Source organism: uncultured Alistipes sp. (genome assembly GCF_963931675.1).
Classification (GTDB): domain Bacteria; phylum Bacteroidota; class Bacteroidia; order Bacteroidales; family Rikenellaceae; genus Alistipes.
Genome location: NZ_OZ007039.1, coordinates 2,506,461 through 2,564,131 on the forward strand (window position 1 = coordinate 2,506,461; position 57,671 = coordinate 2,564,131).

45 protein-coding genes and 1 tRNA gene (2 of these 46 cut by a window edge) are annotated in these 57,671 nt (G+C 55.7%); 29 read left to right on the forward strand and 17 right to left on the reverse strand.

The annotated features are described in order from the left end of the window. The 4 genes in view from ABGT65_RS10530 to ABGT65_RS10545 are tightly spaced (at most 51 nt apart) and all read right to left on the reverse strand, a layout consistent with a single transcriptional unit that may run on beyond the window. Positions 1–172, reverse strand: partial view of a sugar O-acetyltransferase gene (locus ABGT65_RS10530; protein WP_346701994.1) — the start only. 398 nt of this gene lie to the left of the window's left edge; only the first 172 of its 570 coding nucleotides appear in the window; the start codon lies at positions 170–172; the stop codon falls past the left edge of the window. A gap of 9 nt (positions 173–181) precedes the next feature. Beyond that, complete coding sequence (gene rseP, locus ABGT65_RS10535; RefSeq protein ID WP_346701996.1) at positions 182–1,510, reverse strand: RIP metalloprotease RseP; 1,329 nt, start codon at positions 1,508–1,510, stop codon at positions 182–184. A gap of 51 nt (positions 1,511–1,561) precedes the next feature. After that, a complete protein-coding gene (locus tag ABGT65_RS10540) occupies positions 1,562–2,740 on the reverse strand; it encodes a 1-deoxy-D-xylulose-5-phosphate reductoisomerase (protein WP_346701998.1) in 1,179 nt (392 codons plus the stop codon). Between the two features lie 8 nt (positions 2,741–2,748). Further along, positions 2,749–3,618, reverse strand: a complete 870-nt coding sequence (locus ABGT65_RS10545) for a M23 family metallopeptidase (protein WP_346702000.1) — start codon at positions 3,616–3,618, stop codon at positions 2,749–2,751. A gap of 250 nt (positions 3,619–3,868) precedes the next feature. Between ABGT65_RS10545 and ABGT65_RS10550 the strand changes: the two genes are divergently transcribed. Beyond that, complete coding sequence (locus ABGT65_RS10550; protein WP_346702002.1) at positions 3,869–4,783, forward strand: sugar phosphate nucleotidyltransferase; 915 nt, start codon at positions 3,869–3,871, stop codon at positions 4,781–4,783. Between the two features lie 296 nt (positions 4,784–5,079). On the opposite strand, the gene ABGT65_RS10555 is transcribed toward ABGT65_RS10550, so the two are convergent. The 3 genes from ABGT65_RS10555 to ABGT65_RS10565 are packed head-to-tail and all read right to left on the reverse strand — an operon-like array spanning position 5,080 to position 8,724. Beyond that, entirely contained in the window at positions 5,080–5,469 is a 390-nt protein-coding gene (locus ABGT65_RS10555) for a hypothetical protein (protein WP_346702004.1), read from the reverse strand. Positions 5,470–5,475: 6 nt separating this feature from the next. After that, complete coding sequence (locus tag ABGT65_RS10560; protein WP_346702006.1) at positions 5,476–7,920, reverse strand: polysaccharide biosynthesis tyrosine autokinase; 2,445 nt, start codon at positions 7,918–7,920, stop codon at positions 5,476–5,478. 9 nt (positions 7,921–7,929) lie between these two features. Then, on the reverse strand, positions 7,930–8,724 hold the full coding sequence (locus tag ABGT65_RS10565) for a polysaccharide biosynthesis/export family protein (RefSeq protein WP_346702008.1): 795 nt from the start codon (positions 8,722–8,724) through the stop codon (positions 7,930–7,932). A 337-nt stretch (positions 8,725–9,061) separates the two neighbouring features. Here ABGT65_RS10565 and ABGT65_RS10570 point away from each other — a divergent pair, with 337 nt between their 5' ends. The 5 genes from ABGT65_RS10570 (at position 9,062) to ABGT65_RS10590 (ending at position 13,966) form a co-directional block, all read left to right on the forward strand. After that, a complete protein-coding gene (locus tag ABGT65_RS10570; RefSeq protein ID WP_346702009.1) occupies positions 9,062–10,345 on the forward strand; it encodes an alpha-amylase family glycosyl hydrolase in 1,284 nt (427 codons plus the stop codon). Positions 10,346–10,461: 116 nt separating this feature from the next. After that, on the forward strand, positions 10,462–11,244 hold the full coding sequence (locus tag ABGT65_RS10575) for a hypothetical protein (RefSeq protein ID WP_346702011.1): 783 nt from the start codon (positions 10,462–10,464) through the stop codon (positions 11,242–11,244). Positions 11,245–11,412: 168 nt separating this feature from the next. After that, positions 11,413–12,321 carry a TPM domain-containing protein gene (locus ABGT65_RS10580; protein ID WP_346702013.1) on the forward strand — a complete coding sequence of 303 codons (909 nt, stop codon included), beginning with the start codon at positions 11,413–11,415 and terminating at the stop codon, positions 12,319–12,321. 78 nt (positions 12,322–12,399) lie between these two features. Further along, positions 12,400–12,975 carry a LemA family protein gene (locus ABGT65_RS10585; protein ID WP_346702015.1) on the forward strand — a complete coding sequence of 192 codons (576 nt, stop codon included), beginning with the start codon at positions 12,400–12,402 and terminating at the stop codon, positions 12,973–12,975. Between the two features lies 1 nt (position 12,976). Next, positions 12,977–13,966 (forward strand): DMT family transporter, encoded by a 990-nt coding sequence (locus ABGT65_RS10590; RefSeq protein ID WP_346702017.1) that lies wholly within the window; start codon positions 12,977–12,979, stop codon positions 13,964–13,966. A 110-nt stretch (positions 13,967–14,076) separates the two neighbouring features. On the opposite strand, the gene ABGT65_RS10595 is transcribed toward ABGT65_RS10590, so the two are convergent. Further along, complete coding sequence (locus tag ABGT65_RS10595; protein ID WP_346702019.1) at positions 14,077–16,440, reverse strand: outer membrane beta-barrel family protein; 2,364 nt, start codon at positions 16,438–16,440, stop codon at positions 14,077–14,079. A gap of 271 nt (positions 16,441–16,711) precedes the next feature. On the opposite strand from ABGT65_RS10595, the gene ABGT65_RS10600 reads away from it, so the two are divergent. The 7 genes from ABGT65_RS10600 to ABGT65_RS10630 all read left to right on the forward strand — a co-directional run bounded on the left by ABGT65_RS10600 (position 16,712) and on the right by ABGT65_RS10630 (position 27,506). Beyond that, entirely contained in the window at positions 16,712–17,440 is a 729-nt protein-coding gene (locus tag ABGT65_RS10600; RefSeq protein WP_346702021.1) for a lysophospholipid acyltransferase family protein, read from the forward strand. Positions 17,441–17,443: 3 nt separating this feature from the next. Next, positions 17,444–19,330, forward strand: coding sequence for a DNA topoisomerase IV subunit B (locus ABGT65_RS10605; RefSeq protein WP_346702023.1), 1,887 nt, complete (start codon positions 17,444–17,446; stop codon positions 19,328–19,330). A 6-nt stretch (positions 19,331–19,336) separates the two neighbouring features. Next, on the forward strand, positions 19,337–22,294 hold the full coding sequence (locus ABGT65_RS10610; RefSeq protein WP_346702025.1) for a DNA gyrase/topoisomerase IV subunit A: 2,958 nt from the start codon (positions 19,337–19,339) through the stop codon (positions 22,292–22,294). Between the two features lie 4 nt (positions 22,295–22,298). Next, positions 22,299–22,820: a shikimate kinase gene (locus ABGT65_RS10615; RefSeq protein ID WP_346702027.1), complete on the forward strand. Its 522-nt coding sequence runs from the start codon at positions 22,299–22,301 to the stop codon at positions 22,818–22,820. Positions 22,821–22,840: 20 nt separating this feature from the next. Continuing rightward, complete coding sequence (gene murI / locus ABGT65_RS10620; protein ID WP_346702028.1) at positions 22,841–23,614, forward strand: glutamate racemase; 774 nt, start codon at positions 22,841–22,843, stop codon at positions 23,612–23,614. Between the two features lie 92 nt (positions 23,615–23,706). Then, positions 23,707–26,760, forward strand: a complete 3,054-nt coding sequence (locus ABGT65_RS10625) for a DNA translocase FtsK 4TM domain-containing protein (RefSeq protein WP_346702030.1) — start codon at positions 23,707–23,709, stop codon at positions 26,758–26,760. 143 nt (positions 26,761–26,903) lie between these two features. Continuing rightward, positions 26,904–27,506, forward strand: coding sequence for a hypothetical protein (locus ABGT65_RS10630; protein ID WP_346702032.1), 603 nt, complete (start codon positions 26,904–26,906; stop codon positions 27,504–27,506). 78 nt (positions 27,507–27,584) lie between these two features. Here ABGT65_RS10630 and ABGT65_RS10635 read toward each other — a convergent pair whose 3' ends face one another. Next, a complete protein-coding gene (locus ABGT65_RS10635; protein WP_346702034.1) occupies positions 27,585–27,782 on the reverse strand; it encodes a hypothetical protein in 198 nt (65 codons plus the stop codon). A 402-nt stretch (positions 27,783–28,184) separates the two neighbouring features. Here ABGT65_RS10635 and ABGT65_RS10640 point away from each other — a divergent pair, with 402 nt between their 5' ends. From ABGT65_RS10640 to mobV, 7 genes are all read left to right on the forward strand, one after another. Beyond that, positions 28,185–29,483 (forward strand): tyrosine-type recombinase/integrase, encoded by a 1,299-nt coding sequence (locus ABGT65_RS10640; protein ID WP_346702036.1) that lies wholly within the window; start codon positions 28,185–28,187, stop codon positions 29,481–29,483. A 20-nt stretch (positions 29,484–29,503) separates the two neighbouring features. After that, on the forward strand, positions 29,504–30,835 hold the full coding sequence (locus ABGT65_RS10645; protein WP_270722926.1) for a site-specific integrase: 1,332 nt from the start codon (positions 29,504–29,506) through the stop codon (positions 30,833–30,835). Between the two features lie 48 nt (positions 30,836–30,883). Next, entirely contained in the window at positions 30,884–32,014 is a 1,131-nt protein-coding gene (locus tag ABGT65_RS10650) for a DUF6043 family protein (protein ID WP_346702039.1), read from the forward strand. A 215-nt stretch (positions 32,015–32,229) separates the two neighbouring features. Next, positions 32,230–32,583 (forward strand): helix-turn-helix domain-containing protein, encoded by a 354-nt coding sequence (locus ABGT65_RS10655; protein ID WP_346702040.1) that lies wholly within the window; start codon positions 32,230–32,232, stop codon positions 32,581–32,583. Continuing rightward, a complete protein-coding gene (locus ABGT65_RS10660) occupies positions 32,576–33,994 on the forward strand; it encodes a DUF3987 domain-containing protein (RefSeq protein ID WP_346702042.1) in 1,419 nt (472 codons plus the stop codon). The genes ABGT65_RS10655 and ABGT65_RS10660 overlap by 8 nt, the downstream gene beginning before the upstream one ends. 134 nt (positions 33,995–34,128) lie before the next feature. Further along, complete coding sequence (locus tag ABGT65_RS10665; RefSeq protein ID WP_346702043.1) at positions 34,129–35,196, forward strand: DUF6371 domain-containing protein; 1,068 nt, start codon at positions 34,129–34,131, stop codon at positions 35,194–35,196. A gap of 203 nt (positions 35,197–35,399) precedes the next feature. Next, positions 35,400–36,776 carry a MobV family relaxase gene (gene mobV, locus ABGT65_RS10670; protein WP_346702045.1) on the forward strand — a complete coding sequence of 459 codons (1,377 nt, stop codon included), beginning with the start codon at positions 35,400–35,402 and terminating at the stop codon, positions 36,774–36,776. Positions 36,777–36,928: 152 nt separating this feature from the next. Here the strand turns inward: mobV and ABGT65_RS10675 are convergent, their stop codons facing one another. The 4 genes from ABGT65_RS10675 to ABGT65_RS10690 all read right to left on the reverse strand — a co-directional run bounded on the left by ABGT65_RS10675 (position 36,929) and on the right by ABGT65_RS10690 (position 44,206). Then, complete coding sequence (locus tag ABGT65_RS10675) at positions 36,929–39,529, reverse strand: DUF7017 domain-containing protein (protein ID WP_346702046.1); 2,601 nt, start codon at positions 39,527–39,529, stop codon at positions 36,929–36,931. A 14-nt stretch (positions 39,530–39,543) separates the two neighbouring features. Continuing rightward, positions 39,544–42,477, reverse strand: coding sequence for a hypothetical protein (locus tag ABGT65_RS10680; RefSeq protein ID WP_346702048.1), 2,934 nt, complete (start codon positions 42,475–42,477; stop codon positions 39,544–39,546). A 128-nt stretch (positions 42,478–42,605) separates the two neighbouring features. Next, entirely contained in the window at positions 42,606–43,619 is a 1,014-nt protein-coding gene (locus ABGT65_RS10685; RefSeq protein WP_204437271.1) for a nucleotidyl transferase AbiEii/AbiGii toxin family protein, read from the reverse strand. Then, a complete protein-coding gene (locus ABGT65_RS10690) occupies positions 43,616–44,206 on the reverse strand; it encodes a DUF6088 family protein (protein ID WP_234129283.1) in 591 nt (196 codons plus the stop codon). The genes ABGT65_RS10685 and ABGT65_RS10690 overlap by 4 nt, the downstream gene beginning before the upstream one ends. A gap of 688 nt (positions 44,207–44,894) precedes the next feature. Here ABGT65_RS10690 and ABGT65_RS10695 point away from each other — a divergent pair. After that, on the forward strand, positions 44,895–45,965 hold the full coding sequence (locus ABGT65_RS10695; protein ID WP_346702051.1) for a histidine kinase: 1,071 nt from the start codon (positions 44,895–44,897) through the stop codon (positions 45,963–45,965). Then, positions 45,958–46,698: a LytTR family DNA-binding domain-containing protein gene (locus ABGT65_RS10700; RefSeq protein ID WP_346702052.1), complete on the forward strand. Its 741-nt coding sequence runs from the start codon at positions 45,958–45,960 to the stop codon at positions 46,696–46,698. The genes ABGT65_RS10695 and ABGT65_RS10700 overlap by 8 nt, the downstream gene beginning before the upstream one ends. Positions 46,699–46,944: 246 nt before the next feature. Here the strand turns inward: ABGT65_RS10700 and ABGT65_RS10705 are convergent, their stop codons facing one another. After that, entirely contained in the window at positions 46,945–47,397 is a 453-nt protein-coding gene (locus ABGT65_RS10705) for a type I restriction enzyme HsdR N-terminal domain-containing protein (RefSeq protein WP_346702054.1), read from the reverse strand. 51 nt (positions 47,398–47,448) lie between these two features. On the opposite strand from ABGT65_RS10705, the gene ABGT65_RS10710 reads away from it, so the two are divergent. Beyond that, complete coding sequence (locus tag ABGT65_RS10710; RefSeq protein ID WP_346702056.1) at positions 47,449–48,747, forward strand: glycoside hydrolase family 2 TIM barrel-domain containing protein; 1,299 nt, start codon at positions 47,449–47,451, stop codon at positions 48,745–48,747. Between the two features lie 106 nt (positions 48,748–48,853). Then, a tRNA-Lys gene (locus ABGT65_RS10715) sits at positions 48,854–48,926 on the forward strand. A 90-nt stretch (positions 48,927–49,016) separates the two neighbouring features. Here the strand turns inward: ABGT65_RS10715 and ABGT65_RS10720 are convergent. Next, positions 49,017–49,226: a hypothetical protein gene (locus ABGT65_RS10720; protein WP_346702058.1), complete on the reverse strand. Its 210-nt coding sequence runs from the start codon at positions 49,224–49,226 to the stop codon at positions 49,017–49,019. A 123-nt stretch (positions 49,227–49,349) separates the two neighbouring features. Next, complete coding sequence (locus tag ABGT65_RS10725) at positions 49,350–50,156, reverse strand: helix-turn-helix domain-containing protein (protein ID WP_346702060.1); 807 nt, start codon at positions 50,154–50,156, stop codon at positions 49,350–49,352. A gap of 639 nt (positions 50,157–50,795) precedes the next feature. On the opposite strand from ABGT65_RS10725, the gene ABGT65_RS10730 reads away from it, so the two are divergent. The 5 genes from ABGT65_RS10730 to ABGT65_RS10750 all read left to right on the forward strand — a co-directional run bounded on the left by ABGT65_RS10730 (position 50,796) and on the right by ABGT65_RS10750 (position 56,613). Further along, complete coding sequence (locus ABGT65_RS10730) at positions 50,796–51,098, forward strand: hypothetical protein (RefSeq protein ID WP_346702062.1); 303 nt, start codon at positions 50,796–50,798, stop codon at positions 51,096–51,098. 316 nt (positions 51,099–51,414) lie between these two features. Further along, positions 51,415–51,819: a hypothetical protein gene (locus tag ABGT65_RS10735; protein ID WP_346702063.1), complete on the forward strand. Its 405-nt coding sequence runs from the start codon at positions 51,415–51,417 to the stop codon at positions 51,817–51,819. Positions 51,820–51,913: 94 nt separating this feature from the next. Then, entirely contained in the window at positions 51,914–52,381 is a 468-nt protein-coding gene (locus tag ABGT65_RS10740; RefSeq protein WP_346702065.1) for a hypothetical protein, read from the forward strand. Positions 52,382–52,637: 256 nt separating this feature from the next. Next, positions 52,638–55,220 (forward strand): DNA gyrase subunit A, encoded by a 2,583-nt coding sequence (gene gyrA, locus ABGT65_RS10745; RefSeq protein WP_346702067.1) that lies wholly within the window; start codon positions 52,638–52,640, stop codon positions 55,218–55,220. A 46-nt stretch (positions 55,221–55,266) separates the two neighbouring features. Next, positions 55,267–56,613, forward strand: coding sequence for a tetratricopeptide repeat protein (locus ABGT65_RS10750; RefSeq protein ID WP_346702069.1), 1,347 nt, complete (start codon positions 55,267–55,269; stop codon positions 56,611–56,613). A gap of 506 nt (positions 56,614–57,119) precedes the next feature. On the opposite strand, the gene ABGT65_RS10755 is transcribed toward ABGT65_RS10750, so the two are convergent. After that, a protein-coding gene (locus tag ABGT65_RS10755) for a sugar kinase (protein WP_346702070.1) crosses the window boundary here: on the reverse strand, positions 57,120–57,671 show its 3' portion. It continues 498 nt past the right edge of the window; only the last 552 of its 1,050 coding nucleotides appear in the window; its start codon lies beyond the right edge, outside the window; it ends in the stop codon at positions 57,120–57,122.

Sequence of the window (57,671 nt, forward strand, 5' to 3'; positions counted from 1 at the left end):
GGGCGTGATGGGGAATCAGGGCCGCAAGAGCTTCTTCGTAGGCCTGGTGGTCGTCGAACGATACGGCATTGAAGCGGGCGAGGTTCACGCGCTTGCGGCGGAGACTCTCGGCCACATCGGGTTTCGTGTAGTCGTAGAGCTCGCCGGCCAGCATCTTTTCCAGTTCGGTCATCTCCCGGGGCTATTTGATGAAGAAGCGGTAAATGTCGTTTCCGTTGGCGTAGAGCAGCAGCATGAGGATGATGACCAGCCCGACATACTGGGCGGCTTCGAGGACCTTGTCGCTGACCTTTCGGCGTGTGACCATCTCCCAGAAGGTGAAGATGGCGTGCCCGCCGTCGAGACCGGGGATGGGGATGATGTTCATCACGGCGAGGATGATCGAGAGGAAGGCGGTCTTGAGCCAGAAATCCTGCCAGTCCCAGGTCGAGGGGAAGATGCTGCCGATGGAGAGGAATCCGCCGAGCTCCTCGTACATTTTGGTTTTGGGCTGTACGATCATCTTCAACTGCTCCCAGTAGGATGCGATGACACTCCCGGCCTTGTGGAAACCGGCGGGAATGGCCTGCCAGAAGGTGTACTCCTGGGTGCGGAGGGGGTAGGTCGCGCGGATGACGCCGAGGGTTCCCTCTTCCGAGACGGGGAGGTCGAGCGAGAGGCGCTCGCCGCCGCGCAGGACCGCGAGTGTCACGGTATCCCCGGCGTGGAGTTCGAGATAGGCGCGGTAGTCGCGGAAATCCATGTTTTCATAGCTGTCGCCGGTGCGGCGGCTGGACATGCCGACGATCTCGTCGCCCTTGATCAGCGCGGCGGCGGTCGGGGCGACGACGCTGTCGATGACGAAGGGCTGGCGGGGTATGAGCAGCCCCTCGTATCCCTTGTTCTGGCGCATGGCGATCAGGTCGTCGAGCGGGATCGAGAGCTCGATCTGTTCGCCGCCGCGGTCGACGACGACCTTGCGGTCGGTGTCGGTGATGATCATGGCGTTGAGGATGTCGACGTAGTTGTCGATGCGCTCGCCGTCGATGGTGACGATGCGGTCTCCGTCGCGGAATCCGAGGAGGTGTCCGGCCTCGTTGAAGTTGTAGCCCCACTTGACGTCTTCATTCGAGAGATAGGTGTCGCCCCAGGTGTAGCAGATGCCGATGTAGATCGCCACGGCGAGGATGACGTTCATCATCACACCGGCGATCATCACCAGAAAGCGCTGCCAAGCGGGTTTTGCGCGGAACTCCCAGGGCTGGACGGCCTGGCTCTGATAGCCTTTGTCCATCGATTCGTCGATCATTCCGGCGATCTTGCAGTAGCCGCCCAGAGGGAGCCAGCCCATGCCGTATTCGGTATGGCCTCGGCGGAACTTGAAGAGCGAGAACCCCAGATCGAAGAAGATGTAGAACTTCTCGACGCGGATGCGGAAGACGCGGGCCATGATGAAGTGCCCGAATTCGTGAATCCCGACGAGAATCGTGAAACAGAGGAAGAACTGAATGATTTTGACGAGTATGTCCATTTTTTTCGGTATTGGTCGTTTTGGTGAGATTCCGGAAGCGGACTTCCGGGCCTATTTTGCCGGGTTGCTCTCCGGGCGTCTGACTTTCAGGAATTCGGCGGCCAGCCTGCGGGCTTCGGCATCGACTGCGGCGTAGTCGTCGAGCGAGGGCCGGGCGACGAACGAGGCGTGCTGCAGGGCGTGCTCGATCGTGCGCACAATATCCAGCCAGGCGCATTTCCGGTCGAGGAACGCCGCGACGGCCACCTCGTTGGCGCCGTTCATCGTGCAGGCGGCGGTACCTCCGCGGCGCAGACACTCGTAGGCGATTCCGAGTGCGGGATACTTGGCGCCGTCGACCTCGGCGAACGAGAGCTGGGGGTGCTCCACGAAACTGAAGCGTTCTGCGGGGCGTTTGGCACGGTCGGGATACATCAGCGCGAAACTGATCGGCATCCGCATGTCGGGGGATCCCAACTGGGCCTTGATGGCCCCGTCCTCGAACTCGACCATCGAGTGGACGATCGACTGGGGGTGCATCACGACGGAGATGCGGTCGGCGGGGGTCCCGAAGAGCCAGTGGGCCTCGATGACCTCGAACCCCTTGTTGACGAGTGTCGAGGAGTCGATGGTGATCTTCGCGCCCATGTGCCATTGGGGGTGTCGGAGGGCCTGTTCGACGGTGACGTGGGCGAGCTCTTCGCGGGGGATGTCGCGGAAGGCGCCGCCGCTGCAGGTGATGATGAGCCGCCGCACCGGGGCGCGCTCTCCGAGCAGGCACTGGAAGATGGCCGAGTGTTCCGAGTCGATCGGAATCACCGGCGCCCTTCGTTCGCGGGCCAGGGGCATGACGCAGGCACCTCCGACGACCAGCGACTCCTTGTTGGCCAGCGCAAGTTTCTTGCGGGCCCCGATAGCCGCGACGGTGGGAGCCAGACCTGCGTATCCGACCAGGGCGTTGACCACGACGTCGGAATCTCCGCCCGCGGCGACCTGCGCTACGGCCTCCTCTCCGGCATATACCTTCGTATCGGTGCCTTCGAGCGCCTCGCAGAGGGATTGGTAGTGTTGTTTGTCGGCGATGACGACCGTGTCGGCATCGAACTCCCGGGCCTGGCGTGCGAGTTGTTCCCAGTTGCGGTGAGCGGTGAGGATGCGGACCTCGAAGCGTTCGGGGTTTTCGCGAACGATGTCGAGCGTCTGCGCGCCGATGGAGCCTGTGGATCCGAGGATGGCGAGTCGTTGTTTCATGGTCCGGGTCAGAAGACGATGTATCGTTCGGGATCGACGGGTTTGCCGTTGTTCCAGAGTTCGAATTCGAAGAGTTTGACCTCTCCGTTTTCGGCTTCGGCATTGTATCCGATCTGTTCGCCGGGCCGGACGGTCTGCCCCGTTGCGACGAGGGACTGGGAGAGGTTTCGGTAGATGGAGATGAGGTTTGCGGCGTGCTGGATGACGATGGCGTATCCGTTTTCGGGTGTCCAGAGGCTCTGGACGACGGTTCCGTTGTCGATTGCGGCCACGCGGTCGGCAGCTGCGGCTGCGATTTTCACGCCGTAGGAGCCCTGTGTGAGGTCGAAATGTGCGGTGATGATCCCTTCGATGGGGGCAGTCAGTTCGATGGACTCGCGGAGTTTTTTGCGCGACCCGGCATTCTGCTCCGCCAGCGCATACTCACCGCTACCCTCCATCTGCGCCCGGAGCAGGGAGTCTTCGCGCGAGGGTACGACGAGGACCTTGGAGATGCGCGACGAATCGGCCGGAGCGAGGACCCGGGCAACGGGCGTGCGGCCCTCCATGATGAGTGCGATATTCTCGTTGTAGGTCATCATGTCGTTCATGACGCGCTCCATGGAGTCGAGTCGGATGATATTCTGGATGAGGCTTTCGCGCGAGCGGTCGGCTTCGGTGCGGTATCCGGGGAGGAGCTCCAGTACGGGGGTGTATGCGACGAGCGAGAGGATGATGATGAAAAGGGTGAGCAGGAATGCAACCAGTCCGGCGAGGATGCTCGCGGGGGAGATGTGTATGTGCCACTCTTCGGAGAGGTCGGTGGCTTTGAGCATGTTGAATCTTCGTTTGCGGAAGAATCCATGCCACCAGTTCCGTATTTTTTTCATCAGGTCCATATTCGGAGGGGGTTAGCCCGCCTTCCGGGGAATTCGTCTTTCGGAAGCATCGGCGGTCCCGGGCGGGTATTTAACCTTGCAAATATAACATAAGCGGCCGGGACTGCCAAATTTATTTGCGGATTCGGCGCGGAGGGAGCCGATTGTTTCGGGGCATTGAAAATCGGAAAAAGCTTGGCGTTTCTCCCCGAAATGTTTATCTTTGTCAAGATAAAGAGAACCCAAAGTCTCAAAAAACAATAACAAAGCTATGGTAAAACCCACATTATTGGTACTCGCAGCGGGCATGGGATCCCGTTACGGGTCGCTCAAGCAGATGGACGGCGTCGGACCGAACAACGAAGCCATCATCGACTATTCGATCTATGATGCCATTCAGGCCGGTTTCGGGAAGGTCGTGTTCGTGATCCGTCACTATTTCGAGCAGGAATTCCGGGAGATTTTCACGCCGGAGCGTTTCGGGGGGAAGATCGATGTTGAGATTGTGTTCCAGGAGTTGGAGTATCTTCCCGATGGTCTTTCGGTTCCGGAGGGCCGGGTGAAGCCGTGGGGGACGAACCACGCGGTGATGATGGCTGCAGAGGCGATTCATGAACCGTTTGCGGTGATCAATGCCGACGATTTCTACGGAGCCGAGGCTTACAAGACGATAGCGTCCTATCTGACGCAGCTTGAGGGTTCGAAGAACCGCTACTGCATGGTGGCCTACGATCTGAACAAGACGCTTTCGGAGAACGGCACGGTATCGCGCGGCGTGTGCGGTGTGAATGCCGAGGGCGACCTTGCCTCGATGGTGGAGCGGACGCAGATCGAGCGGATGCCGGACGGGAAGATCGTCTTCCACGACGGCGGGGCTGATGAGGAGCTGGCGGAGGATACGCCGGTATCGATGAACCTGTTCGGATTTACGCCGGACTATTTCGCCTATTCGAAGGATTATTTCAGGACGTGGTACGAGGCGAACTGCGGGAATCTGAAGTCGGAGTTCTATATTCCGACGATGGTGAACAAACTGATCGGCGACGGGACTGCAACGATGCGTGTTCTCCGTTCGGGCGCGCAGTGGCACGGTGTGACCTACAAAGAGGACAAACCGGCATTGATGGCCGCGATCGAGCAGATGATCGCAGACGGGAAATATCCGCGCGATCTGTGGAAGAAGTAGTCTGCCGGGCGTAAGTCCCGCATTGCATTTTCCCCGGAGTGGAGTTGCGTCTCTGCTCCGGGGATTTTTGTGACCGGGGGCGACCTCGGGGACAACCGGGGATTTTTTGTAGATCGGGGGGGGGGCGGATGGACGATGTCAACGGGTTGATTGCCGGCCGTGATGCCGGGAACTGGCTTCCGGGATACGAAAAAAGCGGGACTTCGAAAAAGTCTCGCTTTTTGTCGTTGTTACAGGGTTGAATCGGTCCTTTTCGCTGTTCTCGGAGAACTCCCAGCCCCCCCCTTCTCCTCGCGTCAGTCGAGGAATCCTTCCCGGACGAGTTGCTCTCGAATCCGCTCCCAGTCGGCTACGGGGCGCTTTTCTCCATCGATGAACCGCAGGGGACAGCCCAGATTGCTGTCATCGATATAGAGGTCGGCGTGTACTTTCGGGGAGGAAGTCCAACGCTTCTGTCCGGGGTTTTCGTTGACGGCATAGAGTGGGATCCCCCTGGTCCGGAACCAGTCTACGGCCTGATCCAGCAGTTTTCCGTGCCGCATGGAGTAGAGAATCAACCTGCAGCCGTTTCCCGTGAGCTCCTTGAGCACGGGCACGGCCCCCGCATCCTCTCCGATTTCGGGATAGGCATGGGTAACTACGGTTCCGTCGAAGTCGACGGCGATGACAGCATCGTGGATTGCCATATTCGATTAACGTTTAACCTTGCGGGTCAGCGACAGGAAGAAGTTCTTGATCCGTCTCCGGTAGCTTTCGTCGTGATAATCGTCGCCGTATCCATACCCGTACCCGTATCCATAACCATATCCGTATCCGTACCCGTGGCGGCGGGTCCGGGAGCCGTTGAGTACGATGCACATGTTGTGCAGTTTCTTTTCACGGTAGAGCCGTTCGATATCGGGGAGTTGCCTGCGATCGAGGACGCCTTCTCGCACGATGTAGATGGAGAGGTCGGAGAGTCGGTCTGTAATGACGGCATCGGCGACCGACATGGCGGGGGTGCTGTCGAGGAAGATGTAGTCGTATTTGGTATGCAGCTCTGCGATAAGTTTGTCGAGTTTTTCGGAGAGGAGCATTTCGGTCGGATTGGGGGGTTGCACTCCGGCATAGATCACGTCGAAATTCTCGTGGTATTGCGTTTTCGAGATGAGCGAATTGATGTCGGTGACGGTTCCGGCGAGGTATCCGGTAATTCCGTTTCTGCTTTTCCCGTGTCCGAGGAGTGTCGAGAAGGCGTGTCTGCGGAGATCGAGGTCGATCAGGACGACGCGCTTTCCGGCCATGGCGAACGTCATGGCGAGATTCATGGCGACGAAGGTCTTCCCGGCGTGGGGGTTCGAGGATGTGAACAGGACGGTTTTCAGTTTGTTACCTGCGGATACGCCCATGAACGACATGTTTGACCTGAGGATTCGGAATGCCTCGGAGAGGGCGTCGCGTCCTGTTTCGCGGACTGCAACTCCCTCCGTCTCGCCCTCGACATAGGGGATGTCGCCGAGGAACGGGGCGCTGAGGTTGTCCTCGACATCCTTTCTTCCGCGGATGGTCGTGTCGAGCATCCCGATCAGGAACAGGAGTCCGAAGGGGATTGCGAGACCGACGATCAGCGCCACGGCCATAATCATCATCGGACGGGGCGATACGGGAATGGAGCTTCCGTATGCGAGGTCGATGGTCCGGGAGTTGCTCTCGGCGATGGCGTAGTTGAGCTGGGTCTCCTCCTGTTTGTTGAGCAGGTAGAGGAAGAGTTCCTCCTTGATTTTCTGCTGTCGGGTGATTCCAAGGATGACCTTCTCCTGGGACGGCATGGTGGATATTCTGCGGTTTGCGTTCTCCTCTTCCCGGCGCATGGCATCGCGCTGGATCTCCAGGGTCGAGATGTGAGAGTCGAGCGAGGCGATGATGGATCGTCTGACGGCCGCCAGGAGGTTGTCGAGGTCCCGGATGACGGGGCTGTTTTCGGAGCTGTTTTCGAGGAGTTTTTCGCGCTGGAGGATCGATGCGTTGTACTCTTCGATCTGCGCGGCGACGGCCGTATTGGTGACGGAAGCCATGGCTGGGATGAGTTCTCCGGCCTTGGAGGGGTCGTTGAGGTAGCTCCGGATGAACTCCGCGACGTTGATCTGGTTGTCGAGTGAGAGACCTTCGGCCTTGTACTGGGAGCTTTCCGTGACGCTTCTGGCGGCTTCCGAGGAGATATCGACCATCTGGTTGTCCTTTTTGAGGTCCTCGATGTCCTTGTCCACGTCACCGAGTTCGCGTCCGATTACTTCGAGGCGGGCCTTGATGAATTCCGCCGTGGTGACGGATACGCGGCGTTTGTCATTGATGGCATCCTTTTCGTAGGCGTCGATCAGGGTATTGAGGACATCTTCGGCCCGTTGCGGGACGGAGTTGTTCATCGAGATGGTGACGACGGAGGCCTGTTTGTTTGCGACGTCGCATTTGACGGCATTCCGGTATGCGTCGGTCGTTGCCTTGAGGGAATTTTTGCTGACCTGAATGGGCACACCGTTGTATGCGTTGTTCATGTAGAGAGTCTTGTGGACGACGATCTGTCCGACGGGCGTTGGAATGGTGTCTCCGTATTGAGCGGTGATAACGCTTCGGCTCTCCTGTTTGGTAACGAATCCGTCGTGGAATTCGGTGAGTTGAATCTGCTCGTCGCCGACCGGAGTGACGGAGAGCGAGAGATCCTGGTTGTCGTTGTCATTGATGAAGGTGACGTCGATGGGGGCCTGTCCGTAGAGGTCCTTGTCGCGGAGTCGTTCTTCGATGGAGTAGTTGACGGTGAGGTCGAGTCTGCGGACGACTTCGGTCATGAGTCTGCGTGACTGGAGGACGAACACCTCGTTGTCGACGCTGCGCTGGGTCTGGAATCCGGCCAGGTCGCTGAAGGCCGAGAGATCGATGTCTCCGCCCTTTCGGGTATCCTTGACGAGAATGGTGGCCGTACGGCTGTAGATTTTCGGGGTTTTGGCCAGGTAGTAATAGGCGGCGCCGACGCAGACGAGCACCGAGAGTACGAACCAGTACCAGTTCACGACGACCATTCGGATGATGTCGTGGAGGTTGATCGTCCCGGAGAGTTCGTCGTTGCTGATCGGGGTCTGTATGTTGGACTGCTGCTCTGTCATGATTCGGGTTTATTTGGTGAGGGTTACGATAAGCGTGGCAACGGAGACGGCGGTGCTGACCAGCGAGAGGTAGAAACTCCGGTTCTGGCTGATTTCACCCGATTGAGCCTTGTACTTGTTGGGCTTGACGTAAACGACATCGTTCTGCTGGAGGTAGAACGCCGGGGAGTTGAAGAGCTCCTTCGAGGTAAGGTCGAGCACCTCGATGGTTCTTTTTCCATCGGTTTCGCGGGTCACGATGACCTCGCTGCGGACACCGTATACGGTCATGTCTCCGGCCATGGCCAGGGCGTCGAAGATGGTGATGCGGTCCCGGTCGATATCGAAGGATCCGGGGCGTGCGACCTCTCCGATGACCGAGATCTTCATGTCGGAGAACTGGACATTGACGGTGGGGTCGTTGATGTATCCACCCTCGACGATCTTGTCGGCGATGATCTTGGCGAGTTCGCTTCGGGTGAGTCCCTTGCACTGGACGGCTCCGATGATGGGCATCTCCACGAATCCGTTTTCATCGACGGTCCGGACCTGGAGGGACTGGGCCGTTGAATTAGCTGTCGGCATTCCGGAGAGGGAGTTCAGGGAGGTCGAGGAGTTGAACGGGACGGCGAGTTCGGGGTCCTTGCTGTTGACGACGATGGTCAGGCGGTCGAGGGGTTTGATCCTGATCTGCCCGTTTTGGGCGATTTGTTCCGGAGTGGCGGGTTGAACGTCCTGCAAGTACCACACGCGCTTCTGCGCGGCGCACGAAACGAGCAAAAAGCCCAGGATTGCGATCCCGGCGAGACGGCAGAGTTGATTCATGAGGAAAAACATTATTAATGGAGGACAAAGGTAATGAAAATTCCGGGATTTCCGTCATAATTTTCGGGTCTATTTTACAAGTATGTATGCAAAGGTTCCCCGGGAGCAGCGCATGTCGGAAAAAAATCGTATCTTTGGTGCCTGAAAATGCGAAAAAGACGGTGGGGCGGATTGTCGGAACGGTCGTATCTTTGCAGGATGCGGAACCGGAGTGTTTTTTCGGGGGGCTGTTCCTGAGTCGATGGCGGCTTTCCGCGGCCGTTTTTGCAGCGAGAGAGACTTGTAGACTATTTGATTGACAGGGAGATGTAAGATCGCCTTGAAAATTGGCTATTCCATGAAACATCCAGACTGGAGCTATCGGGCCGTGATTTATGAGATGAACGTGCGTCAGTTGACGCCGGAGGGCACGTTGCGGGCAGCGGCTTCGAAACTGCCCTTTTTGAAGGAGTTGGGCATTGATGCGGTTTGGCTGATGCCGGTCTATCCGATTGGCCGGGAGTCGCGCAAGGGGACCTTGGGGTCGTACTATTCGATCCGGGACTACTGCGCGGTGAATCCGGAGATGGGGACGCTGGCGGATTTCGACGCTTTCGTGTCGGAAGCGCACCGTCTGGGACTGAAGGTGCTGCTGGACTGGGTTGCGAACCATACGTCGCGGGATGCGCGGTGGTTGACGGAGAAACCGGCCTCGTGGTACGAGCGGGATCCGTCGGGGGTTGCGGCCGTACCGTGGGACTGGACCGATACGGCGAAGCTCAACTATGCGAATCCTGAGGTTTGGGAGGGAGAGGCCGATGCCATGGCGTATTGGGTTCGGGAGCACGGGGTCGACGGTTTCCGGTGCGACATGGCGATGCTGGTTCCCGTTGCGTTCTGGAACGAGACGGCCCGGCGCCTGCGGGCCTTGAAACCGGACCTGTTTCTGCTTGCGGAGGCCGAGGAGCGGAATCTTTTCGACGAAGGGGCTTTCGATGCGTGCTATGCATGGGAGATGCACCATCTGCTGAACGACGTGGCGCAGCAGCGGACGCGGGTCACGGCCCTTCGTGACTACCTCTATGCGGATCTGGACCGTTATCCGGAGTGGGCCCTGCGGCTGGCCTTCACGTCGAACCACGACGAGAATTCGTGGAACGGCACGGAGTTTTCGCGCATGGGTGCGGCTCGTGAAATCATGACGCTCTTCACGTTTGTGGTGCCACGGGGTCTTCCGCTGATCTATACGGGTCAGGAGGTGGGTTACGACCATTCGTTTTCGTTTTTCGACCGGGACCCGATACCGTCGGACCGCTACCATGAGAACGAATACACGCATTTTTACCGTCGTTTGGCGGAGCTCCGGCACAGCCATGCGGCACTGGCGAGCGGGGGCCGTGGCGGCGTGCTGACCGAGATCCGGAACAATGCGGAGGATTGCCTGATGATTCTGGTCCGCGAGGATGGCGGCGACCGGGTGATTGCCGTGATGAACCTCTCGCCGTACACGATCCAGTGCGATTACTATACGGGGATCTATGCGGGGATGTACCGGGATGCCTTTACGGGCTGTCCCTGCGAATTCCGGGGCCGGGTTGAGGAGATAATGGCTCCGTGGAGTTACCGTTTGCTGATAAAATAGGGAAAAGGGGATACAATTGCGGGAAATTTTTTCTACTTTTGCCGCGGAAAGGGATTGCATTCAGATCATTGCGAGCCGTCCGCGTTGCGAGAAACCCCAACTAATTCTATATGCGTATGAAGAAACTTTGCTTTTTGATGGGTCTGTTGCTGGCCGCCGCCGGTGTCCGGGCCCAGGAACAGGACGATACGGCCCGTCGGCTGGATTCGTTGCAGCGTGTCGTGACCGAGTTGACGTCGAATGTCCAGACGCTCGAAACGGAGGATCTGAACCAGGCGATCTGGAAGGACCGTGCGAAGTATTTCAACATCGGTTACGTGAACCAGACGATGACGGACAAGACCTTCGGCGGGGAGCTGAAGAGTGATTTCGGCGTTTCGTTGAGCAACGGAAAGACCTACTATCTGCACAAGAAGCCGCTGCTGGGGATGATCAAGTTCGGTCTGGACTTCACGTGGCTGGATATCAACTATGCGAAATCCACGCTGGAGAGCTACGACGGCGAGGTTGGCGAGACCGACGTGCATCAGGCGGAGATCGGTATGCAGGTAGGTCCGTCGGTGACGATCAACCCGGTTCATCACCTGAAGGTGGGCGGTTATTTCCGGGTTACGCCCTCCTATTCGATGCTGTATATGGACGACACGTTCCATCATCATTACGTCACGATGCTGAATGCGGGCTGCATGGTTGCCTGGAAGGTGATTTCGCTGGGAGTCGAGTGGCGCTGGGGCTCGGCGACGTACGACGGCCTGACGTTCGACGAGTCGGCCTTTGATGATGAATCCTTCGGCGATGAGGGGGATCCCTCGATGGGCGATGTGATGGATAACCTCTCGGCTCCGGAGCGCAAGCTCAAGACCAGCTCGGTGCGCTTCTACGTGGGCTTCCGCTTCTGACGAAGCGCCGGGTGCGAAACGATCGAACGGCCTGCAGACTCTGCGGGCCGTTTTTTTGCGGCGGGGGAGGGGGCTGGATCGGTCGTTTTCCCGGCGGCCGGGCATTCGATTTGCGGTCGGGGTTGCAGCGAGCGGATATTTTCCTATCTTTGTCCCGACGTTACGGATATGAAACGAATTTTTCTATTCAGCCTGCTGCTGGTTGCGGTGCTCGGCACGGCGACGGCGCGCACCTATCGGGTCGGGGAGATTCCCAACGTACAGTTGCGGGACGCACGGCGCTATGTGTCGAATCCCGACGGCATCCTCTCCGCGGAGGCGGTCCGGCGGATCGATTCGATCTGCGGTTCGCTGCGCGGGCGGGGGCTGGCGCAGGTGGCGGTGGTTGCCGTGGACGATATTGCGGGCGGCGATCCGTTTTCGTTCGCCATCGAACTCTTCCGGTCGTGGGGCGTGGGCTCGGCGCGGAGCAGCAACGGCCTGGGCGTGCTGCTGGTGAAGGATCTGCACGAGATCCGTTTCGTTACGGGCGGGGGCCTCGAAGGCATCCTTCCCGACGCGCTGTGCAAACGGATCCAGATGCAGCGGATGCTGCCCTTCTTCCGCGAGGGGGACTACAGCGCGGGAATGGTTGCGGGCCTCGAAGCCGCGGCCACGGTGCTCGAAGGGGGCGAACCGGATCTGTCCGCGGAGCAGCGTCCTTTCCTGGCGTGGTGGGAGATCCTCCTCATTTTCGGGGTGATCTTCGTGGCGCTGCCCGTGGGTCTGCGGCTGATCGCGCTTTATGCACGTCCGCGCTGCCCCAATTGCGGAAAGCGGCGGATGAAGCCGGTCTCGCAGGCGGTCGTAAGCGTTACGCCGGAGTATCGGATCGAGGAGCGTGAATACCTCTGCCCACACTGCGGTAAGCGTTATCGTCGACGCTCCCGCAGCCCTCGGAACGACCATTTCGGCGGTTCGGGCGGCGGGATGATCATCGGCGGCGGGGGTCTCGGCGGTTTCGGCGGGGGCGGCTCGATCGGTGGCGGTTTTGGCGGCGGTTCGTTCGGCGGAGGCGGAGCGGGCTCGCGGTGGTGATCCCGGAGAGGCCGGGGAGAGAGCCGGAGGGGCCGGAGAAAAAGAGACGTTTAACAAAGAAAAATAAGGAACAGAACGATGAAAAAATGGATTTGGATCGGCGTAGTTGCCGTAGTTGCGATTTTCTTGTATGCGAGCTATAACGGGCTGGTCGGCAAGGAGGAGCGGGTCCGGAGCGCGTGGTCGAACGTGGAGGCGCAGTACCAGCGGCGTGCGGACCTGATTCCGAACCTGGTGAATACGGTCAAGGGGTATGCGGCCCATGAGTCGCAGACGCTTCAGGAGGTAACCGAGGCGCGGACGCGGGCGACGTCGATCAACCTTTCGGCCGATGACCTGACCCCGGAGCGGCTGGCCGAATACCAGCAGGCGCAGGCGGGGGTCCGTTCGGCCCTGGGCCGTCTGATCGCCGTGGCGGAGAACTACCCGGACCTGAAGGCGAACCGGAATTTCCTGGAGTTGCAGGCGCAGCTCGAAGGTACGGAGAACCGGATTTCGGTGGCGCGTCAGGACTTCAACGGAGCCGCCGAAGCGTATAACCGGACGGTGCGCCGCTTCCCGACGAATCTGGTTGCCGGGGTGTTCGGTTTCGAGCGCAAGCCCTATTTCGAGGCTGCCGAAGGTACGGAGAGCGCTCCTCAGGTGACGTTCTGAGATGCTTTCCGAACAAACGCGCGGCTACGTTCTCGGGAGTGTGGCCGCAGTCAGTTACGGATTGAATCCGCTCTTTGCCCTGCCGCTTTACGGGGCGGGTCTGGGGGCGGATTCCGTACTTTTCTACCGTTACGTGCTGGCGGTGGTGATGCTGGGAGCGCTGATGCTTGCGCGGCGTCAGTCGTTTGCGCTTTCGCGTCGTGACCTGCTGCCGCTGGCGGGAATGGGTCTTCTCTTTTCGGTGTCGTCGCTGACGCTCTTCGAGAGCTACAACTACATGGATGCGGGGATTGCCTCGACGCTGCTGTTCGTCTATCCGGTGATGGTGGCGGTGATCATGGCCGTGGGCTTTCACGAACGGGTCACGGTGGCGACGGTGCTCTCGATCGTGCTGGCGTGTACGGGGATCTCGCTGCTCTACAAGGGCGGCGACGGCACGACGCTCAGCCTGACGGGCGTTCTGCTGGTTTTTCTCTCCTCGTTGTCGTATGCGGTCTATATCGTGGGGATCAACCGCTCGTCGTTGAAAAATCTTCCGACCGAGAAGCTGACCTTCTACTGCCTGGTTTTCGGATCGCTGGTCTACGTGGTGCGGCTCCGGGGGTGTACGGAGTTGCAGTCGATTCCGACGGCGGCCCTGTGGGTGAATGCGGTTTCTCTGGCGTTGTTTCCGACGATCGTCTCGCTGGTGACGATGGCCGGAGCGATTCGCCGCATCGGGTCGACGCCGACAGCCATCCTCGGGGCGCTGGAACCCGTTACGGCGCTCTTTTTCGGGGTTGCGGTCTTCGGCGAAGCCTTTACGCTGCGCATCGGCACGGGAGTCCTGCTGATCCTGGTGGCCGTGACGCTGATCATTGCGGGGCAGTCGCTGCATGTTCCCAACTCGGTGACCCACCTGGCGCATTGGATGCGCCGCCCGCGATTGCCGCGCTGGGCGGTCCGGTGGGCGCACCGACTGCCGCTTCCGCGCCTGCGGCACCGGTCCTGAGGGGATCGGAGGAAGCGTCCCGGCCTGCCTTGCCCGGAACCGCCCCCCCCCAAAAAAAAAGACGGCCGCCGGGATCAGTCCCGGCGGCCGTCATCTCTTTCCGGCAGGGCTTACAGCCGTTTTTTCTCCTCTTCGGAACCGGCCTCGACGGAACGCTTCTGGAAGGCCTTGCCGCTCTTGAAGTTCCAGGTCACGCCGAACCGGTACTGGATGTTGCTCCAGGTCTGGCGGATGTGGACCGTGCGGACGAAACCGTCGCCTGAGGCTCCGACCTGCTGCCCGCGGTCGAGGATGTTGCGGACGGAGAAGGAGAGGACGAACCGGTCGTCGAAACGCTTCTTGATCCCGGCCTGGAGGAAGTGGTTGGGCAGGATCCAGATGTTCCCCAGATCGATGCGGCTCTGGTAGGAGTAGGAGCAGTCGATGAAGAACTTGGCCGGGAGGTTGAAGGTGTTCGAGACGTTGACGAATCCCCAGTTGAAGTATTGCTGGGCACCGTGCTGTTCGATGCGCTGCCCGCGGCGCATGTAGGTTGCGTTGACATTCATCTGCCACCACTTCGTCGGTTGGAAGGGGAGGTTTGCCGAGGCGTAGTAGCTGGTCGTTGCGTCGAAGTTGACCCAGTTGATGCAGAGCATGTCGGGGTCGTCGGGATCGGCGAGCATGGTCTGCTGAATCTCGCCGTCGACGATCTGCACGCCGCCCGTGAGGGTGTACTTGTGAGCGAGGACGACGGTGAGGCTCAGGTCGTTCTGGAAGGCGGGGTCGAGCGAGGGGTTTCCGGTCTGATAGGTGTAGTCGGAGATCTGCGACCGCTGGGGGTTGAGGCACCAGAAACGCGGGCGCTCGATCGTGCGGGCGTACTGGAGGATCATCGAATAACCCTTCTCCTGCGAGATGGCGTAGGAGATGTTGGCGTTGGGGAAGAGCGAGAAGTAGTTCTGGCGGACATCCCCGCTTTTGCCGTGGGTGTGGGTGTACTCGCCGCGCAGGCCGGCCACGAGGCTCCAGCGGCCGAGCTGCGCGGAGGCGATGGCATACGCCGCAGCGATGTTCTCGGTGTAGTTGACCGTGTAGCTCTGGTCGTTGTTTCGGAGCCAGTCGCCGCTCTTCCGATATTCGTAGAGGGCGTCGTTGTGCATGTCGTTGAAGGTGTACTTGGCCCCGGCCTTGAGCGACCAGCGGGGCGAGAAGTTCTTTTCGAGGGCGAGGGTTGCCGTGGCGACGTCGTAGATGCTCGTGGCGGCATCGCGGTAGACGGAGTCGATGTCGGCGCTCCCGGGAGAGGTGATGCGGCTAGTGTTGTCGTTTCCGGAGTCGGAATTGCGGCGGGTGTAGTCGGCCAGGATCTTGAAGGTCGACCCGAGGGTGTCTAACTTGTGGATGTAGTTGAACGTCACGGCATAGTTGTTTCCGTAGTCGTGGTTGTCGAACCGGCTTCGGGTGTTGGTGGACAGGAGTTCGTCGCCCAGGTCGGTGGAGGTGTCGGTGGGGCCCCAGGATCGGTTGCGCCAGTATTCGAACTCGGCTCCGATGCTGTTTTTCGGGTTGATTTCGAAGACGCTTCCGGCATTGATCCCGTAGTTGCGGTTGTTGCTGATGGCCTCGGACCGGGCCGTCAGCTCCTTGTCGGCGGTGTCGTAGGCGGTGTTTTCATCGGAGAGCATCGTGTTTTTGCCGAGGTATCCCCAGGCCGAGGCGTAGACGTCGAGACGCCCGGAGTGGATGTTGATATTGGCCGAGGGGCTGTATGTTCCGGTGTAGCTGCTCTGGGTGGTGGAGAGTGCGACGGATCCGTTGAGGCCGTTTTCGCGTCGTTTCTTGAGGGTGATGCGGATGATGCCGGCCGAGGAGTCGGCGTCGTAGTCGGCGCCGGTTGTGGGCACGACCTCGATTTTCTGAATCTCCTCGGCGCGCAGCGAGCGCAGGTAGGTGAGGAGCTGTTCGTTGTCCATGCGGAGTTCGCGGTCGTTGACGTAGACTTTCGATCCGCTTTTTCCGTTGATGGAGATCTTCTCGCCGTCGATCCAGACGCCGGGGGCGTGTTCGAGGAGTTCGATGCCGTCCTTTCCGATGGCGGAAGGGGCGTTTGCGACGTCGACGACGAATCGGTCGGCCTCGCGTCGCACGAGCTGTGCGGAGACGACGACGCCCTCGATCCGGTTTTCGGCGTTGTGCATGACGATTTCGCCGAGGTCGTTGTTCTGTTCGACGCAGACGGGGCGTTTGACGGGTTCGAGCCCGAGGTACTGGATCTGGAGGGTGTACTCTCCGGGGGCGACCTTCAATTCGAAGCGGCCGTCGGCATCGGTTGCCATCCCGACGACCTGCTGGTCACCCTTGAGGAGGACGACGGTAGCGTATTCGACGGCCTTTCCCTGTTCGTCGACGACGCGCCCGACCGCGGGGCAGAGTCTTGCAGCGGAGGCGTCGGCGAGGCCTGCGAGGAGGAGTACGGCCGTAAGGACCCACATTTTTGCAAAGGATGTGCTTTGATTCGGCATGGGAGGATGTTTATTTTACGTCGCAAAGATATGTAAAAACTTTTGTACTTTGCAATACATAGTATCAAATTTTTTTAAAAAGTTTCCGACCTATGTATAAAAGGGGGGGCGGCGTGAAAAATTTGTTGAAAAATCGCTGCGGGAAGAGGTAGGAAACCCGGGAAATAATGATTAAATTTGCAGATTGGTAAAGCCGTCCGGCGTGGTTTCTGCGCGCTTGTCGGCTGGAAATGAAGGACTTATGTTGAGCGCATTGTATTATGTTTTCCTGGTGTTGCTGTGCACCGTATTCATGATTTTGTCGGCCGTGGCGCTGGTCGTGTGCTATCCGTTCGACCGGGGTCGGCGTACGGTGCACGAACTCTCGCGGATTCTGGTCCGGATCTTCTTTTTCATTCCGTTGCGGTGGCGGCAGCGGGTCGAGGGCCGGGAGCTGATCGACCGCCGGAAGCGGTACGTGATCGTCATCAACCACAATACGGTGATCGACATTCCGACGCTCTACTACATTCCGCTCAACTTCCGGTGGGTTTCGAAACGCGAGGTCTTCCGGGTGCCCTTCTTCGGTCAGTACCTGGTTCTGCACGGCGACATCTGCATCGACCGGGGACGTGCCGCCGAGGCGCTGGAGCAGATGGTGCGCAAGGGCAAGATGTGGATCGGGCGTGGTGCGTCGATAGCGATCTTCCCGGAGGGGACGCGCTCGAAGGATGGTGAGATCCACCGTTTCAAGGCGGGGGCCTTCACGCTGGCGCGCGAGGCGGGGGTCGATATTCTCCCGGTGGTGCTGGACGGCACGCGGACGCTGATCCGGAAGAACCTGCTCTTCAATTGGGGCAACCGGATCACGATCCGGGTTCTGCCTCCGGTTCCGGCCGAGCGGGTTGCAGCGGAGGATCCCCACGAACTGATGACGGAGGTGCACGATGCGATGTGCGCGGCGCTGGCCGACATCCGGAAGCAACGATAGACTATGGCAGATTTACTCAATACGAACACGAACAATTACGGCGACGATGCGATCCGCACGCTCACGCCTCGGGAGCACGTGCGGCTTCGTCCGGGCATGTATATCGGCAAACTGGGCGACGGTTCGCAGTCGGACGACGGTATCTATGTGCTGATCAAGGAGGTGACCGACAACTCGATCGACGAGTACATGAACGGTTACGGCCACCAGATCGACATCACGGTGGAGGACAACGAGGTGACGGTGCGCGACTACGGGCGCGGCATTCCGCTCAATTCGCTGTCAGCGGCGGTGAGCGTGATGAACACGGGCGGCAAGTACGACGATGACGAGGAGGGTGCGGCCTTCAAGAAGACGGTGGGTCTGAACGGTGTGGGTGTGAAGGCGGTGAACTACCTGTCGAGCACCTTTTCGGCCCGTTCGGTGCGCAATGGCGAGGCGCATACGGTCTATTTCGAGCAGGGCATCGAGCAAAGCGACCGCTGGGAGAGCGGCCTGCAGGAGAAGGACGGCACGGAGATCCGCTTCCGGGTCGACGAGACGGTCTTTGGCCCCTATACCTACAACCTGGAGTACGTGGAGCAGCTGGTGCGCAACTACACCTACCTGAACCGGGGTCTGACGATCCGCTTCAACGGGAAGAGCTACGCCTCGAAAAACGGACTGCTGGACCTGCTGAACGAGAACATGTCCGAGGAGCCGCTCTACCCGCCGATCCACCTTTCGGGCGAGGACATCGAGGTGGTGATCGCCCACGGCACGGGTTACGGCGAGAGCTGCTACTCGTTCGTCAACGGACAGTACACGACGCAGGGCGGCACGCACCAGGCGGCCTTCCGCGAGGCGATCGCCAAGACGATCCGGGAGTTCTACCACAAGGATTACGACCCGTCGGACATCCGCACGTCGCTTATCGGGGCGATTTCGATCAAGGTGTCGAGCCCGATCTTCGAGTCGCAGACGAAGACGAAACTCGGCTCGAAGGAGATGTCGAAGTCGGGCCCGACGATCCGCAACTTCGTGGTGGACTTCCTGGGCAAACACCTCGACGACTACCTGCACAAACACGCCGAGACGGCGCAGATCCTGCAGAAGAAGATCGTGGAGAACGAGAAGGAGCGGAAGGCGATCTCGGGCATCCAGAAGAAGGCCCGCGAGACGGCCAAGAAGGTGTCGCTGAACAACCGCAAGCTGCGCGACTGCAAGATCCACCGCACGGACCGGAACGAGCTGGCCGAGCAGTCGATGATCTTCATCACGGAGGGTAACTCGGCGTCGGGATCGATCACCAAAAGCCGCGATGTGCGTACGCAGGCGGTCTTCTCGCTGCGGGGCAAGCCGCTGAACTGCTACGGGCTGACGAAGAAGGTGGTCTACGAGAACGAGGAGTTCAACCTGCTGCAGGCGGCGCTGAACATCGAGGAGGACATGGACAACCTGCGCTATAACAAGGTGGTCATTGCGACGGATGCCGATGTCGACGGGATGCACATCCGGCTGCTGATGATGACCTTCTTCCTGCAGTTCTTCCCGGATGTGATCCGTCAGGGGCACCTGTTCGTGCTGCAGACGCCGCTGTTCCGCGTGCGCAACAAGAAGGAGACGCTCTACTGCTACTCGGAGGAGGAGCGGCAGCGTGCGATTGCGAAACTGGGGGCGAATGCGGAGATCACGCGGTTCAAGGGTCTGGGCGAGATTTCGCCGGACGAGTTCCGGGAGTTCATCGGCGAAAACATGCGGCTCGACAAGGTGCGCATCACGAAGGACGACCCGATCCACGACCTGCTGGAGTTCTATATGGGCAAGAACACCTACGAGCGGCAGGGTTTCATCATCGACAACCTGCGTATCGAGGAGGACCTCGTGGAGCAGGACCTGAAAATCAGCTAAGCGACTATGGCAAAGAACAAGGATAGAGACGATCTGATTCCGGAGGAGGCGCTCGACGGGGGCGCCCCGACCCCGGATGCGGCAGACGGGGCGGCAGACGGGGCGGCGGACGAGGCGACGGACGGAGTGGACGATGCGGCGGCGGACGAAGAGGCAGACGGGGCGGCGGATGCGGCCGATGGGGCGGAAGCTCCCGGAGATACCGCCGCGGGAACACCTCCGGCGAAGTCTGGAAAATTCGACCGCCTGACGCAGGACGAGGGCGACGTGCGCAAACTGACGGGCATGTACAAGAACTGGTTCCTGGACTACGCTTCGTACGTGATCCTGGAACGCGCCGTTCCGCACGTCGAGGATGGGCTGAAACCGGTCCAGCGACGGATCCTGCACGCGATGAAGGTGGTGGACGACGGCCGCTACAACAAGGTGGCGAACCTCGTGGGTCAGACCATGCAGTACCACCCGCACGGCGACGCCTCGATCAAGGATGCGCTGGTGCAGCTGGGGCAGAAGGACCTCTTGATCGACTGCCAGGGTAACTGGGGTAATATCCTCACGGGCGACGAGGCTGCGGCGGGCCGTTATATCGAGGCGCGGCTGTCGAAATTCGCGCTGGATGTGGTCTTCAACAAGAAGACTACGGAGTGGATGCTGTCGTACGACGGCCGCAAGGAGGAGCCGGTGACGCTTCCGATCAAGTTTCCGCTGCTGCTGGCGCAGGGCTCGGACGGTATCGCCGTGGGGCTGGCGTCGAAGATCCTGCCGCACAACTTCAACGAGCTGATCAATGCGGCGATCGCACACCTGCAGGGGCGCGAGTTCCGGCTCTACCCGGACTTCCCGACGGGGGGCATGGCGGACGTGAGCCGCTATAACGACGGCCTGCGGGGCGGTACGGTGAAGGTGCGTGCGAAGATTTCGAAGATCGACAAGCGGACATTGGCCATTACGGAGATCCCCTATACGACGACGACCGAATCGATCAAGGATTCGATCATCAAGGCCAACGACAAGGGGAAGATCAAGATCCGGAAGGTGGACGACAATACGGCGGACAAGGTGGAGATCATCATCCAGGTGGCTCCGGACGAGTCGTCGGACAAGACGATCGACGCGCTCTACGCCTTCACGGACTGCGAGGTGTCGATTGCGCCGAACGCCTGCGTGATCTGGGACGAGAAGCCGCACTTCCTGGGCGTTTCGGAGATCCTGCGCCGCTCGGCCGAGCATACGCGGTCGCTGCTCGGGCAGGAGCTGAAAATCCGCCTCGGGGAGTTGAACGAGGCGTGGCACGCGGCGTCGCTCGAAAAGATCTTCATCGAGAACAAACTCTACCAGCTGATCGAGGGTTGCAAGACCCGCGAGGAGGCCTATGCCGCCGTGGACAAGGGGCTGGAACCCTTCAAGAAACGGCTGCGACGTGAAGTAACGCTTGAAGACGTGCAGCGCCTCACGGAACTGAAGTTCATCCGCATTTCGCGCTACGATTCGGAGAAGGCCGACAACGAGATCAAGCAGATCGAGGAGGATATCAGGACGACGCAATACAATCTCGAACACCTGACGGAGTATACGGTGGCATGGTACGAGCGGATCCGCGACAAGTACGGCAAGGGGCGCGAGCGGCGCACGGAGCTGCGGGAGTTCGACTCGATCGAGGCGACGAAGGTGGCGGTGACGAACGCGAAACTCTACGTCGACCGGGCCGAAGGGTTCTTCGGCATCGGGAAGTCGATGAAGGATGCGGAGTTCGTGTGCGACTGTTCGGACATCGACGACGTGATCGTCTTCACGAAGGACGGGCGTTACGTCATCACGAAGGTGAGTGACAAGGCCTTCTTTGACAAGGGCATCTACTACATCGGGGTCTTCAAGCGCAACGACGAGCGGACGATCTACAACGTGCTGTACCGCGACGGGAAGAACGGCCCGATCATGATGAAGCGGTGTGCGATCAAGGGGATCACGCGCGACAAGGAGTACGACATCACGAAGGGTACGCCGAAAAGCGAGATCCTGTATATGTCTGTGAATCCGAACGGTGAGGCCGAGGTCCTGAAGGTTTACTTCAAGCCGCGTCCGCGTCTGAAGAAGGTGATCGTGGACCTGGATTTCTCGACGCTGGCCATCAAGGGACGCCAGAGTCAGGGCAACCTCTTCTCGCGTTACGGCATCCACAAGATCGTGCTGAAGGAGCGGGGGACCTCGACGCTGGGCGGCCAGGACATCTGGTTCGACGAGGATGTGCGTCGGTTGAATGCCGACGGTCGGGGCCGTCTGCTGGGCGAGTTCAAGGGCGACGACAAGCTGATCGTCTGGACGGCCAAGAACCAGTATTACATTACGGGTTACGACCTCGGGCAGCATTTCCCCGACGATACGACCTACGTGGGGCGCTACTCGCCCGACCGGGTCTACAGCCTCTGCTACTACGACCAGGGGCAGCAGTACTACTACATGAAGCGTTTCACGGCGGAGTTGTCGGACAAGATGCAGGATTTTCTCGATCCGGAGGACCGGTTCGTCTGCGTGACGGAGCGGTCCGGCGCGAAGCTGGAGATCACCTACAAGGGGGCTCACGCCTCGCGTCCGGCGGATCTGGTCGACGTCGACGAGTTTGTCGGGGTGAAGAGCCACCGTGCGAAGGGCAAGCGCTTGACCACCTACGAGGTGGACAGGCTGCGGATGATCGAGCCGGAATTTCCGCCGGAGCCGGAACCGTCTGAGGACGAGACGCTTGACGGCGGCATATTGTCGGAAACATCGGATGACGGTGCGCAAACGTCTGACAACGTGGAGAATACATCCGTAAAAGAGCCGTCGAAGGAGCCGTCGGGCGAAATCGTCTCGGATGCGGGGCTGCCCCGCACGGGCTCGGAAGCGGGCGGCGTGGCCTTCGAGATCGAACGTCCGAAGGGCGATACCGAGCAGGCGATCGACCCCGAACAACTGAATCTTTTCTGACGCGATGGGCCTGGTTTTTCTGATCGGATATATGGGTTGCGGCAAGAGCACCCTGGGGCGTCGGCTGGCCCGGCGCCTGAGGGTCCCGTTCGTCGATACCGACTCGCGGGTCGAGGAGCGGGAGGGGGCTTCGGTCTCGGACCTCTTCCGCTACGAGGGTGAACGGCGCTTCCGGGAGATCGAGCGGGAGGTGCTCGACGCCTCGATTGCCGAATACCCCTCGGCGGTGATCTCCACGGGGGGCGGACTGCCCGTCTGGGGCGACAACATGGCGCGGATGAATGCCGCGGGACACACGGTCTATCTGCGGCGTTCGGCGGAGAACATCGCCAGCCGCCTGAGCCCCTACGGACGCCGGAAACGCCCCCGGCTGCGGGGTTTGAACGACGAGGAACTGGTCGCCTTCATGACGCAGGACATGGCCGCCCGCGAACCTTTCTATGCCCGGGCGAAGCTGATCGTCGAGTGCGAAGGGTGTTCGGACGACGAAATCGTCGAGCGGATCGTCACGCACGCCGCAGATTGATTCTCAAGAGCAAAACAGCCGTGAACAATGCACCCATAGGCGTTTACGATTCGGGACTGGGCGGTCTGACCGTCTGGCGCGAGATCCGGCGTGCCCTGCCCGGGGAGTCGCTGACGTACCTCGGCGACGGGAAGAACTGTCCCTACGGTTCGCGGCCCCGGGAGGAGATTCGGCAACTGGCCGATGTTGCCGTGGGGCGGCTTGTGGCGGAGGGCTGCAAGCTCGTCGTCGTGGCCTGCAATACGGCGACGGCCGCGGCGATCGACTTCCTGCGTGCGAAATACGCCGAGGTGCCGATCGTCGGCATGGAACCGGCGGTGAAGCCCGCCTGCCTGGCCACCCGGAGCCGGGTGGTGGGGGTGCTGGCCACGGAACGGAGCCTCGACGGCGACCTGTTCCGCCGCACGGCCGCGAAGTATGGCGAGGGGATCGAGGTGCTGATGGTGCCCGGGCGCGGTTTCGTGGAGCTGGTCGAGGACGACCGCGAGGCGGCGCCCGAGGCCGAAGCGTGTGTGCGGGCCGCCGTGGAGCCGATGCTGGCGCAGGGTGCCGACCAGATTGTCCTGGGGTGCACGCACTATCCCTTCCTGCTGCCCGTGTTGGAACGGGTCGTGGCGGGGCGCGGCGTGACGATCGTCGATCCGTCGCCCGCCGTGGCGCGGCGGGTCGTGCAGCTGCTCGACCGGGACGGCCTGCGGGCTGCTGCGGAGCACCGCCCGGAGTTCGCCTTCCGGACCTTTGCCGATGAAGCCTATCGGCGGCGCCTCGAACAGAAGGCTTTCGAATCCCTGTAACCGCGCATTCCCCATTTTCACCCCTCCGGGACCCGGAATCTCGGAAAAAATCCCTATCTTTGTTCAATAGAATCAAGACGAAATTCAGGAAAATGGCATCCCGAAATACATCCACCAACTCCCGGCAGAACGTCCAGCGCTCGAATCGGGACAGCGCCCGCTGGATTGCGGGCCTGCTGCTCCTGTGCGTGGGGATTTTCGCCGCCGCGGCGGTTTTCTTCTCCTTTTTCAGCTGGGCCGCGGATCAAAGCGTCCTGCAAAAAACCGCCGAGGACCGCGAGTTGCTCGGTGCCGAGATCGAAAACCCCTGCGGGCCCCTCGGCGCCCGCCTGGGACGCCTGCTGGTCGACAATTCGTTCGGCGTCTTCGGGATCCTGATCCCCGTGATGCTGATCCTCATCGGGTTGCGGATCATCCGTCAGCAGCCGCTGCGGCTCAACCAGTCGATCCTCTCGCTCTTCTTCATCATGATTCTCGGGTCGATGACCCTGGGATACCTCTTCGACATGCGTTGGAGTCTCTGTTCGAGTACGGGCTGGGGCGGGGCCTTCGGAAACCTTATGGCCTGCCGCCATCCCTATGGCGGCGGTGAGACGATCGGGCTGCTGCCCGGAGCCATCGGGTCGCTCGGGACGCTGATCCTGCTTGTCGGAGGCTGGATCCTCACGGGCGTCTTCATCAACCGCAACTTCATTAACAAGGTCAACCGGGCGGGCAACGTCCTGGTGGATCAGAGCGAAAAGATCGTCGATACGGTCCGCAGCAAGGTGATTCATCCCCGCGGCGAGGAGGATACCCCGCTCGACGGGCCCGCTCCGCTGGCGGATGCCGCGACGGGAGGGCGCGCCGCAGCGGAGACTGCGGCAAAGGCGCCCCGGACTTCGGAACCGGCGGTGCGGAATGCCGATGCGGCGGCCCGGCCGGGCATGGGAACCGGGGAGGCGAATACGAAGGGTGCGGAGCTCCGGGAGCCGGGAATGCGGCGTGCGGAGGGGGCCGATGCGAAGGGTGCGGGATCCGGTGCTGCGGGACTGCAGGTCGAGCGCCCGGCCGGGCCGCGCGGCGGAGAGCCGGGGAGTGCCGGTTCCGCGTCGGCGGCACAGCGGGAGAACGTCCGGCGTCCGGCGGCGGATGAAAGCCCCTTTGTGGAGTTGACGTCCGACGGCCGTCCCATTGTGCCGCCGACGGAGGTCGCGGCTTCCGCCCCCGAATCCGGGGAGGCGGGGGTATTTACCGAGGTGGACCTCTCGCACCCCGAAGGGCGTGTGGTGATGGGCCGCGGCGGACTGGTCGAACTGGAGCGTCCGCAGCGCCGGGAAAGTGCTCCGGGCGGAGTGGTCGGCGATCCGGATGATCCGTTTATCGAGATCACGGTCGGCGGCGACGGGGAGCCCGTTGGCAACGAACCGGTTGCGGAAGAGTTGCGGCACGATGCGGAGGCGATCGAATTGCTGGACGCCTCGGAGACGGTGACGGCGGCGGAGCATGGCGCCGCGGCAACGGGCCGGGCGACGCTTCCGGCAGGCGGTGCCGCGGGGAGCGGAGCTCCGGCGGAGGGGATTGTGGTGACGGTCGAGGAGCACGAGGCGAAGCTCGTTGACGCGAAGTCGATCCCCACGGAGAGCTACGATCCGCTGAAGGACCTGGTGAACTACCGCAAACCGCCCGTAACGCTGCTGGAGGACTATATCTCGGATTCGGAGGTCTCGGACGAGGAGATTTACGAGAACAAGACCCGCATCGAGGAGACGCTCAAGTATTTCGGCATTCCGATCCAGCGGATCAAGGCCACGGTGGGCCCCACGGTGACGCTCTACGAAATCGTCCAGGCCCAGGGCGTCAAGATCTCGAAGATCCAGGGGCTGCAGAACGACATCGCCCAGAGCCTCAAGGCCGAATCGGGCATCCGCATCATCGCGCCGATCCCGGGCCGCGGAACGATCGGCATCGAGGTCCCGAACCGCAATAAACAGGTCGTTTCGATGTATTCGGCGATCCGTTCGCTGCGCTTCCAGGAGTCGAAGGCCGAACTGCCGGTAGTCATCGGACGTACGATCCAGAATGAGAATTTCGTCTTCGACCTGACGAAGATGCCCCACCTGCTCGTGGCGGGTGCCACGGGACAGGGCAAGTCCGTCGGGCTGAATGCCATCATCACGTCGCTGCTCTACCGCAAGCATCCCGCGCAGCTGAAATTCGTGATGATCGACCCCAAGATGGTCGAGTTCTCGCTCTACGCCAAGATCGAACGCCACTTCCTGGCCAAGATGCAGTCCGAGGAGGAGGCGATCGTCACCGATCCCAAAAAGGCGGTCTATACGCTCAACTCGCTGTGCGTGGAGATGGACGAGCGGCTGGAACTCTGCAAGAAGGCCGAGGTGCGCAACATCTCGGAATACAATGCGAAATTCGTCGCCCGGCGTCTGAACCCCCAGCACAAGCACCGTTACCTGCCCTATATCGTGGTGGTGATCGACGAGTTCGCCGACCTGATCATGACGGCCAAGGAGGTCGAGATCCCTGTGACGCGCCTGGCCCAGAAGGCCCGCGCCATCGGTATCCACCTGATTATCGCCACGCAGCGTCCGTCGGTCGATGTCATCACGGGAAAGATCAAGGCCAATTTCCCGGCCCGTATCGCCTTCCGCGTGATGCAGATGATCGACTCGCGGACGATTATCGACCGCCCGGGTGCCGACCAGCTGATCGGCCGGGGTGACATGCTCATCTCGAAGGACGGCGAACTGACCCGTATCCAGTGTGCGCTGGTCGAGACCCGGGAGGTCGAACGCATCGTCGACTATATCTCCAAACAGCAGGGTTACACCGAGGCTTACGAACTGCCCGACTATACGCCCGACAACGGCGACGGCGGCGGACAGGTGGGCGGCGAGGAGTCCTCGGCGCCGGTGAAGTACGATTCGCTTTTTGCCGAGATCGCACGCGATGCGGTGTCGAGCGGCCAGATCTCGACGTCGATGATTCAGCGCAACTACGAGGTGGGATTCAACCGTGCGGGGCGCATCATGATGCAGCTCGAAAGGGCCGGGATTGTCGGCCGTCAGCAGGGGGCCAAGCCGCGGGACATCCTCTTTTACGACCTTCCCTCGCTGGAGGCCAAGCTGCAGGAGCTGGGGGTGTCGTAGACGGAAGCCCGGGCCGGGGCTGTTGCGGAACGGGCGGACGGATGAAAATCCCGCTGTCCGGATGGAGAGAGAGGGTGGCTGGCTTCTCCGAAAACGGAGTGGCGAGTTTTCCCGAAAACCGTAAAATCGAAAAAATCCGAATGATGAAACGTTGGTTGCTTTTTCTGGCTCTGGCGGGCGGAATGCAGGTGGCATCGGCTGCCGGACGTGCCGGGGAGATTCTCGAAGGTCTTGCCGCGGGATTCCGCGCCATGAAGGGATATGAGGTGGACTTCGCGGTCGAAGCCGGGGAGTACCGTACCGCAGGCAGTTATGCCGTCGAGGGACAGGGCTACTTCCTCACGCTGGGTGATGCCGAGGTCTTCTGCGACGGTACGGTCCGCTACGAGGTGGACCATGCCCGCCGCGAGGTGACTATCGTCGAGGTCGATACCACAAGTCGCAATATCCTGAACAATCCCGTTCGGGCATTCGATTTTCTGGACAGTGAATACCTCCCGGAACTCCTCTCCGAGACGGAAGGCCGGGCCGTCGTGCGGCTGACCCCCACGGCGGAGAACAGCTCCCCGGCGGGAACGGTTACGGTGACGGTCTCGACCGCCGCGATGCGCCCCGAATGCCTCGACTATGATTACGAGGGCGAACGGGTGCGGATCACGATTGGCCGGGTGGCACCGCTCGGCGAACCCCTGCGGGCCTTCGACCGGAAACGCTGCGAAGGCTACGAATTCATCGACTTCCGGTAAGTTCGTAAAAATGAATTCCGGACCGCCATGCAAACAAGAATAGCATGGCGGTCCGGAATGTTTTCAGTTGCCAGGTTGTTATAAATCCTCGCCGTCGGCTTCATTATATTTGTTGTCGTAATACATGCAAATGTAATATTTCCCGGCATGTTCTGCGATCATAAACCAGACGGATTTTTTTGTCAGCATATCTACTTCGGTTCCATTGAATTCTCCTTCCAGTATGTCTGTGTTAGGCATGCTGCGGAATCCTTTGGCTTTCAGTTTTTCAATCATGGCGGGTTTGTATCCGTCGACCGGGATACCGAGAAATTTCGTTACGTCTTTTTCCGTTTCTTGCGCTTGCAAAGCCGTAGTGCAGACGAAAGCAATGGCTACGCATAAAATTTCTTCATGGGTGTTGTCGTTTTATCCTGCTGGCGGCTCCTCCGGTGGTCATTTGTAAACAAGAAGCGTGGAACTGCAATATATGATATTCGGGAAGTCGAATAAAGGTCAAAATGAAAAAAAGAGCTAAACAAGTGCAAATATAACAGTTGATATACTGCATTTTATGCGGTATCAGATTCGGGAAAGACTTTTTAATTTGTCTTAATTCGTTGCAGGTTTCTTCGGGATATATGGGAACATATACGGGAATTTATTTACCTTTGCGGTGTGATTCAAAAAGCGATGCAGATGAAAGTTTCCGTCTATCTGAAAAAGTGCTCCCCAGAGACCTCGAACATCTGTTTCCGGGTCAGGGAGAAGAGTGTAGACATAAAAGTGGTCTCACCTCTTGAGGTGCAGGACAGGTATTGGGCTTCCGACACCCTCAGTTACAGGCGCACGACGGCTGTCCCTGCCGCCGAGCAGAAACGCCTGCCCGGACAGATTGCCTCCATCATCGAGCGGGCGGAGAATACATTCACGGACAAGGCGGACGGCAGGTGGATGAGGCAGGTCATCGAGGATGTGCTGTACCCGGCCCGCGCCTTCGAGCGTAACCACCCGAACCTGCTCGCCCGTGTCCACGAGTATCTGGAAAAATTCGACGGGGCGGAAAGGACCAAGGAGCACATCATACGCTTCGAGCGCAGGATGTCGCGCTACCATGACTACCGGCGGGAGATACTGGGCGAGGCTGATTTCACCCTCTTCGTGGAGACCGTCACGCTGGAGCAGATGAACGCTTTCAGAGATTATGTCGTGAACGAGTACAGGCTGCGGCAGGAGCATTCAAACTTCTATGCACCCCGCACGCTCATCAACCACAGGCCGAGGCCGCTTTCCGGCACGACCGTCATCAACATCATGAACCTGTTCTGCACCTTCCTGCACTGGTGCAAGAAGATGAAGTATTCCGACAACGAGGTCTATGTCCTCTACGGCTGCAAGGAGCCCACCTACGGCGACCCGTTCTTCCTCACTTCGGAAGAGAGGAACATCCTCTACGATGCGGACTTGAACGACAACCCGAAACTGGCCGTCATACGGGACATCTTCGTGTTCCACTGCTATGTCGGCTGCCGAGTGGGTGACCTTTATAGGCTCACGAGGGCCAACATCAAGGACGGCTTCCTGGAATACATGCCGCAGAAGACGAAGAAATGCCAGGCGAAGACCGTCAGGGTGCCGCTGCATGAGAAGGCACTGAAGATACTGGAACGCTACGATGCCAATGCCGACAGGCTGTTCCCGTTCAAGCAGATACACACCTACAACCTCGGCATACGGGAGCTGCTGAAGCGTTGCGGCTTAGACAGGATGGTCACCATCCTCGACACGCACGGCTACAACACCGTGCAGAAGCCCCTGTACGAGGTGGCCACCAGCCATACGGCACGCAAGACCTTCGTGGGTAACCTATACCGGCAGGTGCCCGACCCAAACCTGATAGCCTCCATGTCGGGACACGTGGAGGGCAGCAGGGCGTTCAGCCGCTACCGCACGATAGACGATGACATGAAGCGCAGGCTTGTGGACATGATAGATTAGACAGAAAGGAGGACATACATATGAAAGTGACCGCATTCATCCGGAAGACCGCCGCCAAGAACAACATCACCGACCAGGCTCGGGTCTATTTCCGTGTCCGGGACATCGGCGGCGTGGACATCAAGGCCGCGAGCGAGCTGTCCATCAACCCCAACCACTGGAGCCCGGAACGGCAGGGCTACAAGCCCCGCGTGGCCCTGGTGTCGGAGGAGAAGAAGATGGGCTTCGACAAGGACGTGCAGCAGATCACCCATCTCATCACAAAAGAGTACCACCGGGGAGTGGACGGCAGCTGGCTCAAGGGGCTGATAGAGGAATACCACCATCCCGGCATCAACGCCAGGGGCGGCAACAAGGCCGACGAGTACCTGCTCTCGTTCCAGATACGGAAATACGTCGAGGAAACACCGCTTGCGGATGAAAGCCGGAAACACCACCTCGACAATCTCAACAAGGTGCTGCGCTACGAGCGTTTCCGCCACGAGGTGCTGCACCAGCGCGGCTTCCGCCTGTGCATCGACACCGTAACGGCGGATGACATCAGGGACTTCAAGCTGTGGATGCAGGAGGAACACAGGTATGTGGACATGTATCCCGTATTCTATCGGAACGAGAAACTCCGCGATGTCGGACAGAAGCGTTCCGAGAACAGCATGTCGGGCTCCCTCTACCGCATCCGCACCGTCATCAAGTGGTGTATCAAGCGCGGGCTAACAAGGAACAATCCCTTTGACCAGTACCAGATTGCCCGGCCGATGTACGGCGACCCGTTCTACCTGACGCTCGAGGAGCGTGACAAGGTGTACTACGCCGACCTGAGCGGCATGGGGGCAACCTATCCGGTCTACCGTGACATCTTCATGTTCCAGTGCCTGATAGGATGCCGTGTCAGCGACCTGAACAGGCTGACCAAGGCAAATATCGTGGACGGCTTCGTGGAGTACATCCCGCAGAAGACGAAGATGGAACATGCCAATACAGTGCGTGTGCCGCTCAACCAGAAGGCACGGGACATACTGGAACGCTACAAGGATCTGGAGAATGCCCTGCTCCCCCGCTTCTCGCACTTCGGCTACAACAAGAAGATAAAGGAGATACTCAAGTATGTGGGCATCGACCGCACGGTCATCGTCCTCGACCCGAAGACAAGGGTGGACGTGGCAAAACCTTTATACGAAGTGGCGACCACACATACCGCACGCAAAACCTTCATCGGCAACCTGTACCGACAGGTCAAGGATCCGAACCTGATAGCCTCCATGTCGGGACATTCGGAAGGAAGCCGGGCTTTCGCACGGTACCGCAAGATTGACGACGAGATGAAGAAGGAACTGGTGAACCTTCTGGACTGATTATCATATTTCCCTCAATCCTTTTATAAATCGGTAAAACCAACGGACATGGACGGACAGCAACTTACATACGAACAGTTCAAGGCTGACATCCTTCAATGGAAGGACACGCACAGGGAAGAATACCGCCGCTTCGCGAAAATGATGGCGGACGGGAACGAGATGCAGTACCTCGCCGTATGCCGTGCCATATTCAGGCAGCTGCCAGGAATCAAAAAGGAATGGCAGTTGTCATGGTGTGACGACAGCACGGACGGATTCGAGAACATAGGCCTCCATTTCAAGGAGAACGCGGTGCCGGAGCAGATCGTGGAACTTTACAGGAAACAGAGGGAAGAAGATTCCGTCCCTCCTCCGTCCTCCTTTTGGAGCAGGATGAAATACATTTTCAGACAGAGCCTGAGAAAACATTGCGTGACCCTGTCCGCCCCTCTTGTATTAAGCTGGCTGTATTACGGCAAGAGTTTCGAGGCAATGGTGGACATGGTCAGCAGGCAGGCTGGGCATCCCAAGGCAGGGAACGCCGAGAGGATGGGCTGCTCCGTTGTCGTCCGCCGGATTATCGAGGTGTCCGTAAAGAACGGCTTCCGCACGCAGGAGGACTGGAACAGACACTTCGCCATGAAAGGCGCAATTGAGAAAGGCGACATCGGCGAATGGGCGTTGCAGTCCGTAAAGGACAAAATTGGAGGTAATGATACCGGTAGCATTCAGACAGACACAACGGAATCCGTCAACGGTACGGCACCGCAGACACAGCGGACGGCAGGAAAGAAAAAGATACAGGAGCGGCCGCTCGCGGATTACCTCAAGTGCGGAAATAAAGAAGCGGTTATACAATGTATCCGCCGTTTCGTTTCCATAAACACGAGTGCCGTCCAACAGGCACTCCCGTTCTATGTGCTGAAAGACCTGCGGCTGATGGCCGGAATGCACGCCGCGAAGGAGTACAGCGTGGGGATGGCATTGCAGTTCCCCGACCTTCCCTCGCTGAAAAGCGAGAGTGCCATACGGCAGGCGGTCGGCTTCCTGAAGGCGGCAAAGCATGTCATCAAGGACGGGAAAGACCAGATGGCACCTCTTATCGAGAGTGACGAGAACCGGGAACTGTACCGGACACTGGCAGCGGAAATCAGAGAAATCGCTGCCGATGATGAAGCGGAAACTGCGGCCGGATAGGGCAAAACGAGCCGTTTTACATGGTCATGCAGACTTGAATGGTCATGACAATTTAAGACAAAGCATTATATATCAATCCGTTTCAATTCGCATATACTTTTGCACCGTCAATCCTTTTCCCGAGGGTCGGCGGTGCTTCTCTTTTATAAGCCATCGGAAGGGAGGCGTCAGGGAACTTTTGAAGATGGTCATCACAAACTTCAAAACTGATATTTATGATTACCATAGAAAGTCTGGTCGAGCAGGGTGCGAACGTGAAACTGGAAGTTTCGCCAGCCGACCTTAAGATGTTTGCCGAGTCCATCGTGCAGCGCACGATGGCGGCCCGGCAGGAAGAACTGGATGCGGAGATGCAGCGTGCCGCGGAAGAGACATGGCTCAACACAAAGCAGGTGCGTGAGCTGCTGAATGTGTGCGAGGGGACGCTCAACCTGTGGGCGAAGCGCGGCTACCTCGTCCCCGTCAAGGTGGGCAACAAGAACATGTATGCCAAATCCGATGTCCGCCGCATACAGACGGGAGGCAAGTCCGAAAGTGTGACATCCTATTGCAAGAAGAAAAATGGCTGACATGACAAACACCCGACTTGAACTGTGCAACATGATCCGCATGGAGGCGGGGCATGTCAGTGATACCGGGTTCCCTCTGGATGTCTTTCCGCAGGCCGTGCAGTCCGTCATCCTTGACATGGACCGGTATGAGAACTACAAGACGGAGTTCATCGCGACGGCCATGCTGTCGGCGGTATCGGCCGCATTGGGCGGCACCTACCGCATCCGCATCAAAGGCGAGTGGCAGAGCAACGCCGCCCTCTACATCATCCTTGTGGGCAGGCCGGGACTGGGCAAGACACCGCCGCTGGAAGCGGCATACCGCCCCATACGGAAGCACGACTACGCCCTATTCAAGGCGTATGAGTCGGAACTGGAGGCATGGAAAGCCGCCGGGGAGAGCGACAGGAAGCCTGTACTGCGGCGCACGGTCGTGTCCGACTTCACTCCGGAATCGCTCCTGCTGACACACAACAGCAATCCCCGCAGCGTGGTCATCCTGGTGGACGAGATAATGGGCATGTTCAACTCAGCCAACCGCTACACCAACGGGCAGCTCATAGAGCAGCTGCTCACGGCATGGAGCGGCGGTGTGCTGGACGTGACAAGGGTCAGCAACACTATACCTGTGCATATTGAACAGCCGTGCATCAACATCGTCGGAACCACGCAGACCAAACGCATACATGAACTGCTCACGAAGGGCTTTGAGGAGAACGGGCTGCTCGACCGCATCCTGTTCGTGCTGCCCAAGTCCCGTGAAGTGCCAAAATGGACCGATTGGGATGATGGCGGGGAGGACAGAGCTTCCATGGCAGCGGCACGATGGGAACAGATACTTGGCAAGGTGCTCTCTTTGGACTATGACACGGGAGAGGAAGAAAGGAGGCCCCATGTGCTGTCCATGGACAGGGAGGCAAGGGAATATTTCTTCTCGTGGTGGAACAGGAAAGTGGAACGCATCAACCGGATAGAGGACGATGCCCAAGTGGATAGCCGTGAGATGAAGCACCCGGCGCAGGTGGCACGGCTGGCCCTGCTCATGCAGGTGCTGCGGTATGCCGCCGGCGAGAGCCACCTGCTGTCTGTGGATACGGCATCGGTAAAGGCTGCCATCCGGCTGAACGGCTACTTCGAGGACTCGTACCGCCGCATCCGCTCATTCGTGGCGGAGGACATGTGCGAGGATCCGCCCAAGGTGCTGCTGTCGCTGCTGCCTGACACTTTCGACACGAAGACGGCCATCGCCATTGGAAAGGAACTGCAGAATGTCAGCGAGCGTACGGTGATGAACTACCTCAAGGAGCTGTGCCGGAGCAGGCTGCTGCGGAAGTCCAAGGCCGGGCATTACGAGAAGATCATATATGATGAATCTGGCAAATCTGATGAGAGTGACAATGAATTATCAACCCCGGACTGCAACGGATGAAGCCCTGTTGCAGCCTGCAGTCTTTGCAGTTTTGCAGTTTCAGAGTGCCGGAAAAGGAAAATTCCTGCAAGACTGCAAGAACGGCAACTGCAAATGGAGTTTTTCATTTGCAGGAATCCACAAAAGAGAACATCATGACCGAATACAGATTCCATCTACAGAAATACCGACCGGGCAGCAAGACCGCCTGTCCGAAGTGCGGCAGGAAAGCCTGCTTTACCCGTTATATCGACGAGGCGGGAGAGATTTCCTTCCCCGGCAATGTGGGCATCTGTGACCACATCAACAGTTGCGGCTACCACTATACTCCGAAGGAATACTTCCGGGACAATCCGACTGTCAAAGAAAAATTGAATAAGCAGGAAAGGAACGGCGGCACACCGATAGTTGCAAAAGCGTTGGCAAAGCCACAGCCCGAACAGAAGCCACAAATATCCTTTCTTCCCTCCGATTGGGTGGAGCAGTCCATGCGCAGGTACGACATCAACCCCTTGCATCGCTATTTTATCAGAGTGATGGGCAAGAAGGATACGGACAGGCTATTCCGTCTTTATCGGGTAGGCACGTCAAGGATGTGGAACGGGGCGGCCGTATTCTGGCAGATAGACCGTAACGGCAATGTGCGTACAGGCAAGATCATGGGCTACGACGCTGAAACGGGACACCGGGTCAAGGAGCCTTTCAACCAGGTAAGCTGGGTACATTCGGTAAGGAAGGTGCCGGACTTCAGGATGAAGCAGTGCCTGTTCGGAGAGCACCTGCTGTCGGACACTTCCGCCGCCATGTCCGCCAAGCCCGTAGCCATTGTCGAGAGCGAGAAGACGGCACTGTTCGCCGCCTTTTTCATCCCGGACTTCATCTGGCTTGCCACCGGAGGGATGCACGGGTGTTTTAGCAGCGAGGCCGTGCAGGTATTGCACGGTCGGGAGGTTGTCCTCTTCCCAGACCTTAAGGCGACGGAAGAATGGAGGAGGAGACTGCCGATGCTGGAATCCTTTTGCAGGCGTGCCACCTGCTCCGACATGCTGGAGAGGATTGCGACCGGTGCGCAGCGCAGTCAGGGACTGGACATCGCCGACTTCCTGCTGATGGAAGACACGCCGCAGATGATTCTTGCGAGGATGATAGAACGCAACCCCGTACTGCAGACCTTCATCGACACCTTCGGCCTCGAACTGGTGGATGCAGGAAAGACGGAATGACGGAAAGGTATCGGACAGCTCGCTGTCCTATGAAAAAGGGGTTGTAAAATCCCGTAGCTTATTAGGGCATTTTCACCGCCTCCGCTCCGCGTCCGGCAGTCAAAAAGCCCATAAGCTGAGGGACACCCCTCAGGCTCCCAGGTATGCCTCCGGCTGTATGACGGGATTTTACAACAAGAATAACAATAAAATAACGAACAGATATGAGCAATACACAATACGCGGTCTGCCACCTGCAGCGTGGCAGCGGCAATGACAGCGGAATGTCATGCCATATAGAAAGGAAGGATGCCAAGGGAAAGATTTATGTGCCGGTCAATGCCAATGCGGACCGGACACATCTCAACCGTGAGCTGGTCAGGTTCCCTGAAGGAGTGTCCAACCGTACCGAGGCGGTACAGCACCGCATCGACACGGCCGGGCTGCGCCGCAAGGTCGGCAAAAACCAGACAAAAGCCATCCGTATCATCCTGACCGGAACGCATGAGCAGATGATGAAGATTGCCAATGACGGCAGACTGGACAACTGGATTGATGCCAATCTCAAATGGCTAAAGGGGACCTTCGGCGAAGAGAACCTTGTATCGTGCGTGCTGCACATGGACGAGAAGACTCCCCACCTGCACGCCACTGTCGTTCCCATTGTAACCGGTGAGCGTATCCGCAGGAAGCGGGAGGGCGAGAAGAAATATGAGACGAAATCCGGTCCCCGTTTGTCAGCGGATGATGTGATGCGGCGCACCAAGCTTCATGAATACCAGAACAGTTACGCAGCGGCCATGAAACCGTTCGGGTTGCAGCGTGGGATTGTCGGCTCCACCGCCAAGCATCAGGCGAACTCGGAATATTACAGGCAGCAGGTAATCCAATATGAAGAGGATATAACCAAGCTGCAGGCCGATGTGGAGAAAGCGCAGGAGGGCAGGAACACCATTCTTGCATGGTTCGGTAAGGGAGACCTTGCCAAGGCAAAGAAGGAACTGGCTGACAAGGACAGGCTGATTGCCGAACTCAATAAACAGATTAAGGCTCTTCAGGTAGAAAAGGCCCGGTTGCAGGAACAGCATAAATCAGAAATCGGGAAACTGAGAAACGGCTATCAAGCGGAGATAGACAAAGCCATCCGCAGGGCGGAAGCCGCCGAGCGGCAGTCAGAAGAGAAAGATGCCGTCATAGACAGGCAGCGGAAGCAGATAGGCCTGCTCGACCGTAAGGCAAACCCTCAGCGTTACAGCCTCTCATCCGGTGCCGAACTTGTCCGAATCAACGTGTCCAACTACCGGAATCCGTCGCTCCACATCTGGACACGGGTCGGAGAGGAACTTTTTGAGGACACCAAATTCCAGATAGACTATGATGTGGCACAAAGACATTTCAACGGGCAGATCACGGACGAGGAGTTTGTCAATGCCGTATTCGAGCCGCAGGAACAGGTAAGCGGGAAACAGGCGGAACTACTGGGTGCGGCTTTTACCCTGGCCGCCGGTGGTCCGGCAGAGGTTCATGTCGGCACTGGTGGAGGTGGTTCAACTTCGGATTTGCCGTGGAACACGAAAGAAGATACTAAACGAAAGCGTTAGCATTTTAAAGACATATAATTTCATAGTGGCCCTATCTACTTATTGTTTCTTCCCTAAAAACCTATGATTGCTTTGGACAGGTGTGGATCTCTAAATGCTTATAATCAATCGATTTTGTTTTAATTGTTTTCATCGAACTTACATAAATAATATCATTTCTCAATTTCATACACTTTCCAATTACCATCTCCGGTATAGACTGCTTTCGCATTCACATAACAATTGGAAGTAATGTTATATTTTTCCAGTATAGTTTTATGGACATAGTAATCACCAATAAATGCAAAATCTGGTTCTTCTCCATCATACCTATCTTTATATTTGAGTTCCAAATTACCGGAGAAGCGTTTTACTAAGTCACTATTACTCCCGTCAGTCAACTCTGCCCTAAGCACTTCCACTAATTTCTTTTGCTTACCCGGATTCTTCTTGTCACTGATTTCCTTGACAAAATAATGAATCTTAATGCAATCACCAACGGATGGACGCAAATCCGTCTGATCATAGTGCAGAATACCCGAAGCCTGTTTGGTACCTAATACAAAATGGAATAGTTTACGCTGATTATTGACATCATCTACTGCTGCAATCCTACACTTGAACTTCTCAATAGCTTCATCCTCAGCACACTTTTGTATGTTACATAAGAAAGTCTTGCTCTCTTCCTTGACTTTCTTTTTGTATTGGCGCAGTTTGACAAAATCTCCTTTTTCAAGTTCCTTCCGCTCATAGTGCTCATAAACGAGTGTTGAATCGGTCAAATAAATATGATAGACCTTTTTCTCTGTGTTTATATACTGAACATAGCCATATTGAATCGGCAAATTAAACCAATCTGCCGTTTCTGAGGGAATGGCAGTCAAAGGAATATATTTGATTACTGCTTCTTTCTTGGGCTGCTGCCATGGATAATCACCGGGAATGGTTCGGATTGTTTCATCTTTATACAATTTGAATTTCCAAACTTGTCCTTTATGACTATCGCTTAGCCCTGGGAATCTCTTCTTATCGGTAGCAAATTCAATTGCTTTACCGTCGACAAAAACTATCATGGTCTTTCCGTTCCCGTTTTTCCATTTGTCCACAAGTACAACTTCCGTGAAAGAAATATCTTCGTAAGCGTATTCTTCCGCTCTTGAGATATTTTCGGCATAAAGTGCCGCATTATTGTCAGATGCAGGAGTAACCGAGGAGCATTGCTCAAGAAGAGCATCCACTTCTGAATCAATACGCCAGCCCTTTTCAGCATAGTGTTTCTTATATTGGTCAAGTTCAACTACTGCATTTGCATATTTCTTGGATTTAATTAGTTGTTGAGCCAATTCCATTCGTATCTTCCCTATGAAGTCTTCATTCTTCTCTAAGCTTAGAGCTTTGCAAAGAAAAGCAATCTTTACATCCACATCTTCCCAACAATCGGCAAATTCACTCCAGATGTAGTATTTCTCTCCCATCTTCTGGCAAAGCTTTTTATAGATATCCTTTGCTTCTGCTTGCTGACCAGCGCGCAGATGAAGTAACGCTTTCGACCTGATATTCCAATCATCATCCGGTATCTTCTCTATGGCTATTCCATAGAGGTCAATAAGCCATTGGAGGTCTCCTAGTTGTTCATCAGAAAGATTCTCAAGAGCTTCTTTGACTCTTTTCAGCGATTTGACAGCTAACGGTTTATAGGTTTCCCCATTATCTCCTTTCTCTTCTTGCCAGTCAGCTGTTCTTAGCTTCTCTGGGTTCCACCCTCTAAAAAAATCATAGAATCGCCATGCATTGTTTTCCTTCATTGTGCGCTCGGCTAACCCAAGAACTTTCGAATGAGAAGTAGAGGCCGGAGTATCATTGGATAACTCTATATATTGGTTAAACAGCTCCCATGTAGATGAAGAAACACCGTCCTCAGTACTATGATACAGTTTCCAGAAGAAATGGTTTTTTATCATTTCGATAAAATCGTCTTTCCTATAGGGGATAAGCCTAACAAATTCTTGAATCTCATCTAAAGGATAATCAACAATAGCCTTTGCAATTCTCGACATCAACGATGGAATGGTTTTGCCTTCGTTGCTACGTGAATCTTCAAAATCATCCAGTCGCAAATTGTTCGGATTCCATAACTTGAGAAACGATATGAGTTTGAAATTGCCATCTTGTTTAGAGTAATTAAGGGCGAAGTTCAATATTTGGGAATGCAGCATCGAAGGGCGCTCATTATGAAGGTAAATATAGTTCTTCAGTTGCGTCCGCACCTGTATTGAATCAAGTTGTGCAATGTGATCTCGCAAATAACGGTATATTGTCCATCCATAGCTTTCATGCGCTTCTTCAGGAAGATTTCCGTCTACTGACAATTGGGTAAGAATTCCCCATGCTTTATCATTGTTGCCTTTCTGACTCAATTCTTTAGCTTCTTGAATCTGAGCGTAGAAAGGATTCACCATTAGTCTAAGTGCTTGTATTTTTCTAACAAGCATTTCCGCAAACTCATCGAATTGGGTCTCGAAGTGCATACGCGACAGAAGAGCTGAAATTTTTCGCGCATCTACAATATTTCCTTTCTGTTGCTCCCTTTTGCAGATATCAATCAATGTCCATGCATAGGCTTTCAAAACATCTATATCTGTTCTGTTTTTTTGAAGATAATCTTCAGCCAGTTGTCTGGCATCATCCAATAAACCATCGCGACGGAGAGCATAGATTTTAGTTGATATGCGAGGGGAGTAATCATTCTTATTATGAGAACTAAACTTTGCCATTTTTACTGTCTAAATTATAGTTTTGTTGATTTAAATACAATCATTTCCCGCACCTCACTTGCAATGGTGGTATCAGTAACGTCGAACATCTCAATTTTGTTGATAAACCCTTTGCTATGGCTTTCCAAGCTGGTTCCATACCATAGGCGGAGCATAGCGTTGCCGTTATCAGATGTAACCTTGCAGACAATCTGATAATCTTTACTGGACACTACCTCAAGCTTGAATCCCCGCTCTTTCATCTGCTCACCAAATACCTTAACGACTTCCAAAATATAATCAGGAGTATCCACAGATTTATTATATGACACAGCCTGGGAGAAGACTGTGTCGATGCACTGCTCAATACAGGTGGCATCAACTAACTCATTCGGCTCCATTCTAATTGCCGAGATACCATAAGAATCCTTAGCACCCTTGTTATGAATATCAATTACCAATTTCTTTTTTATCCCTTGTGGTACTGAAAATACGGCCTTGGTCAAATAATCATTGCACGGTTTGACCACCTCCAAGATATAACCGCTTGGTTCGATAAGCTTTGCCAATTCACAAATAGCAGCTGACGCATTGACGTTATTAAGAACCATATCGGAAAAACGGGATGGCACTTTATACCCATCATATATAAGCAATTGCTTCGGTGGGTTAACACCTGAATCTGTTTCGCTCACGGTACAATTCATAAATGGATGGACATATTGCGGTTGTGCAATATAGAATACTCCTGCCGTAACACAGAGCCCACTGTATAGCCATCTGAAATAAGACTCATTGCATATTCCGTCATTCTCCGTGCGGAATCCTTTCAAGATGACATTGTCAAATTCGGAGCCGACAGCCTTATGAACAGTTATAGCCCATGCATATTTCGCATACATTACATTGATAAGCGGATCGTTCTCACGGGAAGACCGTTGAATGTCACTCTCGTACCTATCATAATAACATTTGAGTAATGAACGGGCCACTTTCGTTGTTTTGACCGGTACCCTATCTTCTTTCTGGACAGAACGGTTTTGAATAATGTTTTCTATCGCTTCTTTCTCATCATTAGAGAGGGCTTGATAGTCCGCATCAGATAGTAACTGACTATAAAATTCAGTCTTGGCAAATGGTGACGACTTCTTTCGTTCAGTAATACGACGATTAATGAAGACATTAACTGCAATCTGTTCCTCCTTAGTCAATTCATCTGAACAATCCAAATAATTGTCAAGTACCCAAATTTCGGCATCCTGCCCACTTAGGCTCAAACATTTAACAGATATTTTTGTAAAAGACAGAAACATTGGACGAGGATAAGCCTTAATGGAGATTGTTTCACTATGCTTCTCAAGCACATCCTTTACAGTAAAATACATCCCGTTCAGCACTCTTTTGGGATTACCAAACCCGGTCTCATCAGGGATATAGATATTATTATTGGCAATAAGAAGGTCGCCTGCTGCAAGTTCCTTCCCATTATTCAAACAATGATGCTTAACCCAAAGATTGGTTTTCAGACAGTCGCTTTTCTTGAAAAACAGGACCGACTGCTTAGGTTCTTGCTGCAATGGAGCCATAAACCATTCTTTCATTTTGTCGGTAATCGCATCTTTCCTGATCTCAACGATAGACCCGTCATCAAAGGCATAATTCAAGTTGTTGAACAGCTGTGCATCCATACTCTTGGCGAGACTACATTTTAGAGACTCCTTGCAGGACTCATGTGAATCGCAGGCCGGCTGATGATAGTAATGAATAACCCTATCCTCGCAGATAGTTTGAAGATTAGCCACATTGATAGCAGAATCGTCGGAAGAGCCGAAAGATAGCATATAAGGGTCACCGATGAAAACGATTTTCCGCTCAGATGCCGGATTGGCAAAGGCGATGAAGTCCTCAAGCAAACGCCCTGTTCCAAAGCGAAGCAAATCTGATTGAGAGAGGCTGCGGCTTACAAGATGCGCATCATACACCATTAACAATGCTCGCTCATCCAATCCGGCATCCGAACGGATGGGAATAACCTGCATGGCCTCATCGTCTTCTTCATCTTCGGATGTCTCGTTCCCTCCGTATATGAATGAGTAAAGGCTGGAAGCCTCTATCCCGCGCTGTCCCAACCGGCGGCTAATTCTATTTGAATGACAAAGTCCTTGAATTTCAGGAATTCTGTAATTATCTGCAATAGAAAAAATGTATTTTGCCCAATTATCCCGTTCTTCTGCATCCATCGACGTTAAGACAAGAAGGTCGTTGCCCTCTGTTTGCATAAAGGTATCGATAGTAGATTTTGCCCCTTTCCCGACAATGATGTCTTGCTTGCAAATCACCCCCGTATCAAATGAATAGTCTTGAATATATTCATCGGATGGGAAGATGCTTTTAATCGCCTTGGCTATCTCTTCATCGAAAGCATTATCATTATTCAAATCATAAAGCAAGGCCCCTATCTCCGATTCTTGTACAATCTTATAATAAGGATATTTCCCCGGAACCTTATTGCTGAGCTTAAGCGGTCCTGAAAAGATATTTGCTATGCACACCCGGGATGGATTGATTTTTTGCCCGAGAATTGGATTATGCTCAACGATTTCTCTGAATGCGTTTCTATATGAAACAAGCTGGAGAAACGGATTCAAGAAATGGGCACCTGCCTTAACCTCTATATTCTGGCAGTCCGATACTTTTTCTGCATACCAAGGATAACTCTTAAATTCATCATCGCCCCGTGGAATAATCAGTTGACCCGAATAGTCTTTGAAGTCAATAATTATCACTCCATGATTGAAAAAGAGAATCGCATCTGCACGAAAGCGCCGATATTTCTCATTAAATGGATTACCAATAAGAATGCCATCGTAATTGTGCTTTTTGAACGCGGCATCTACTATCTTGACCACGCGGCGGAATTGCTCATTCTCGTGCGTTGCTGCCTGCTGATGTAAAACCTCTAACGCCATAAGACCTTAATTATTTCTAATTATAAAATTTTGCAATTCTTCCTCAATTGGATTTAATCCATACATTATGCAAGATAGTTAATGAATATCTCAGTTTCGTTTATATCAACATTAATGTATGCCATACGTCAACGATTATTTTTCCATTCCAATGCCCTGAATCTGTCCTGCAACTCATGCAACTGCTCCATAATCTCATCAAACGAGGGCGCATTAGCATAAATAAAGCCGATTTGCATCTGCTTATAGTCGTCCCGCAAAGCCTCTTCAATGCTTTCAGGAGGAAGAAATGATATTGTATGCGGAAGATGTGTTGTGTAATCCAGTCCGCTCCATGCCGTAAACTTATTGCGATGAGCCACAATGTCTTCATATAGTTGTACATTTTGCATTGCTTCCATTGCAAACGGTTTATCCATCATCTTTACAATGTCATACATGTGTCGTGTGATACGTTCGATATGCGTACAGCCATTGGGACGGTTAAACTCTTCATGCAAAAGAAAAACCTTTTCCAAGAATGTCCGTCCTGGCACTACTGTGGGGACTGCAAATATCGGCAATGAAAAATCTTCATCCGGATAGGCATCTTCTATCATAGAACGCATTTCTATCTGTTCCGACGGTTCCATGAGAGAACGACAACTTATCTCAACTTTGACTCGCTCCGGTATATATTGCATTTTCGTTTGCAGCACTGAATTATACTCGACAAACAGGACTACAGGGTCAAGGTCGCTGACAGACGTCTCCGGAACTATGACTTTACAACACTCTGAAAGATCATACTCTTTTAATCTGTTCTCTACGTCAAGCGCAAAAGTGCCATCTATGAACTTCTTGGAGTCTTTCCGCAACTTAGTCCGTTGACTTTTAGTCTCAATATTTGTGAAACCGAGATATTGGGGATCTATTGCAAGGTCAATATCTTCCGAAAACCGTTCTATTAATCCCCAACCTTTGCTAAGGCTTGTTCCTCCCTTGAAAACAAAAGCTGCTGCATACGGCAAAGAAAATATGGCACGCAACACCATACTGACCCAGTAGTCCTTTTCTACGGCATTGTCCACAATCCCTTTCTCTTCGGCTACATTAGCCAAAATGGTAAGTTGTTCTTCTTTTGTAAGCTTAGTAAAATTCATAATGCAAGTCTTTGTTTAATCCATTGCGGGGCAATGCTGTAATCGTATTTGATTTCATCAGGACTACCATATTTTTCAATGGCTTGTTTTATGATTGCAACCTGTTCATCTGTCACGTTATCTTTCCCTAATTCTTTCATGGCAGCGACTATAAGTGGAAACAAGTCTGTCTTGTAGGCAAAATTGCGAGGTGCGCTGCGCTTGAATATGATTTTACGGTTCCCGATAGTAAGTTCCCTTGCTGTGGCATCTGTCAAATAGACTGCATTCATCGTGACCTGTGTGGAAAGTCCCAATTTGTTCAATGCTGTCAATCCACTAGGTATAATACGAGCCTTATCCTTTTCCGCTATGGCGTATGCGATATCTTCTATAGAGGGACGAAGTACACCGAACTTATTCCGTAATGGATATAAATATAGACCTTGAGAAAGACGAATGAGCACACCTTCTTTCTCTAATCGGGAAAGCGCACGAGTAACTAGCCCGTCATTATTCAGATGGGCAAAATCGCTCACCATATAAAGCCTGTTCGGTCCGTTTCGGTTTATAATGTTTCGTATTTCCTTCGTCAGTATCGTCTTCATATTCACAATGATTCTAGTTGCAAAGATACGATATTACTCTTGATGTAGCAATAAAATGTCCGAAATTCTTAAAGAAAATCGGACATTATAGAATGCTTTGCGGCTTAATACCCCGATCATGAACCGAGTACATTAAGTTAGGGTTATCATAGTTCGCCAATGGGTTGTTCTAACCAACCTTTTGGCGAACATTAACACCATACCTCAAAATGAAGAGCTTTTATTAGACAGTGGAGCAAAATAATAATAACCTTTGGGAAACCGACAGAATATGGGAATTATACGGTATCAAATAAAAGATAAAGACTAATATATAAATTGATTATCAGATTAGTATATAATCATTCTCGGTTCAAGCGTGGAGCCGATTTCGCCTATCTTGTTGAAGGTTGTGGAAGGACCCAAGCGAAAATAGACGATGCAATACCCCACACTCGGATAGATATGGGGTATGGGCACCACGTATGGTGCCGACCGCATGATCTAAACAAGCAATGATGTGCCGTTCGTCGTCCTTTCACTTTCGAAAACTTCCACATTTTCAACAAAGGACCGTGCGAAAACACTTGCTATGTAAGCGCCGCTTGCCCGACACGACAAAGAGAAAATAATTTCCACACAACGAACGGCTTCGCCAGGGTACTGCCCTGAAAAAAACATTTCCCGCTTTTTTTGCTATCTTTGTCCCATGAAGTTTTCCAGAAAACAAACCATAGGCGAAAACCTCCTCTATCTGATGGTCTGGGCCGCCATCTTCCTGGTCCCCGTGCTCAACTCACAGATGATGTCCGAATTGCACATCAATCTGGAAAACGTGCTGATCGCCTGGCGCCAGATCGCTCCCTACTTCGTCATATTCCTCATCCACAATGTGGTCCTCGCCCCGAGGTACATGCTCCGCAGAAAATACTGGAAATACCTCCTCAGCGACCTCGCTCTGATCATCGGAGTTTTCTGGCTCGTCCAGATCTACGAGGAACACCTCGCCAACAACCTCATCGCACAGGCCAACACCAACGTCTCCGAAGCATACCGGCAGGCGTCGTTCTCCAACCTCGAAGTCTACTGGAACATCGTCCTCGGGTTCTTCATGACCGGCGCCAACACGGGCATCAAGCTCATCTACCAGTCCATGCGCGACGAACAGAAAATGGAGGCTCTCAAACGGCAGAACCTCCAGGCCGAAATGGATTATCTGAAGTATCAGATCAACCCCCATTTCTTCATGAATACCCTCAACAACATCCATGCTCTGATCGACATCGATGCCGAATCGGCCAAAAACGCCGTGATCGAACTCTCGAAGATGATGCGATACGTCCTCTATGACTCGGGACACGAACTCATCTCCCTGAACCGCGACATCCAGTTCCTGGAAAACTACATCGAACTGATGCGAATCCGGTACACCGACGACGTGGATATTCGGTTGGAGTATCCGCACAACCTGCCCGAACAGGTCTCGATCCCGCCCCTGCTGCTGATCGTCTTCGTGGAGAACGCCTTCAAGCATGGAATCAGCTACAACCACCCCTCGTTCATCCGCATCCGCGTCGGATACGCCGACGAAAAGGTCTTCGCTTCCATCGAAAACAGCCGCCATACCGCACCCGAAAAACACCACGAAGCCGGAATCGGACTCGAAAACGTCCGCAAACGGCTCTCGCTCATCTACGGCGAAAAGGGCTATTCCCTGGAGATCCTCGAAGCCGAAACAACCTATACCGTCAACCTCGAAATCCCGACTCTCCATGCTTAAGTGTATCGCCATCGACGACGAGCCCCTGGCTCTGCGCCAAATCGCCGCCTACATTGCCAAAATCCCCTACCTGGAACTCGTCGCACGGTTCAACAACGCCATCGAGGCTCAGCAACGGCTCGCCGCGGAAAAGGTCGACCTGATCTTCGTGGACATCAACATGCCCGACCTGAACGGCGTGGAGTTCGTCCGCGGGCTCCTCGACCGCCCCATGGTCGTCTTCACGACCGCCTACTCCGAATACGCCGTCGAAGGCTTCAAACTCGATGCCGTGGACTACCTTCTCAAGCCCTTCAGCTTCGCGGACTTCAGCCGTGCCGCCGCCAAGGCAAACTCGCTCTACGAACTGCGCCACAACCAGCGCCCGCCCCAGGAATCCGAGTCCGAAGCCCTGCCCAAGGACCAGGAGTACATCTCGGTGAAGGCCGACTACAAGGTCTCGCTCGTGAAGATCGCCGACATCGTCTACATCGAAAGCGAAGGCGAGTATGTCCGGATGCACCTCGCGGACGGTACGGCCATCACCACGCTCTTCCGGCTCAAGAACATGGAAACGGCGCTCCCGGCAGACTCCTTCATGCGCGTGCACCGCTCCTACATCGTCAACCTGAAAGCCATCCGCTCCTACATCAAGGGGCGCATCTACCTGAGCGATACGGAGTACATCCCGATCGGCGAAATCTACAAGGAGGCGTTCCAGGAGTATATCCGCAAGAATTTCCGAAACCTCTGACGGAGGGGGGGGGTGAGAGAGGAATGGGATGCGGCGGGACGGCCCGGCCTAACGGAAAAAGGAGCGAAAAGAGGCGGAACACCCTAAGGGGCCGGAAGCGGTCGGGAAACGGCGGGACGGCCCGATTGGAGGCGTGAGAAAGGTGCGGACGTGCGGGAAACGGCTGAACCGGAGAGTGCGGGAAACGGATGGATTCAATTCAAAAGGAAGGGCGGGTGCCCAGGATACGGCGCCTGCAGTCGGCCCCTACTCCCCGCAGAGGCAGGGAAAAGTGTCCAGCCGGACATACTCCCCGTCGCGCAGTTCGCAACAGTAGTGGCACAGTCCGTTGGTCAGCACCAGGTAGCGCGCCCCCAGCACCGAATTGTACCGAACGGCCTGCGCAAGCGTCCGGCCGTCGATCTTCACGTGCGGCGCCTTGCACTCGGCAAGCAGCAACGGCCTTGCGGAATCGTCCACAACCACCACATCGGCCCGCTGCGGCTGTCCGTTGAGCGGTACGGCATACTCCTGTACGATGCGCGTGGGCTGAGCCCCGCAACGGGTAACCAGGCAGGCGATCAGATGCTGGCGGACCCACTCTTCGGGAGTGAGAACCAGATAGATGCCTCGCAGGGAATCCCACACCTCAACCGTCCCGTCCCGACGGCGGGCCCGCAGCCGGATGGGTGGAAAATTGAGTTTGGGAAGTCCGTTCATCGCAGTCTCAAAAAAATTCCGTATCTTTACCGGACACAAATATACGAACTTATGCGGACGATCCTTGCAACCATAGCGCTTTTTTCCCTCTGCGGGCTCTGTGCCCAGGAGTATGTTCCCACCTACGGACGCGAACTCCCGCGCGGCGAACTCCTCGCCTACCCCTCGGCCGAGGCCGCCGAAGCCGCCGACGGTGGAGACAACCGCTATTTCACCCGGCTGGAGGAGTGGAACCTCAACGGAAATAGCTTCTCCACGAACTTCACCGTGCCCTTCGCCTGGGCCAACCGCCAGGTGCTGCTCCACATCGGGCAGGCATCCGGGGATTATGAACTGCGCATCAACGACCGAGAGGCAGCCTACGTCGCCGACGGAAATGCCCCCGCGGAGTTCAATATCACCAAACTGGTCCGCGAGGGCCGCAATACGGTCGAAATTCGGGTCGTGCAACCCTCCCCCTCGGCCCTGCTCGAAAGCTGGAAGGAGAATCCCGAACCGATGCTCGGCGGCATCTGGCTCCTGAGCCAGCCCACGCTGCGCATCCGTGACGTGGCGACCAAAACCCGGATCGGCGAAAACGGAAACGCAACGGCCGAGGTGGCCCTGGTCATCAAAAGCGAGGCGCTCAATCCCCGCACCTCGCGCATCCACTACCAGTTGCTCACCCCGACGGGCGAGAACGCCGCCACCGGCCACAAGGATATTACCCTGGCGATGCGCGGTGAAGATACGCTGCGTTTTCTGGCCCGCATCCCGGCCAATATGCTCTGGAGCCCCGAGCTCCCCACGCAATACACCCTGCGGCTCAAGACCCAGCACGAAGGACGTTATGTGGAGTATATGGAGCTGAGGCTCGGATTCCGGGAGATCGGCGTGAAGGAGGGGCGTCTGCTGCTGAACGGACAGCCCGCCACGCTCCGGATCCGCGAAGTCCCGGGGACGATCTCCGAAAACGACGTCGCAGCGCTGCGCGAGCAGGGGTACAATACGTTGAAGCTGCTGCCGGGACCCGTCAACGAGTCATTCCTCGATTTCTGTGACGGGCAGGGTCTCTGCGTAATTGCCCAGGCACCCATCGACACGAGCCGCAGCGGCGATTCCCGGCAGAAGGGAGGCAATCCGTCGAACGATCCGGCCTGGCTGCAGGCCTACATCGAGCGGACGGAGAATTCGTACCATACAACCAAACGCCATCCGTCGGTCATCGCCTTCTCATTGGCCACCCGTTCGGCCAACGGGATCAACCTCTACGAAAGCTATCTGAATATGAAGCGGTTCGGGGATTCGAGGCCCTTTATTTACCCGGATGCCGGAGGCGAATGGAACAGTGACCGGGTCGTCTTCGAATGAGATACGGGCCGCGAGAAAAAAATAAAAAAAGATATTTTTTCTGAAAAAATTTTGGAATTAATGATTTTATGGTTATCTTTGCACTCGCAATCGGATAACGATTGATGCCTCTTTAGCTCAGTTGGTAGAGCACGACACTCTTAATGTTGGGGTCCAGGGTTCGAGCCCCTGAGGGGGTACAACAGAAAAGACTGATAATCATTGATTATCAGTCTTTTCTGCATTTATACCATTCTTTCTCTTTGGTATTTTAAGGGCAAAAACAGCACTTAAAACAGTCTTTTCACGAGGCTGACTTCCCATAAACTTCCCATAGAAAGTTTACCTACCCTCTGCATCACTTGATGCAACACAATGACATTCAAAGCCATCCCCGTTGTAAGCCTTACGATGGTATTTTCAGAACACGTTTCTTTTTCTTGAGCCATTGCTCCTGTAAAAACAGTCAGAAACAGCAGAAGAATGCTTAATGATTTCATATTACTCTGATTTTTAATTGTCTATATTGTAAAAGTAATGGCGTCATGGGAAAGCAGGAATGCAAAAAAAATCGGTAAAAATCACAGTTTTTACCGATTATGACAAATTCAGGTATAAATGAACTATTCCCTGTAATCCGATGGATTTACACCCAGGTTCTGTTGTACATAGCGGCTGAAATAGGCGGGTGATGAAAATCCGAACATATCGGAAATCTGGACAAACGATAGCGATTTGTTCCGTAACAGACGGGAAATGTCGAGAATCGTATAACGGTTGATCCAATAGTTGGCACCGTATCCACTGACCTTTTTCGACACTTCCGACAAATATTTCGGTGTTATGCACAGACAATCGGCATAATAAGTCACCTCCCGATGTTCACGATAAGTCCCCGCTTCCAACATTTTCAGAAACCGGTTCATAATGGAGGCATTCTGAGTAGATATATCGCTTTCACCGTACAGGCTGGCGTGGAAGTCGAAAAAATCGAGAATGGTGGCTTGCATTGCATTGACAAGCGTTTCCTGATAAAAGCGGTGTCCCGAATTCTGGATGCGCAGTTCCAGCTGTTCGAAATCCCGGCGGCAAACGATTTGCTGTTCCGGCGTGAGGTGCATGACAGGATTGAGGAACAGGGCCATGGATCCTTTCATGCCGTAATTGCTTTGAGGTGTAGACAATTCGATAAATTCGGGGGTGGCATAAATGATCTTGCACCGGAAGTCTTCCGAAGGCTGTACCTTATCAAGCATTTTCCGTTTGCGGATAATTGACAGATCGCCGGCGTGCAACTCGAATTCCCGTTCGTTGAAACGGTAACGGCACGTCCCGCCCAAGCAAAGCATGTGCGCAAGATACTCCTTCTCGATATCAGTCCTTATAGCACCGAGCGTATCGGTAACGATTATATCTTTCCATTCATCCATCAAGATCCCTTTATTCTAAACAAAAGTACAAATAAATATCGACTTCTGTCTTAATCTGATTCTCCTTTCAGGAATATCAATACATAAATCGACCTATTCGCTCAACTGTAATTGCTGAGCAAACGGAATCAATAATTTGTGTTTCATTGTTCATTTTTCCGCCATGCCGATTTTCCGCAACCAGCTCAGGATACCGTGAGCGGCAATATCAATGTTAAAAACCTCTTTTTCATATCTATTTAATTATTGGCCATTATGCTGCTCATCCAGCTGTCAAAGCTGACCATCCACTCCTCATGGGTATATCCGAAACCGTGCGGCATACCTTCATATTCGTGCTCTTCCACCTCCACACCCGTTTCACGCACAGCATCAGCACACGCCTGGAACTGGCGATAGAACGGGTCTCTCGTACCGTACAGTGCATACCACGTCGTTCGGCCTCTTGTCCGTAAATGGGAGGAACAGAGACAGTCTTGCTTATCAGTTCTGTATGGTCCTGGGGCGTGTCCGGCGTTTCAGTGGCATCCTGATCCGGCGGCAAAGCGGGCCGGTCACCTCCGATGTCGGAACAGGAGGACATACACAGGCAACAAAGCAGTAATTGCACCATTATCTTTTCCATTTGCGATAGTCTTTATGGAATTTGTATCGGATCCACATGACGCCATATTCACGCTGCGAAGCGGAGAGCAGTTGCAGACGTTGTCCTTGTGCCGGATATTTGGTTATCCCGCCTGTATACTCGAAGATGGAGGGAACTCCGGAAAGACCGTCGTGCCGTTCTGCACGTATGCTTCCACTTATCGTGACGAGACGCTGGCCCGTATCGTCGAACTCACTCCGGATGCCGGACATCTGGCCGGGGAGGGACTGACAAGCGGAAGAATCAATGAGCAGAACATCTCGTCATGGCTCAAGGAAATAGGTATAATCAAATAACCGGGCCGTTGTACACAGGAACACCTCAATCGGTGGCGCAGGTCGCCCTGCTGTTGCCCGTGTCGCGCGTCGAACGCATCTGCGGGCTTTGATCTTTCGATAGTGACTTGTGTGGATCGCCCGACGGGTTGATTTATCGAAAATATTTTTCCAATAATATTTATATTATTGGATTTTTTCATTTATATTTGGCGTATGATTTGAAAAAAAATATAATATAAAGCGAATTTGTTTATAGTTTGTGCTTCTTGGCGTGGGCTTATTTTTAATTGTTTGTTCGAATGCTGATTCTTGATCGGATGCGGCTTTTGAACATGTGAAGCAAACGGAATTTGCAGACCTTAATTTGCAAATTGCTGCGTTGAATTTAAAGTATGCGGATCAATTTTGTGGTGTAGTGGATACGCGAGGATGGTTTTTTGGTCGTTGGTTAAAACGAATATTTGCCTCCGATGCGGTAGGCGCGGCAATTGGGGCTTCTTGTGGAGGTATTGGGGCAGTTGTTGGAGGAATCTTTGGGTCTCTGATGGCAACTTGTGTGGCTTATGAAGAAGATAGTATGGCAGAATTTATGAATATTATTCAAAATTCGAATATAAATCAGGATTCCAAAAATATGCTTAAAGCTGCAGTTTGCGTTGGAGGTAATAGTTGTGTTTTGTGGCAAATGAAAGAATCTGGCGGGAGTGAATCAGGAGAGGTGGAAACTGAGAATTATTAATTATTCCGTTATGAAGAAAATTCTTTTATCTTTCGGTCTGCTTTGTGCTGCGTTTGTCGTGCAGGCACAATCTTTTGTGGATAACGACAAGGGTATGATCTGGCAATTTGAGACCCGGAGTCTGTTTTCTTCGAAGAACGACGGCGTACAGCAACGCATTATTGACGGCGAATTGGCCGTGGGGTACCGTTTCGATCCGCGTTTTTCGCTCTTTGTGCCGTTTACGGGGTCGGTGGGGCTGTTTAAGAGTGCGGGTGCGAAAAGCTACGAGGATGCGATGCAACTCGGAGTGGGATTCGGCTATGCGCCGCTGCATGCCGACCACGACCGGATCGACCTTTCGGTCCGGGTCGGCAATACGCTCGGGGGCGACTGGCACTTCCGTTATTACGATGTCGGCGTGCGTTGGCAGTCCGATGTCTTGTGGGCACCGCTTTTTGTAGGCGCCGGTGTCCGCTATATAGATGCTTACAAGAGCGGATTCGCCGATTACTGCCACGCCTATCTCACGGTGGGTGTCCGCATTCTGTGGCGGTGTCGGTCCGATCATGCGGGGCGCTGACCGATTATCATTTTCCTTTTCGGAATCGGGGCTCCGCGGGCCCTTTTCTCCCGACCCTCTGTCGGGAGAAATTTTTTTTGCCCTCAAATCGCCCGAAAAGGGCCGAAAACGACTCCTACCGAGAAAAATATCGCGCACGCGCGTGCGATTTTCCCCGGCAAAGTTGCCCGGATCGCAAGAAATTACTATTTTTGTTCGTTATTTGGCGGGCCGCACTGACGACCCGCATGGAAATCCGGTTATACAGAAGAGATAGATGCTTACAGAAGAAGAAAAAAATGCCGGTTTGGTGGGGCGGATCATCCCCATCAATATCGAAGAGCAGATGAAGTCGGCCTACATCGACTACTCGATGTCGGTCATCGTCTCCCGGGCCCTGCCCGACGTGCGCGACGGTCTGAAACCCGTACACCGACGCATCCTCTACGATATGAGCGCGGAGCTCAACCTCTACTCCGACAAACCTACCCGTAAGTCGGCCCGTATCGTCGGTGACGTGCTCGGTAAGTTCCACCCCCACGGCGATACTTCGGTCTACGACGCCATGGTCCGCCTGGCCCAGGAGTGGTCGATGCGCTACCCGCTCGTCGACGGGCAGGGTAACTTCGGCTCAATGGACGGCGACTCGCCCGCGGCCATGCGTTACACCGAGGCCCGCATGAAGAAGATCACCGACGAGGTGATGGCCGATATCGACAAGGAGACCGTCGACTGGACGCTCAACTTCGACGATACGATCCCCGAACCTACGGTCCTGCCGACCAAAATCCCGCTGCTGATCGTCAATGGCGCCAGCGGTATCGCCGTCGGTATGGCCACCAACATGGCCCCGCACAACCTGAGCGAAGTGGTCGATGCCTGCTGCGCCTATGTCGACAACCCCGAGATCTCGGGCGAGGAGCTGCTCCACTACGTCAAGGGCCCGGATTTCCCCACCGGAGGCCTCATCTACGGCTACGAGGGTGTGAAGGAGGCAATGCTGACGGGCCGCGGCCGCGTGATCATGCGCGCCAAGACCGAGATCGAGCATACGCCCAGCGGCCGCGAGTGCATCGTCGTCACGGAGATCCCCTACATGGTCAACAAGGCCGAGATGATCAAGAAGATCGCCGACCTGATCAACGAGAAGAAGATCGACGGCATCTCCTATATCAACGACGAATCGGACCGCAACGGCCTGCGGATCATCATCATCCTGAAACACGACGCCGTGGCGAGCGTGGTACTCAACACGCTGTTCAAGAATACGCCGCTGCAGACCTCGTTCGCCGTGAACAACATCGCACTGGTCAATGGACGCCCGCAGTTGCTGTCGATGCGCGACCTGATCAAGCACTTCATCGACCACCGCCACGACGTGGTGGTTCGCCGCACGCGCTTCGACAAGCGCAAGGCCGAGGAGCGCCTGCACATCGTGCTCGGTCTGCTGATCGCCCAGGACAACATCGACGAGATCGTGCACATCATCCGCTCGTCGCAGACCCCCGATGCCGCCAAGCAGACGATGATGGAGCGTTTCGATCTTACGGAGATTCAGGCTTCGGCCATCATCGAGATGCGCCTGCGGGCCCTGACCGGCCTGGAACGCGGCAAGCTCGTGGCCGAGCGTGACGAGCTGACGGCCCTGATCGCGCACCTTACGGAGGTGCTGGCCAGCGTGGCCATGCAGATGCAGATCGTCAAGGACGAGCTGCTGGAGATCAAGGCGAAGTACGGCGACGAGCGCCGCACGGAGATCGTCTATGCTTCGGAGGAGTTCAATCCCGAGGATTTCTACGCCGACGACGACATGGTGATCACCATCTCGCACATGGGCTACATCAAGCGCACGCCGCTGGCCGAATACCGCACGCAGAACCGCGGCGGCGTGGGGGCCAAGGGCAGCGCCACGCGCGACGAGGATTTCATCGAGCATATCTACGTGGCCTCGATGCACAACACGATGCTCTTCTTCACGGAGAAGGGCCGCTGCTACTGGCTGAAGGTCTACGAAATTCCCGAAGGGACCCGTTCGTCGAAGGGCCGTGCGATCCAGAACGTCATCCAGATCGACCCCGACGACAAGGTCCGCGCCTATATCAACGTCAAGCGGCTCAATGATGAGGAGTATGTGAACAACAACTACATCATCATGTGTACGAAGGACGGCACGATCAAGAAGACGAAGCTCGAAGCCTACTCGCGGCCGCGTCAGAACGGCGTGAACGCCATCGTGATCCGCGAGGGCGACCAGCTGATCGAGGCCAAGCTGACGAGCGGACAGGCCGAGGTGATGATCGCCGCCCGCGAAGGCAAGGCCATCCGCTTCAACGAGAATACGGTCCGTCCGATCGGACGTGTCGGAGCCGGTGTGCGCGGCATCTCGATCGACGAGGGCGACGAGGTGGTGGGCATGATCTGCGTGGAGCCCGACTCGAAGCAGGATGTGCTGGTACTGAGCGAGAACGGCTACGGCAAGCGCACCGATCTGGACGAGTACCGCATCACGAACCGCGGCGGAAAGGGCGTCAAGACGATCAACATCACGGAGAAGACCGGCAAGCTGATCTCGATCCAGGCCGTAACGGACGACAACGACCTGATGATCATCAACCGCTCGGGCCTGACGATCCGCACCGCGGTGTCGCAGATCCGGCTCGCAGGGCGCGCCACGCAGGGCGTGCGGATCATCAACCTGCGCGAAGGCGATGCCATTGCTTCGGTGATGGCCGTCCCGGCCGCCGGTGAGGAGGAATCCGCGGCCGTCGAGGGTGCCGAGGATGCCGAAGCGGGCGGGAACTCCGTAAATGCGGAGTCGGCAACCCCGGCTCCCGGGACCGACAGCCCCGCGGAGGAATAGACAACAAACAGGGAAACAACCGAAAAACTTTTAAATTCAAGTTCGTATGAAAAAGACGATTTTGACGGCTCTCGCGGCGCTGCTCGTGGCAGTTCCCGCCGTGCAGGCCCAGAAGGTGAACAAGGAGGCTCTCCTTGCCAAGATCGAGAAGAGCGATGCCGACATCGCCAACGAAAAGAAGGCTGCGAAGGCCGCAACGTGGATCAACCGCGGCAAGGCATTCTATGAGGTGGCTGCCGAACCGACGAAGAGCCTCTTCGTCAACATGGAGTCCACGATGCTCAAACTGACGGTCGGTGAGCCGAAGTCGACCTCGCAGGAGACGCTCAACGGCGTACAGTACACGGCATGGGTCTATCCCTGGTTCACGGCCTACATCAAGGACAACAAGGTCGCCACGTGGAAGCAAACCAAATGGGTGATCAAGGATGCTCCGGAGAAGGCCATCGAGGCTTACAACAAGGCCTATGAACTCGATCCCAAGAGCGCCAGCAAGATCAAGGAGGGTCTGACGCAGATCAGCAACTTCTGCTCGCAGGTCGGCAATGTCGGCATCGACTCGGGCGACTATGTGGAAGCTGCGAATGCCTATGCCACGGCTTACGAGGCTCAGTCGAGCCCGGCTTACGGCGAGGCCGATCCCGCACTGCTCTACTATGCGGGTTATCTGCTGACGGTCGACGGTTCGAACAATGCCGAGTCATTCGTCCGCGGCGGAAAGTATCTCCAGGAGGCTATCGCCAAGAACTACGCCGACGAGGAGGGCAACATCTACTACTACCTCTTCCACTGCTTCTACGGCCAGAAGGCTGCCGACAAGGAGAACGTCATGAAGGCCAAGCAGGCCCTGCTGACCGGTATCGAGAAGTTCCCGAAAAACGAGCGGATTCTCGACGGCCTGATGCAGCTCTACACCTCGGAAGAGGGTGTCGGAGACCCCGCCGACCTCGTGGCACTGATCGACAAGGCCATTGCCGACAACCCGTCGAATGTCGACCTGTGGTTCGGCCGCGGCCGGATCTTCTACGCCCTGAAGGATTACGACAAGAGCATCGAGTCGTTCGAGAAGGTCGTGGAGCTGAAGCCCGACCTCTTCGAGGGCAACTACTATCTGGGTGTCTTCTACACGATCAAGGGTGATGAGCTCAACAAGGTGATGAACGAGAAGCAGTACAGCAGCCAGGCCGCTTACGATGACGATCTGAAGACTGTCAACGAGGTTTATCTGGCTGCCGTGCCCTGGTTCGAGAAGGCCCACGAGATCAAACCCGAGGATGTCGATACGCTGGAGTTCCTCAAGTCGCTGTGCTTCCGTCTGCGCGACGAACCCGGCATCATGGACAAATACAACACCTACAACGCCCTCTACAAGCAGGCCAAGGGTATCGAATAGTCGGTTCGAAATCCAATGATACGGGAAGCCCGGCTCCACTCTGTGGGGTCGGGCTCCCCTTTCTTAACCGGGTTTAGGGGCTGCGGAACCTTACAAGGAGCCCGAAGCATTTACCCGCTTCCGGCGGTTGAAGCGAGGAACTGCTTTGGAAACTCTTCGCTGACACCTCCGCCTCTGAAACCGGGTTCTTAAACCGGCACCTTTTGGTGTCAAAAGGTGCCACCAAAACCAGCCGCAAGTTGCTTTTCGCGGGAATCTTCGGAACTCCTCGCTGAACGGGTGCAGTAAGATCAAGCCTTTAGCCTCCCGTTCCGGGCGCTCGGTTTTCCGAAGATTCTTTTTCCGCTCCAAGCAAAGTGCGGCGGCTGTCGACGCGGGTAAAGGTTTCCGATGGTAGAATCCGCTTCCAACGATCGGGAGCGCGGAATTGCTTCGGAAACGCTTCACAGATACCATCGCCCATAGAACCCCTTTCTTAAAGGGGCGCCCGGTTTCTTAAACCGGGGTCAGCGGGCGATACGGCCGGTAATGGGACCGCGGGCCAGTTGTGCGGTGTCTTCGGCCGTGAACTGCCCGTAGTCGCCCGGCACGGTGTTTTTCAGGGCGCAGGCCGCCGTGCCGAAATCCAGCGCAAACTGCATCTCCCCGGCGTGCCGGGCCAATCCGTAGATCAACCCGCCGACAAAGGCGTCGCCTACACCGACGCAATCCACCACGCAGTCGATGTCGTAAACCCGCGACGAATAGAGCCGGCCGCCGGTGTAGAGCGTTCCGGAAATCAGGTGGTGGTTGGCACTCAGCACGCTGCGCAACCCGAAGACGATGCCCCGGCAGTGCGGGAAACGCTCCGCCACCTGCCGCGAGGCCGTTTCGTATCCCGCCGTATCGGGCCGATAGGAGGCATCCCGGGCCTCGAATTTCGGGAGTTGCAACCCGAGGATCCGTTCGTATTCGTCGTCCGTGCCGAAGAAGAAGTCGCACTGCGCCATGAGCGGCGGCAGGACTTCCTGCGGGGTTTTGCCGTATTTCCAGAGGTTTTTGCGGTAGTTGATGTCGCA

Bases quoted from the DNA above. Each gene is read 5' to 3' on its own strand.
- rseP (WP_346701996.1), bottom strand. From the start codon at position 1,510: ATGGACATACTCGTCAAAATCATTCAGTTCTTCCTCTGTTTCACGATT.
- ABGT65_RS10540 (WP_346701998.1), bottom strand. From the start codon at position 2,740: ATGAAACAACGACTCGCCATCCTCGGATCCACAGGCTCCATCGGCGCG.
- ABGT65_RS10545 (WP_346702000.1), bottom strand. From the start codon at position 3,618: ATGGACCTGATGAAAAAAATACGGAACTGGTGGCATGGATTCTTCCGC.
- ABGT65_RS10550 (WP_346702002.1), top strand. From the start codon at position 3,869: ATGGTAAAACCCACATTATTGGTACTCGCAGCGGGCATGGGATCCCGT.
- ABGT65_RS10555 (WP_346702004.1), bottom strand. From the start codon at position 5,469: ATGGCAATCCACGATGCTGTCATCGCCGTCGACTTCGACGGAACCGTA.
- ABGT65_RS10560 (WP_346702006.1), bottom strand. From the start codon at position 7,920: ATGACAGAGCAGCAGTCCAACATACAGACCCCGATCAGCAACGACGAA.
- ABGT65_RS10565 (WP_346702008.1), bottom strand. From the start codon at position 8,724: ATGAATCAACTCTGCCGTCTCGCCGGGATCGCAATCCTGGGCTTTTTG.
- ABGT65_RS10570 (WP_346702009.1), top strand. From the start codon at position 9,062: ATGAAACATCCAGACTGGAGCTATCGGGCCGTGATTTATGAGATGAAC.
- ABGT65_RS10575 (WP_346702011.1), top strand. From the start codon at position 10,462: ATGAAGAAACTTTGCTTTTTGATGGGTCTGTTGCTGGCCGCCGCCGGT.
- ABGT65_RS10580 (WP_346702013.1), top strand. From the start codon at position 11,413: ATGAAACGAATTTTTCTATTCAGCCTGCTGCTGGTTGCGGTGCTCGGC.
- ABGT65_RS10585 (WP_346702015.1), top strand. From the start codon at position 12,400: ATGAAAAAATGGATTTGGATCGGCGTAGTTGCCGTAGTTGCGATTTTC.
- ABGT65_RS10590 (WP_346702017.1), top strand. From the start codon at position 12,977: ATGCTTTCCGAACAAACGCGCGGCTACGTTCTCGGGAGTGTGGCCGCA.
- ABGT65_RS10595 (WP_346702019.1), bottom strand. From the start codon at position 16,440: ATGTGGGTCCTTACGGCCGTACTCCTCCTCGCAGGCCTCGCCGACGCC.
- ABGT65_RS10600 (WP_346702021.1), top strand. From the start codon at position 16,712: ATGTTGAGCGCATTGTATTATGTTTTCCTGGTGTTGCTGTGCACCGTA.
- ABGT65_RS10605 (WP_346702023.1), top strand. From the start codon at position 17,444: ATGGCAGATTTACTCAATACGAACACGAACAATTACGGCGACGATGCG.
- ABGT65_RS10610 (WP_346702025.1), top strand. From the start codon at position 19,337: ATGGCAAAGAACAAGGATAGAGACGATCTGATTCCGGAGGAGGCGCTC.
- ABGT65_RS10615 (WP_346702027.1), top strand. From the start codon at position 22,299: ATGGGCCTGGTTTTTCTGATCGGATATATGGGTTGCGGCAAGAGCACC.
- ABGT65_RS10625 (WP_346702030.1), top strand. From the start codon at position 23,707: ATGGCATCCCGAAATACATCCACCAACTCCCGGCAGAACGTCCAGCGC.
- ABGT65_RS10630 (WP_346702032.1), top strand. From the start codon at position 26,904: ATGAAACGTTGGTTGCTTTTTCTGGCTCTGGCGGGCGGAATGCAGGTG.
- ABGT65_RS10635 (WP_346702034.1), bottom strand. From the start codon at position 27,782: ATGATTGAAAAACTGAAAGCCAAAGGATTCCGCAGCATGCCTAACACA.
- ABGT65_RS10640 (WP_346702036.1), top strand. From the start codon at position 28,185: ATGAAAGTTTCCGTCTATCTGAAAAAGTGCTCCCCAGAGACCTCGAAC.
- ABGT65_RS10645 (WP_270722926.1), top strand. From the start codon at position 29,504: ATGAAAGTGACCGCATTCATCCGGAAGACCGCCGCCAAGAACAACATC.
- ABGT65_RS10650 (WP_346702039.1), top strand. From the start codon at position 30,884: ATGGACGGACAGCAACTTACATACGAACAGTTCAAGGCTGACATCCTT.
- ABGT65_RS10655 (WP_346702040.1), top strand. From the start codon at position 32,230: ATGATTACCATAGAAAGTCTGGTCGAGCAGGGTGCGAACGTGAAACTG.
- ABGT65_RS10660 (WP_346702042.1), top strand. From the start codon at position 32,576: ATGGCTGACATGACAAACACCCGACTTGAACTGTGCAACATGATCCGC.
- ABGT65_RS10665 (WP_346702043.1), top strand. From the start codon at position 34,129: ATGACCGAATACAGATTCCATCTACAGAAATACCGACCGGGCAGCAAG.
- mobV (WP_346702045.1), top strand. From the start codon at position 35,400: ATGAGCAATACACAATACGCGGTCTGCCACCTGCAGCGTGGCAGCGGC.
- ABGT65_RS10675 (WP_346702046.1), bottom strand. From the start codon at position 39,529: ATGGCAAAGTTTAGTTCTCATAATAAGAATGATTACTCCCCTCGCATA.
- ABGT65_RS10680 (WP_346702048.1), bottom strand. From the start codon at position 42,477: ATGGCGTTAGAGGTTTTACATCAGCAGGCAGCAACGCACGAGAATGAG.
- ABGT65_RS10685 (WP_204437271.1), bottom strand. From the start codon at position 43,619: ATGAATTTTACTAAGCTTACAAAAGAAGAACAACTTACCATTTTGGCT.
- ABGT65_RS10690 (WP_234129283.1), bottom strand. From the start codon at position 44,206: ATGAAGACGATACTGACGAAGGAAATACGAAACATTATAAACCGAAAC.
- ABGT65_RS10695 (WP_346702051.1), top strand. From the start codon at position 44,895: ATGAAGTTTTCCAGAAAACAAACCATAGGCGAAAACCTCCTCTATCTG.
- ABGT65_RS10700 (WP_346702052.1), top strand. From the start codon at position 45,958: ATGCTTAAGTGTATCGCCATCGACGACGAGCCCCTGGCTCTGCGCCAA.
- ABGT65_RS10705 (WP_346702054.1), bottom strand. From the start codon at position 47,397: ATGAACGGACTTCCCAAACTCAATTTTCCACCCATCCGGCTGCGGGCC.
- ABGT65_RS10710 (WP_346702056.1), top strand. From the start codon at position 47,449: ATGCGGACGATCCTTGCAACCATAGCGCTTTTTTCCCTCTGCGGGCTC.
- ABGT65_RS10720 (WP_346702058.1), bottom strand. From the start codon at position 49,226: ATGAAATCATTAAGCATTCTTCTGCTGTTTCTGACTGTTTTTACAGGA.
- ABGT65_RS10725 (WP_346702060.1), bottom strand. From the start codon at position 50,156: ATGGATGAATGGAAAGATATAATCGTTACCGATACGCTCGGTGCTATA.
- ABGT65_RS10730 (WP_346702062.1), top strand. From the start codon at position 50,796: ATGGAATTTGTATCGGATCCACATGACGCCATATTCACGCTGCGAAGC.
- ABGT65_RS10740 (WP_346702065.1), top strand. From the start codon at position 51,914: ATGATCTGGCAATTTGAGACCCGGAGTCTGTTTTCTTCGAAGAACGAC.
- gyrA (WP_346702067.1), top strand. From the start codon at position 52,638: ATGCTTACAGAAGAAGAAAAAAATGCCGGTTTGGTGGGGCGGATCATC.
- ABGT65_RS10750 (WP_346702069.1), top strand. From the start codon at position 55,267: ATGAAAAAGACGATTTTGACGGCTCTCGCGGCGCTGCTCGTGGCAGTT.